Here is a 55,354-nt window from a genome sequence, read left to right as displayed (position 1 = left end):
CCGGCCGGTGCGCGGCCTGCTCCGCCCGATCCGAAGGCAGCCCGCCTGGAGGCGTAGCACCACGATGAAATCGTCGCCACCGATCATCGAGACCAGAATCCCTCAAATGGCACGCCAACTCGCACCTAGCAAAGAGTCCATCCATATTTCATCGATATTCTTGTGGCACATGAAAACTTTCCATCGCCATTGCACCCGTTTGGCCGCTGGCGGCCGAAAACATAGTTGATACACCGAACCGCTGGATTCCCCTCCTTGCCCGGATCAACGATTCGCGACGAGCCAATTGTTCTTGCGGAGCGACGTCCCCGACGCACTTTGCCAACCATGCCTTGGGATCGAGTCGCAATTGAGCAGATTCCCGACCGGCCTTCGTCGTGGAGAAGAGCCCGTAGCCTGCGAGCAGAGATCGCACTCGGATTCGCCGTCGTTATCGCGCTGATGCCCGCGTCGACATCGCCTTTCTTCTCATCGAACAGCGTTCCGCGGCGGCCATCGACAAGCTGCTGAACAGCGACAACCGGATGGTGAATCTGAGCCTGCGCAGTTCGCTGGCGATGTCCAAGGCACGCGAGGCTGAGAGCGAACTCCTGCTGTCCTCGGACCGGCCCGCGTTGGCCGAGGCGAGCGAGAGTGCTCTGCCGGCCGTACAGAGCCATTTGCGGGACATGCGGGAGGACCTCGCCAGCCTTCGAAACATCTTGACCGATCCGCGCATCACAGACCAGGTCGAGCGGATCGAGGCCCAGGCGCGGCAATACGAGAGCGGAGTTCTCGCGCTCATCGCGCAGCACGGCAAGGAAGATCGCCCAGGCTCGGCGCACGAGGTTCGCCAAAGTCGCGACACGGCAGTCGCCATCGAGTCGTCGTTGGAGGCGTTGCACGCCGCGGCGGCAAGCCGCGCGCTTCAAACGCGCAACGACGTCGAACGCGCAGCCCAATTTTCGCGTTGGGCCGTGATCGCCATCATGGCCTTTACCACCCTTGTAGGCATTGTGCTCGCCCGGATCATCAACCAGATGGCCGCGTCGATCGAGAACTTCAATGCGCAGTTGGAAAGCAGCACCGACACCTTGAAGTACCAAGCCACCCACGACGCGCCGACGGGGCTGCCGAACCGCGCCTTGCTGGAGGATCGCCTCAAGCAGGCCATCTCGTATGCAGATCGATACGGTCGGCTGATGACGGTGGTGTTCATCAACCTCGACGGCTTCAAAGCTGGTCAACGACAGCCTTGGCCACAAGGCCGGGGACGAATTGCTGAAGTTCGTGGCCGAACGCATGAGGCAGTGCCTGCGCAGCGTGGACACGGTCGCGCGAACGGGCGGCGACGAATTCGTGATCATCCTGTATGACCAGCCCGGAGACGGAACGGACGTCACGCCGGCGCTGCAAAGAATTCTGAAGACCGTTGCGCTGCCGATCCGCATCGCGGGCCAAGAGCTCCAAGTGACCGGGAGCCTGGGCGTGGCCGCCTATCCTGCGGATGGGACCGACGCCGACGCCTTGCTCGTGAACGCCGAAGCCGCGATGTCCCGCGGCAAGGCGTCGGGGCGCAACAACTTCCAGTTCTATGCAGCCGAGATGAACGGCACGATCCGCGACAAGCTCGCCATGTGCGAAGGCTTGCGCAATGCCATTGCGCGAGGCGAGTTCCACCTCGTGTACCAGCCTCAGGCCCAGATGACATCGGGACAGGTGACGGGCGTGGAGGCCCTGATCCGTTGGCAGCATCCGGAGCGCGGCCTGATACCGCCGGCGCAATTCATTCCCCTGGCGGAAGAGACCGGCCTCATCGTTCCCATCGGCGAATGGGTGCTGCGCACCGCCTGCTTCCAGAACAAGGCCTGGCAGGACGCCGGTCTGCCGGCCTTCAGCGTCGCGGTCAACGTGTCGGCGCGGCAGTTCAGGGAGCAGAGCTTGATCGAACAGGTGACCCGGGCACTTGAGGACAGCGGGCTCGAAGCCCGGTTCCTCGAACTGGAGTCAACCGAAAGCCTGGTCATGGAAGATCTCGAGAAAGCCCTGCTGTCGATGAAGGCACTGCAAGCGACGGGCGTGCAGCTTGCCACCGACGACTTCGGCACCGGCTATTCAAGCCTGAGCGCACTCAAGCGCTTTCCCATCGCCAGGCTCTAGATCGACCAGTCTTTCGTGCGCGACGTTCCCGGCGACGAAGAGGACAAGACGATTGTCAAGGCGATCATCTCCCTGGGGCACGAGCTCGACCTCCAGGTCATCGCCGAAGACGTCGAGACCGAGAGGCAGCTGGATTTCTGCGCGCCAACGGTTGCGATGAGATGCAGGGCTACCTCTTCAGCCATGCCGTCTTGCCCGCGGAACTCGAGGCCCTGCTCAAGTCTTTCCCAGATGGAGTCAGCCGCATGAACTCGTAGCTGACTTATGGCGCTGCGACGACAGGACTTGGCCATCAGAGTTTTCGTTGAACAAGCGGGCACGAAAAAGCCCGCGCGAGGCGGGCTTGGAGATTTGGTCGTCAACTCTCACGCGGTCCACGGTTACGGCAAATTTTCACTTGCGGATGCCACCTGTTGTTTTTCTCGTCGTAGTGACTTCGACGCGCCGGTGTGAGATTCGGCATGACCGGCCAGTCATCATCCAAATCAAGTTCAGGCGAGGTTTGGTTGCATCAGGGCCGAGAGGTCACTCTTGCCTCGGGGTTCAAGCGCTTTGTGGCTTGCTGCGGTGGCTGGTGAGCGCCGTTCGTCCCATCCAGGTGATCCGTGCCACTTGGGCTCGCCTGCTCCCGTTGGCGGCTGCCGTGATCGTGGCGTCGAGGTAGCTCACGGCGCACAGCAACTCGATGCATCTGATCCTGGCCCGATCAGCTTCCTCCATGGGAAAGCTCGTGTGCTCAATTTCTTGGAGATATTCGATGGGCAACACGGCGGAGGTTCCAAGCTCTCGAATGAGCACGTTGATTTTGGTGAGCCGCGCAAAATCACGGTGTCGTAGATATTCCCGTGCTCCGGTGGGAATCTTCCATCGGCAGCGCACCCGAGAGCACACCTTGATTGAGTCACAACCAGGCTGTCCTGCATTGCGCCCATATGCCCCATGGTCTCTTCGATTTTCCTAGCCTAAAGCGCCTATAGTGGTCGCCGCGCCTCCGAAGCACGAGCTGCTGGCCCGCCCGGCCGCTTCGTGTCCCGACCAAGGAGGTCTTCATGCACCGTTTCCTTTCCAACAACCGCGACGAACTGGTTGCAAGGTGCAAAGCGAAGGTCGCGCAGCGCCCCCTGCGGGCGGCGACCGAAGAGCAACTGGCCCATGGGGTGCCCATGTTCCTGGACCAGCTCACGAGAACGCTCGCCGCGGAAGAAGACGACGAGATGGATGTGAGCATCGCCATCTCCGGGCCCTCGGGGGGCGATTCTCTGGCCCTGTCGGAAATAGGCGTGAGCGCCACCGCGCACGGCAAGGAACTGCTCAACCTCGGCTATACCGTGGACCAGGTCGTTCATGACTACGGCGATCTCTGCCAAGCCATCACAGACCTTGCATTCGAGAGGGATGCGCCATTTGCCGTGGGAGAGTTCCGCACGCTGAACCGTTGCCTGGACAACGCCATTGCAGACGCCGTCACGGAATTCAGCTCGCAACGCGATGCGCAGATCTCGGTGCAGCAGATCGCTGGCGAAAAGCAGCGGCTGGGGTTTCTGGTTCACGAACTGCGCAATTCGCTCGGCACGGCCACGCTCGCCGTGCGGGCGCTCGAACTGGGCAACATGACCATCAGCGGCGCAACGGGCGCGGTCCTGAAGCGAAGCCTTTCAACCCTGGGACTGCTGATCAGCAGGGCCACGGCCGAAGTGAGGGGCGAAGGGGCAGATCAACGCCAGACTTTCTCGGTGGCATCCTTCATTGCAGATGTCGATCTCGTGGCCCGGCTCGATGTGGCGCGCAAAGGCGCCGTCTTCGAGGTGCGAGCCGTGGACCCCTCGCTGGCGATCCTGGCCAACCGCGATCTGCTGCATGCGGCGCTGGCCAACCTGCTGCAGAACGCCTTCAAGTACACCCGGGAGAATTCCATGGTGACCCTGAGCGCCTACGCATCGGGCGACTGCGTCCTCATCGATGTCGAGGACCATTGCGGTGGATTGCCGCCAGGTGGCGCCGCAAAGATGTTCATTCCCTTCACTCCCAACAACGACCGCAGGGCCGGCCTGGGCCTGGGGCTTTCGATCGCTCGTCAAACCATTGAAGCGGACTATGGAACGTTGACGGTGCGCGACGTGCCGGGCTCGGGCTGCGTGTTCACCATCAGCCTTCCGCTGCACTCGCTTCATTAGGCAGCGGCGCGGTTGGCGCGTTCCCGCGCTGCTCTCCGATGGCCCTGCGGGCGCTTCAATCAGTGGCGCCGCTGACCTCGACGACGACTCGGCGATCAGGCTGAAGGCAGGCAATCAACGTCGGCGTCGGGGCGTTCCCTTTGCAGTCTCCAGGGAGAGTCACCGGCGCGGTCTCGCCCTTTCCCGTCGCCACGAGTTTCGCCGGCTCGAAGCGTCCATGTGCAATGAAGTACTGCCTGACCGTCTGCGCGCGCCGCATCGAGAGTCGCTGGTTGTATGCCGCGGAACCCAGCCGATCTGTGTGACCTTCGACATGCACCGCATCGAAGCGCAGGCCGCTGAGGTCCTTCATGAACCTGTCGAGTGCGTCACGGCCTTCCGGGCGCAGCATCGCGGCGTCGAACGCAAAGAGCGAGTCCGCGGAAAAGCTCACACGCTTGCGCGCCGGTGCCGGCACAACCTGCACCGGTGGGGGCGGCTCGGCGGTCGGCGGGGGCGCTACATAAGAGGACGTGACCACCGGAGGCGATGCGGGAGCGGCCGCGCGGCCGAACGGGAACATCAGCGTCACCGAAAAAGTGTTCACGTCGCCCCGGTTGCCGATCGCATCGTTGACCCGATACCGCTCGGCCTCGCCACGGATCAGAAACGACGGCGTGACTTCGTACTGAATGCCGAGACCGGCCTTGTAGTTCGTGTCGCGTTTGCTCGGGTTGGGCGTGAGGACCTGGACCGCACCGGTCCCGCTGAAGCGGTCGCTTGCCTTGGCGACCTGTGCGCCAACCCTGCCGATGACGGAGAACCGTTCCGTGATTGGCAGCGTCCCGACCAGATCGAGGTTGAAGCCACGCAATTTGATCTGGCCGTCCAGGGTGCCCGTGGGCCACGTGGTGGCGGCGTAGCCGAATTTGCCAAGATCGAAGTAGCCGCCTTCCAGCGCGAAGTAGCGGTTGAACTGGTAGCCGCCGAAGAGCTTGAAGGCCGTGCCGCGTTCCTTCAACGACAGCGACGTCGTTCCCAGTCCGGCGCCAAGGAGACCCGCTGTAATGCGTTCATCGTCGATCTTCGCTCGCGACTGGCCGACGGAAAGTCCCCCGTAGTAGTACCCGTTGTCCTGTGCCAAGGCGCCGGCGCCGGCCAGAGAACCGACGGCGGCAGCACTGAGGAGAGGCAGCATGCGCTTGGTATTCATCAAGGTCTTTCTGGGGGGCGGCGGACGAACGGGGTTGAGCATCGGGCGCGTCATGGCGCGACGATCGTTGTGTTGACCATGGTGACCGAGGCGGTCAAGCCGATGGCTCGGCCCGTCAAGGTCGTCTGCACCGTCTGGCCGGCGGTGGAAATCGTCACGCCGGCGGGCGCGATGATGGTGCCGACCATCGAGCTGCCGTCCTCGATCCGTCCGGCGGAGCCGACCTGCCAGAACACGTTGGCCGCCTTGGCGCCGTTGATGAGGAACACGCGGCGCGGTATGCCAGGCAGGCCGATCGTCATGGAGGCGGAGCTCTGGAACACCCATGTCGCGTTGGCATCGCCCTGTGCATCGAGCGTCAGGTCTCCGGAGGTGATCGAGAACGTGCCTCCCGCGGCGGTGTAGACGGCGGGCGGCAGAATCAGTCCACCGAGTTGACCCGCGCCGGGGTCGCTGCCGGCCGGCAGCGCAGCGAGCTGGTTGTAGCTCGCCTGAGCGTCTGCGCGGGCCTGCGTCGCGAAGTCGAACTTCGCCACCGTGCCTGGTGCGGGCGGTGCGCAGTAGATCGTGCCGTCGACCGCGCCGACGTTCAGCGGCGTCTGCGTATAGACGTCGAACGGATCGTGCAGGCCGGTCACGAGCGTGCATGCTGCGGTCGTGCCAAGATTGCCGCCGATCACAGTATTGATGCCCTGGTTGGTTATGCCGGCGCCGCCGCCGAAAGCACCGAAGCTCGCAATCGATCGCAGATCGACCGCTGGGACGCAAGGCTGGGCACTGGTCGAGAAGCTCCATACGACATCGAGCGCGAGCGGGTTGCCCGCCAAGTCCCGCACGCCGGCTGCGCCAGAGACGATGGTGGCGGAGAGCGTCGCGTTGGCGGCGAAGCCTGCCGGCGCGCTGGGCGCGAAACTGGCGATCCGATTCACGGGGTCATAACTCACAGTGCCCGGGACCACCACGCCGTTGTCGGCGATCCGGAAGGTCGTCTCGTCGAACGAAGACGGATCCATGGGTTCGCTGAAGGTCGCATTGACCGACTTGTTGCGGCATACGCCGGCAGCGCCCGCGATCGGATTGACGCCGAGCACCGTCGGAGGGACCGCGTCCGCCGTCGACCCCGTCATGAAGGTCCAGACATGGTTGCCCGCGTTGGGTGCGACGGCCGTATTGCCGGCGAGTGCATTGCCCGACGCGTCAGTTGCGGCGGTTGTGATCGTTGCGGTGAACAGGGTGTTCACAGGGAGCGTGGAAGCAGTCGGTGTGAACGTCGCAGTGCGGCTGGAAGCCGCGTAGGTCACCGTACCGCTGACGGCAGTGGCGAGGTTGCCGCTCGTGATCGCAAAGCTGGCGCTCGAGATCGTGGCTGGATTCATTGCTTCGCTGAAGGTCGCCGTGATGCGCGTGTTGGTTGCCACGCCTGTGGACGCCGCAGCCGGCACCGTCAGGATGACCGTGGGGCGGGTGGCATCGGGCAGGGCCGCAGTGCGGAAGCGCCAACTGAAGTTACTGGCCAGTGCGAGCCCGGTGGTGTCGCGCGCCGACGTGGCGACCGTCGCAACGCACAGCGTGCCGGGCGGCAGCGCCGCGGCGGGCGTCAATGTGGCCGTCGACGTGGCCGCATCGTAGGTCACCGATGCGCTGACGGGCGAACCCGCCGGACAGGCGAGCGTGAAGCTGGTGGTCGAGAGGCTGCCGGCGGCCATTGGCTTGCTGAATGTCGCCTGCACGCTGCTGCTGGTAGCGACGCCGGTGACCGGCGGCTCCTTGGCGGCCGGCGAAGTGGATGTCACGGTGGGTGCGACGCCAAGCGCTGGCGGACCCAGGATTGGACCCAGACCGCCGCCACCACCACCACCGCAGCCAACGATCAGAGAGCTCAGGAGCAACGAGGCTCCAAGCACCCGAGATCTTAAAAGAGAGCTGATTGAGAATTTCATGAGGCCGTACCTGGTTGCTCAGTGGCAGATATCCCTCTGCAGGCTAGCCAGATGCGGACGGTGAATTCGCGAGTGTCGATTAAAAAAAAGAATGCCACTCAGAATGAGTGGATGATGGCATGCGCCAGAAGAAAAAAGGAATTTGTATTTTCAGATTTGATGCGTCCGAAGAGAGTTTTGCGGTGCCGGCTGCTTGCTTTATGAATTAAGCTTCGGTTTTATTCTCAGAGTAGCTCCTCTGAAGGCAAGGGTTTATGCCATTGTCACGACGGCACCTAGCTATGCGGCTTCCAACGCTTTGGGCATCCGTCTTCAGGCAATCGCATGGTTTTGTGCGTAGCGGCTAATCGGCACGAGGCTCGCCTCGGCCACCTGCTCCATCAGGATCGACAGCGGCGGTTAGAAGCAAATAGCCGGATCGTGATCATGTTCATCTCCCAAGAACGCCGGTACTTCTGAGCAACTCGCAATCGAGAAATGAAATGCCGCCTTGGTCCTTTGAGCGGGCTCATATGCCGCTTCCAGTTTGTGTCGCTTGCGCGGAGGAAAGTCCGACGCATCTCGCTGCTTTTTTGAGACTGATCTGATGGGGCCGATATGAAGCCAAGTGCACATCTCCTGCACCTTGCTCCCCCAACATCAGGCCAGTTGTACTTGCTTGATTTGCAAGGCCGATATGACTCGCCTGTGGCGTCGCTTCAGGCACGCAAGAATTGACTGCCTTCAAGCAGAGGGGAGCTTGAAAGAGAGACTCGTCGCGTGCTTCGCGGCACGTCCCTGCGGTGAGGCGAACACTGCGCTGTCGCCGACAAGCCGGAAGCGGCTGATCCCCCAAGGAGACCGGGCCAGCCGTCGATGGCTATCTTGCCTCAGGCCGCTCATTCGATTGAGCCGCGGAGGTGAGCCCGAGCCTTCGCCTGCTCTTTCTCGATGCCCCCAAGCACAAGGTCTTTCCAAGAGCCATCCGAGCAATAGACGCGAAGCGCGATGCAATTTAGCGAACCGAACTCGGCTTCATGCAAGAGTTCACGCAGCGTCGCCAACGCTGCGTCTTCGCAAAGGAGGACGGCATCTTCTTGAATCATTCGAGCCTCCAAGATTCAGGCCGCGTAACACATTGTACCAAGTATTGATTTAGTGTCAGCTTTTTTCGTACTTCGCGTAAAGGGTATACGCCCGTATTCGGACATAGGCTATTCGCAATGTAGCGCCTGCTCGACCTAAGCGGCGGCCGTCCAGTTCTCAGATCCGCCAGCGGTGATCTTTCGCCACAGTGACAGGGAGCCGATCGCCTCATTAACGTGCACTGTTTTTATGGTGCGCCACGCGTCGGTGGAAACTGTCAATGCAAACCCAGAACGGACTCGGGGCGGCGCGCAATCGCATGTGGTTGCCGATGAAGGTCAAGCCAACCCATTGCCCTTGAACGCTGTCGTTGGTACACCGTTCCTTTTCTACCCGACGGTATTTTCGATTGCGGCTACTGGCCGGGGGTTGAGGTGCCACAGACATGTGGGCGCTTCATGCCTTCGAACATTTCAGCGTGCCTATCAACTGTTGCAGCAATGGAGCCGGCTCGTTTCAGAGCAAAGGAGGAATCTGGTTCAAGCGAACCGTGCCGTCTGATTTCAGCCAGACCCAGCAGTGCCGCGCCTGCAGTGATGGTGCAATCGGCTATGTTGAAGATGGCTCCTTCTTGAGTCTCCATCTCCAGGCCTCGAACTAGCGCTGGTAAAGGGTCAGTCGGGAGTCGCTCGCCACCCCGGCCTTGGTGGATACAAGAGACACCTCATAGCGTGTGCCGGGAATCGGGAACCTCGGCGAGAAGCTGAACGAGAAGTTTCCGTTCGCGTCGGCCTGCAGCGTTTGCGAGTAGACGTGCTGCGAAACGCTGAAGCCGCCTGGCGCCTGTGTGCTGGCATCGACCTTGGCTTCCACAGTCGCGAACGAGGCCGTTCGGCCCTGCACGACGGTGCGGACTGATGTTCACGACTTGGGGCGGCCGATTGTCGACCACCTGCGGCTGAACCTGCGACACGGCCAGGTTGGCGGTGACCACTCGGTCACCGACCCGAAGCGTCGCCACGACGAGCAGGGACGAATTCAAGTTGTCGCGACTGGGCTGCGCAGATGAGCTGTCGAAACGGTGCGTCGAAAAAGGGAAGTGGTCGATGTCAAGGCGGACTCCTGGCTCTACGGGCGGCGATGTAGGCCCGGAGCAAGTTGATGGGTAGAAAACGGTCTCGCCAATCGGCGAGGCGAGGCTTTCAATAGGCTGCGACGTATGGGCTGCTGCCGGTTTTCCCGCAGTTCAACGCAAGAGCCCGGATCACGCTCACGCTGCCTCTATGCCGGACGCCGCTGGGACCGTAAGCAGGTTCCGTCCCAGCCTCTCCCGGGGCAACTTCACTCCCCGGTTTCGACGTCATTTGAGTGCTTTCGACACTTGAACGGCAGTTCACTGTTGTTCGTCTTCGTTGATCCACACCTGATGCTTCAAGAGCACCTTTTCCATGACGCTCACGACTAGGGCTTTTGACCCAAGCCGCTCATGGTGGTTTGCCACCTGCTCCTGCAAGCCGATGGCGGGGGGCCATACCCTCATCTCTCACGCCGCTTGCTGCGGCACACTGAAGTCGGCCACCCACTTCTGGTTGGGCGCATCAGCCTGGAACTGACTGTCCAACACGTTGTCGGCGATAGCGCTGCGCTGGCCTCGGTCTTGCGGCAAGCCTCGGCGTCGGTCGTGGCCTCGCACGCAGGGCCTGTTCACGCATGAGCCGTTCAACGCGATGCAATCCGCATCTTTGACCCAGTGCCAGCACGTCATGCCACACGCGCCGGGCGCCATAGGTGCGGTCGCTGCCCAGGAAGCTCTGGCGCACCTGGCTGCCGAGCACCTCGTCTTCCAGACTGCGTTGGCTTCGGGGCCTGCTGAGCCACGCATAGAAGCCGCTTCGCGGGACACCGAGCGCCTCGCACATCATTGCCAACGGCCACGTCCCTCGGTGTTTCGCGACGAAGCCGAACTTCACATCGACTCCTTGGCGAAGTAGGCCGCCGCTTTTTTCAACAGATCACGCTCCATGCGCAGCTTGGCGTTCTCCTTCCTCAAACGCTCCAGCTCAGCCTGTTCGGGCTTCATCACGCCCTGACCAGGGAACGCCTGCTTCGGGTCCGCAGTCGCCTCACGTACCCATTTGCGCAGCACGTTCTCGTGCACATCGAGGTCGCGTGCAGCCTGCGCCATCGACACGCCTCGTTCCTTCACCAGCTTGACAGCCTCAAGCTTGAACTCTCGGCTGAATTGCCTTCTCGTTCCCATGAACCACCTCCGGTTTCATTTCACACCTTAACAAGGTGTCTTTGAAACCGGCAGCAGCCCAGGACGCACTTCATGACGAAGACGCTGGAGCACGTCAGCACCGAGATGAACCTGCACGTGCTGGCTTACAACCTCGAGCGGGTGATCGCCATCCTGGGCATGGTCAGAACGATGAAGGCGATGAAGCTGGCGAGGGCGTGAGCCCTTTTAAAGACCGCTGAAGGTGGTCCGAGACATCATGAACAGAGCGAAGCACGGTTACGCGGCGACAAACGCTGAATGGCACCAGCAGACTCAATGACGCGACCTCAAGTCTCGTGTTCGGCGTACTGGCGTGCCAATTGCGTTTCCACACGGCCTCAGTCTGAAGCAGACATATGGGCCGCCGCGACTGCCACAGTCGTGCGGTACCTCACCGGAACTTTGGCCCCGGTGACTTGATATCGCTGGGTCTTAAAGTCTGGTGTTTCACCTGCTCTCTCCAGCCATTCGCCAACCGCTGATCATCGGTCTGCACCGCCGGCATGCGCTCCGTGAAGCGATCCGCCTGTGCAGCCAATCTCGTTTCGCCCTGTCTCCTCAACATGCCCACCGTTGCGTGCCAGTCCGCCAACACCTCTTGGCGGGTGTCTTGCATCTTTGCCTGACCCGCGTCTGGAGCGCCCCGCCCCGCTTTGAGGCTCCGCAGCACCTGTTCCAACTTCGTCCGCATCACCGTGGATGGCTTCGGCGCCCGACATCCATCGCGCTCGGCGAGCGACAACTTCGCAAAGGCCCGCAACGCCCGCAATCGATGATGGATCGGATCTCGATAGGGTTTGCGAACTTGCCCGCGCACCTGCCGCGGCGTCGCATTGGCCGCCACGCCCTGCTCACGCATCAGCGCGGCAAACTGCTCGCGCCACTGGCGCAGCGTGTCCTTGCGGATGTAGAGGCGCTTGCCGGGCTCGAACTCGTGTTCGCACTTGACCACCAGGTGCACGTGCGGGTGCGGCTGATCGGTGTGCAGCACCATGGCATAGCGATACTGCAGCGCGAAGTTCTCGCGCGCAAAGACGCGTGCGGCGGCCAGTACTTTTTCCGGTGGCGTGCCGGCGGGCATGGACAGGACGATGTTGTGGACCAACTTCGCACGCGTGTCTTTCTGCCCCGGAGCGGGTCGCGGCTTGTGCTGGCTTCTGCAAAGCTCAAGCTGCCAGTCGGCCGTGATCTCCTTGGCTGCACCCCGGCCCTGCTGCGCCAGCCCCTCATCGGTTTCGATCGGCACCCTGCCGTGACGGCCGATGTAGCGCAGGTGGGCCTCGACACCACCGATGTCCCGCCCGCCGCCGGAGACCTTCACCATCACCTCGGGCGTACGCCCCACCGTGCGCTGGATCTGTGCGATCTGGTCGGCGCCGAAGCGGAGCTGACCACCTGGCCCTCGCCGACCGTAGCTCACGATGTCCAGCGTCATGTCGCGCGGCGCACCCGTGGAGCCGCGGCTGCTTCGGCCCAAGCGCACCGTCTGTTCAGGCATGGCAGCTCCCTTCGCCGGTCTCCCAGCTGATGAGGTTGCGGCGCACGATGGCGGCCGCGGCCTCGCGTGCCACCTCGACTTCCTGCCGGACCCGCGCGATCGCTTCGCTGAGGTCCGGTGTCATCGGCGCCGGCATCGTGTTCGGCATGCCGAACATTCGAAGCTGCCGCCCCAACGCGGCCAGTCGGGCGCCGGTCACTTTGATCTGGTCCAGTTCGTTCGGCGGCAGCACGGCCGCGTCACGGACATGGTTGTGGATCAGCATGGTCCGGTAGCTGCCGGTCTTCATCCCACGGGAATGGGCGCGCTGCGCCGCCAGCGCGCGATCGCCATTGCGAAGCCGCAGCGTGATGCGGTCCGCCAGGCCAACGCTGTTTTCCGATTCGCATGGGGATCTCGGTCCGCCCGAGCCTGGCGAGATGTCGCCATTGGTCTTGAGCACTTCGTCGACCATCTTCGCCAGCAGATTCGACGCACTGAGGTGATGCCGCGCGGCCAGCACGGCGAACCGCGCCCTCGTTTCGGGCGACACCCGGGTACCTATCACGCGGCTGGTTCGAGAGGTCTTGGTCATTGCAACGCCGTTGCAGTAAACAATGTCTGACGTCAGTCTATCCTGCCCTCATAGCCGCACAAGGACTTTGCGTTCTGCGTCTCACGTTCGGCATCCCATGTTCGCCCTCTCACCACCCTCCCTGATCGCGTGCGCGCTCGAGGCGCATCCGAGCCCCCTCGCCGGGTCGGACCGGTCCACCCCTCCGGTCACTCCGTCGCATCGAAAAAAAGGAACATGAGGACAGGAACAAAAAGACCCGCCATCGTCTATGGCGGGCCCCGCGGCAACCCCTCGATGTTCGGCATGCCGAACAAGAAAACAGCCAAACCAGCATCGAGGGGCACGAGAGACGAGATCGAGCCGCCTACCTACCGGCTACGCCTCTTCCTCTCCATGGCGTGGTGCCGCCGCGAGCGGGCGCAGCGGAGAGGGGAGCCAACGCGTGCCCTCCAACCGGCGGGCGCAGTACGCTGCAGCGTCGGTCTTCTTCATCACCGCCACAAGCGGCGTGCCGTGCTCGCCGGTCGCCTCTGCCACGGTTTCGAGCGCCTTCGCCTTGCTGACATGGCCGAAGTAGTTCGCGGCAGTCGGTACCACGAAAACGGATCGGGAAGCTGCAGAAACAGGCGCAGGCGGATGCACTGCGCCAGCAGGACAGCGATCAGGTCCGCACGCAGGCACAGCCACGGCGCACCGCCGCAGTGGCCGCAGCCGCAGCCGCGATGTCCCGCCGCCGCAGCGCCCTTTCGGTCATCGACAAGAAGACCGGCCCAGACAGGATCGCCAGGACTTCGAGCTTTCCGTCCTCAATGCCTTGGGCAGGGGACACCGGCAGATCACCTGAACGGAAGCTGGCCAGCGTGTGGGCCAGGCTTCCGCGCTGCAGGCCGAAGAACACGAACTGCCCTGCTTCTGGCGCCTTCACCCGCCCTGCCCCTTCCAGGATCTTCAGAGGCATCCAAAGCGAGGGCTCGGCGATCGCCTGCGACAACAGCGCCGCCCGGTCCGCGATGCGGATGTCTGCGCCGCGCGCGACAGGCTGCCGCGACCACGTGGAGTGGTTCAGGTGCTGGTGGATCGGCCGCAGTTGCGGCCCGATGCGTCGGCCGCCGCCCGGCGCAAAAACCTGGCCCACCTGGATGGAAGTCAGCAGGCCCTTGCGCTTGCCCTTTCCTTGCCCTCGGCGCCCCCGCCGAGCGTGAGCGGCCATCGTCAGGAACTGGCATCACGCTCAGGCCTCTGCCGGCCATCAGTCCGATGCAGCCGCGGCTCCAACGGAGCACTCGGATGGGCTCAAGTCTTGCGCGGTGGTTTTACGTCCTTGCGGCCAGGCTCGCTGCCATCGTCGCCGGGATAGCGCAACTGGCTACCGACGCGGCTCGGGTACTTCATCGCATCCATGGATCCCGCGCGTCCGGTGAAGGGGCGCAACTCGCTGCCGGTGTAGGTTTCGCGATGCAGTGGAGGCCTGGGTCCGAGGGTTGGCACGGGCGCGGACGGGGTCTGCGCGTCCTGCCTTTGCAGCGCCTCGCGCCCCTGCACCGTGATCGTGTGCAGATGGCCTGGCGTTCCGTCGTGCCGGGGACTGGAAACTTCTCGGACGTAGCCCCGCGTGCGCAGTTCCGCCAGATCCTCGACAACGGGTCGCCCCAGGCTTTGGCTGATGGCGATGCCGAGAGACAGATCCATGCGGGCCACCGCGCGCAGAACGGCGAGAGGATCCGGGGCGAGGGGAGCAGAGATTGGGGAAGTCATCTCGCATTCTCCACGCGTCGCGCCGCAAAGCGAACTCGGCTTCGGCCGAAAGGGCGCCAGAGGATCGAATCGCGATCCCGAGCGCGGCAGCATGGCCGGATCGAGGTGTTGCAGCGCTGGAGCAGCGATTCCGTGGTGGCTTTTTCGGCAAGCGGGCCGCTGGCAGGGTCAATACCGAACTGTTGGCCTGGACTGGGAGATCGGACGCCGCATCAGTACCAGACTCGAGGCGACGGTCTGGGGAAAGGACCTCGTTCTCGGCCCAGCCCGAGCACCGGGCGCCCACGCTGAAGGGTCGGCGCGGATCCACGCGCAGCAGCCGTTTCGGATGCGTCCGCTTCACGAGGGCTACCGCGGGACGAAAACGTGACACAGCTCGTGACACAACTGCCATGAATGCAGGCAGCGCCGCGCCCTTCTTCGATGCGACGAAAGCCGCCCTCGCGCCGGTCGCCTCAGTCGACCTGGCCCGTCCCATTCACGTCCTCGGGCTTGTGCCAACTTCAAAGGCACCTTGTCAAGTTGTGAAACGAAATCGAAGGTGGTTCATGGCAGCGAGAAGGCAATTCAGCCGCGAGTTCAAGCCGGAGGCAGGCACGTTGGTGGATGACCTCGATGCGGACGAGAACGTGCGGCGCAAGTGGGTGCGCCAGGCTGCGATGACCCGGTCAGGACGAGGGTTGCCGAAGGCGGCGTTATTTCCTGCAGAGACAAATAAATCTTGCACCTTATATTTATAGTTATTCGTTGGACTCGCGCCGGTATCGGCAAGTGGGGCGGCGCCCGCGTGATCTATTTCAATCGCAAAGAACAGGGCGATCTTGTGCTGCTGCTCATCTACGTGAAGGCCAAGTTCGACAACATCCCCGCCGCCGCCCTGTTGAAACTGAAGGAGGCTCTTGATGCCAAAGATTGACAAGGAAATGGTGCAATTCGAGAAGGATCTGCTCCAGTCCATCGGAGAGATGAAGCGCGGCGAACATGCTGCCGTGCACACGCCCGAGCAGATCGGGGCACGAAAGCGCGGTCGGCCGGCGGGCACTGTCAAAGAAACGCCGACGGTATCGACCACGATCCGGTTTGATGCCGACGTCCTGGAGGCACTGAAGTCTGGCGGTCGCGGCTGGCAAACCAGAGTGAACGACGTGATCAGGTCCGTTTTCATTTCGGACACGCGCGAAGAAGCCGTCGCTCTCGCCCGCGATCTGGGCAAGGCTCCGGCGCGCCGGGGCAAAGGCGTGATCGGTGCGCGCGCCGTCGGCGAGAAGCGCGAAGCGATCCGTCGCAGATGAGGGCGATGGGCATCTCGGACGAAGACTGCGGCTTGACCTGTGCAGGGCAGGCGAAGAGGTCCAGCGCATGCCGACCAAGCTACAACGGCGCCAGCCGCGGCCGCCGGCACAATCCGGCCTATGGCAAAGTTTGCCATCGCACGTCAAAGTGTTGTCCATGACGACGATGAACATATTCCCTTCCGGACGAAATGAAGGCGTTTGTGGATGCTCAGGTCGCGGATCGCCGTTATGGAAATGCGAGCGAATACATGCGTGACCTCATCCGGCGGGATTTGGCGCGCGAGCAGTTTCGAGCAGCCATCTTTGCTGGCCTCGAATCCGGGCCTGCCGTCGAGTGGACGTCGGCGCACTTCGATGGATTGCGGGCCGAGATCGCCCACGTTGAGGCAGCGGGCGCGCTCGCGCCGAAGGTTTCCGCTGAGCGCAAGACCGCGGTTGCACCCGCGAAGGCTGTAAGGAAGAAAGCGACTTGAGCGCGAAGCGCGTCAGGCGATTCCTTGTTCGCCCGCGTGCCGATGCGCAGATCACCGCCGCAATTCAGTACGACGCGGTCACCATGCAGGCACCGAGCGCGGCCAAGGGCTTTGTGGATGAACTGCAGAAAGCCTACGAGCTCATCAAGCGAAATCCCGACGCTGGCTCGCCGCGTCTTGAGGTCGAGCTGGGCATGCCCGGCCTGCGTTCATGGAACCTGCCCAGGTACCCCTACCTGATCGTTTATTTGCGGCACCCCGAGGTCGTGGATGTGGTGGATGTGCCGCATACACGCACCGACTACGTCGCTGCGCCGATCAACGATCCTGGGCCGCCCTGACCCGTCCCGTACCGGGCGAACACCGCCGGACCTGCCGGCTATGCGCAATCTGCAATCCGGGCATGTGCGTGCACCCGCACGCGCCCTGCGGGCAAAGAAAGCAAACACGGGCGCCGAAGCGCCCGCGGACGGCCCTCAGACGAAGCCGCGCTCGGCCATCGACGCGGCGCGGTTGTTCCCCACCACGACGTGGTCGAGCACCTGCACGTCCACGAGCGCCAATGCATCCTTGAGCACCCGCGTGAGCGTCACGTCCGCCTCGGACGGCTCGACATGGCCCGAGGGATGGTTGTGCGCCAGGATCACCGCCGAGGCATTGAGCTGCAGCGCGCGCTTGACCACCTCGCGCGGATAGACCTCCGCCTGCGTCAGCGTGCCGCGGAACATGTCCTCGAAGGCCAGCATCGTGTTCTGCGCACTCAGGAACAGCACTGCGAAACTCTCGTGCGCCTGCCCGGCGAAGTGCAGCTTCAGATAGTCCGACACCGCGTAGGGGGAACGGAAGGCCTCAGACGGACGCACATCCTCCATGAGCAGCTCCCGCGCCAGGCGCAGGCCGCGAGCATCTGCAGCCAGCCGATGCCCGACGTGTCCCGCGCGAAGCCGACCAGCCTGTGCAGCGAGCGCCCGTGCGCCTCGAACAGCGCCTCGGCCTCCGCGCCGAGAAAGGGTCGCAGCGCCTCGAGCACCCGCAGATCGCGCGCCGAGAGCGTGCCGGCAGCCTCGCCGGCCGACGAGGACATGAAAGAAAAGCAAGAGGAAGCGTTCATGACGATGAACTCCTGTGGAAGACACAGGCGGGATTGCCTGCGTGCCCCCACGACCCCGTCGCAGCGCAGCGCTCAAGGCCGCCGCAGGCGCGCGGCACGCGCCGAGCACGCGTAGCGCGCGCAGGGCCTTGAACGCGAGAACGAGGGGGTAGCCTTGGGGCTCACAGGCAAGCCCACCCCACCCTCCACAAGCGCCCCGAAGGAGCCCGAACTCTGCGAGTGTTTTCGAAGGGATTGTTTTCGAAGGGAGGCCCGGCACCTCTTCTTTATCTCGGGGCGGGAATCGCCGCGCGATGGGCTCCTCCAGACGTCAGCGCCTGGCCGGGCGCTCAGCTCACGCGACCTGCAATGCAACGAGGCGCAGCTTCGACGATGGCATCGCAAACGGGCCACGGTGCCCGGCCGCCCGCTCGACCCATGTGCCGTCGGCGGTGTCGGCCATTTCTGAGCGTTTTCTTGCCCAGGTCATCCCCACGCCACCGGCGTACGGACTCCCCGAGGTGCTCATGGATGCACCCACAGCGACAGCGCAGAAGATGCCCTTGCCTCGGCTGGCCGCCGAATCGGCTTCGTCGATCGCGGATCGCAGCGGCGTTCGAGGCAAGCGCGCCACGATCGCGATTCGCTGCCTCGCGCTTACTGTCAGTGGTAGTCGTCCTCTCGCTGATGCCGAATGGCAGATACCACGATCTCCCTTTCGCCGACGACATGGAACAACGCAACGTAGCCTGATGCGCCGAATGGAATGACGAGCTCCCGCTCCAGCCGGTCGTCGAAGGCCAGCCGACATGTGAATGGATTGGTCTCCAGGATACGGAACTCGCTTCGGATGGCCAGGAGCGCGCGATCCGGCAACGCCCAGTCTCCGTGCTTGAGCGCAACATCAAGGAGGAAGGCTTCAAGACGCTGCAGATCTTCCACCGCCTCGCGCGTCAAGCGCACGACGTATGTCACGGACGCCGTGTGGAGGCGCCGCCCCGCGCCGTCTCGACTGCGTTGCGCGCGATGTCGAGCCGGGACTTCATTGCATCGAGCACCTCGTCTGCCGCATAGGACTCGCCCGTCTCAAGCGCGCGAGCGAGCGATGCGCGTCCACGCGCCACGAATTCCTGCTGCGCCTTGCGACGACGGGCCGCATCGATCGCAGCCTGCTCGACAAAATGCGACAGCGTTTCGCCGTCGAGCAGCACGCGTTCGATCTGTTCTCGAACGGCGGCTGTCACCCGCACCGGAGGAAGTTGGGTCGTCTTCATGGCCAAATTGTATAGCAAATGCTATGCACTCGCTCGCTGGGTTGGTGCCGGCACCCAGTTGCTGCAGCGCCTGGATGCCCCACGAAGTCGCCATAGCGGTCCGGCCCGCGCGCTCCAGGTTTCACTGTTCTTGATGGTTCCAGAGCGGGCCTTCGTCGACCACGAGGCGGCTGCCGGCGATGCAGCCCGCATGGCACGACGAGAGGAAGCCACGGCCGCAGCGATCACCTCGGGCGCCCCCACGCGGGGAAGCGGGTGCGGCGGCAGCCGTCTCGCCCGCGCTCTCCGTCGTCTCCACACGCAATGTGACCTCCGCGCCTTCCGCAGCGACGCGCAGGGCGATCGCCCGGCCGTTGCGCCGAGCAGACCCGCCCCACGCCCTTAATCGCGCAACGTGAACACCACCGAGAGGTAGGACACCGGCCCGCCTTGAATCGCCTCGATCCCATGCAGCGCCGTGGCCTCGAACAGCAGCGAGTCCCCTGCCCTCACCTCGACCATCTTGGCGCCATAGCGGTAGCTGACCTCCCCGGAGAGGAAGTACAGGAACTTGAGGCCCGGATGCTGAAAGGTCACGTAGGGATCGGCGCCGGGCAGCAGCGTGACCAGGTAGGGCTCGACGAACAGATTGCCCGACAGCAGATGCCCCAGCAGCTCGTAGCGGTAGTCCGAAACCGCACCGACGCGATCAACCACGACGCCCTGCCCTGCGCGCACGTGGCAGAAGTCCGTGCGTCGCGCCTGATCGCCGAAGAAGCGCGACGCCGGCACACCCAAACCCTTCGCGAGACGCTCCAAGGTCTCCACCGAAGGCGAGACCAGCCCGCGCTCGATGCGCGAGAGCATCGAGGAAGAAATCCCTGAAATCTTGGCCAGCGCGCCGCCGGACACATCGGCCGCCATACGCAGCGCCCTCACCTGCGCACCGATACGCGCCGCGGACAGGCTGCGCACGGCAGGTGCGGGTTGCCTCGACCGAGTGCGCGTGATCGACGCCGGCAGCTTCGGCGAGCGCCCGGTAGGAAACGGAGACGGAAGCCGGACATTTTGCATGAACACAGACCCCTAGCAGAAGCAGCAGGCCTGTCGATTGTGACTCAAACACGGCTGACGCAAAAGCAGCTTTCTCGAAGACTTCCTCTGTGACAAGTTCTAGGAATTCTTCGAAGCAACCTGAAGTCTCGGCAAGGGAAGTGCTTGCGTTGAATTTGATCCGGCAGCGCGGATTAAGGGGATGGTCGCAAGAGGCCCTGGCGTTCGAGGCAGGGCTGCATCGGACCTTTGTCGCTCACGTTGAACGTCAAGCGCGCAACATTTCACTCGACAATCTTGAGCGTCTGGCATTGGCATTGGAGCTCAGGCCATATCAGCTTCTCGAAGAATAAAAGCCGTCGCTTTTGCGAGGCGATCATCGAAATTCGCTCTACGTGAAGCGCGCACCAAGGCTCACTACATCCACGGGGAATCATCAAGCACCGCTCACTCCAAGCACGAATAGGTGAAAAGAGGCGCCGACGCGCCTCTGTGACCGCACTCGGCCATCGAGGCCACGCGGTTCGCTCCCACCACGATGTCGTCACAGTTCCCGAGCGAATGCAAACCCGGTCGGCAACTGTTCGCAGCACGGTAGCCCTGTAAGTCAGAGACAGCCAAGCAGCGATTGTGTTGAAAAACTCGCCTTGGATCTAGCCTGCGCTGGCGACCCCAACGATTCGCAGTCGAGTTGGCGATGCGGGAACACATGGTAAGTCTTGCCGGCTTACCTCACGCGCTCTTCGGTGCCGTGTCTGCTTCGGATGGCATCAGCCACTTGGCCATTCGCCTGAGGTTCTGGGCTGTGGCCGCCATCAAGAACTCGGCCCGGGCCCCACTGAGGCCGCGAAGCCGCAGGCGATCCAGCTTCATGATGCGCTTGAGGTGGGCGAACAGCATCTCCACCTTCTTGCGGTCCCTTCGCGACTGTCTGCACTCCGTCGTCTGCGCGATGGATCGTGCCACCTCGCGGGCGCCTTCATGGATGCTGCGCGCGATCTTGCGAAACGGTGTGTTCGGGCAGCGACCGGCGCAGGATGCGTATTCCCTGGCGATCTTGGTTGATCTCGAATCGATTGCGGCATTGAGCAAGCAGCTCTATTACTTTGACGACAAGGTATCGAAAGCACTCGCTCAACTCGGAACCTTTGAAGCCTTGACAGCTGTAGTGGTGTTCATGGCCAAAGCGGAAGCAAGCCCTCCGTCATCCGCAGGCGCGGATGGTGTGCTCAGGCCCACGCTTGCTTGCAGCCGGCGGTCCTTCATCCCCGGCCTGGCTAACGACGACGGCTGGAATGCCGCTCGAATGCAAAAAAAGATGAAGGCGAGCTGCAGCTGCGCACGGTGTCACTGCACCGACTGCCAGGAAGTGGTTTGTCGCTATCTGGCAGGTGGCGAAGCCGCTTTGGTCGAAGCCCCCTCCAGGCCCCTGCGTTCTCCCAAGGCGATCAACGCAGGCAAGCCGCTTCTGATCGTCGAGCTGCGCAAGCGTCGAATGCTGCGGGCGCGCATTGCACGAAGCGTGGGCGTCTCGAAGTCCACGGTCAGCCGCGTTCTGGCGCGAGCGGGCATATCCAAGCTGAGCGACCTGGAGCCTGTAGAGCCGATCGTGCGCTACGAGCACAAAGCTCCAGGGAATCTGCTGCATATCGACACCAAGGAGCGCCCAAGCCACAGAGCGTTTGGAATTTCGGTGTATTGACACGAGTACGCCGGCTGGTCGCTTGTGCTTCAGATAGGCGGCATGGGGTAGCTGCGCCAAAGAATCAGCTGTGACAGACGGTCCTCAACCGCGAATGCGTAGCATCTTCCTACGTCGGGCATCGTGAAAACAGGCACCCGTAAGGTCAATTAAAAGCGTACGGTCGGAACACGTTCACAGTTCTCGCAATCGCGCGGCAGCTCGAAGTCGTCACAAGGAGCCCGTCGCAATGTCCGTCCCGCAGTCCCTTTCCCATTCGCATGTCGATTTCGTCGGCAGCGATTTCGAAGCCCTGGCTTCACACATGCGCCACTGTGCGCTTGCTCACGGGCGATGGTTTTCGGTGCGAAGCCATATGCAACGTGCGCGCGCGCTCGCTGCGGGTCGCATCGTCACGATGGCCTGCGTGGTTGCGGTCCTGGGCATCGGTCTGTTCGCCATCACTTGAGCGCCGCTGCCGTCGTCGACCGCCTTGAAGGGCTCAGTCACTACGCCCGGTCCCTTCTGCTCGGTCCCCACGACCCGGCCGCGCTCCCGATCCGCGCCGAACTCTTCGGCGCCCAACGTTTCGAACAGCACGGCCACAGTCTGGCCCGTGCCCAGGTGGTCGAGAACGATCCGCACAACGTCCGCGAAGGGGCGCCCTTCTTTCCTCGTGTCGACGAAAACCTCGAATCGCTGCGCGCAGCCTTCGACTACATCGCGCTGATTTCCCGCAGCGGTCGCTATGTGTCACCGGCAGCCGAGTGGCTGCTCGACAACTTCCACCTCGTCGAGGCGCAGCTCCAGCAAATCCATGAGGGTGTGCCGCGCAGTTACTACGCACGCCTGCCCAAGCTCGTTACGCCGCCGCTGGCGGGGCTGCCGCGCGTGTACGGCATTGCGTGGGCCTATGTGGCGCATACCGACAGCGTGCTCAACAAGACGCTGTTCACGGCCTTTCTCAACGCCTACCAGGACATCGACGAGCTCATGCTCGGCGAACTGTGGGCGCTGCCCACGACCTTGCGCGTCGTGCTGCTCGAGAACCTGCGCCGCGCGGCCCAGAGCATTGCGCAGAACAAGGTCGCGCGCGAGATCGCGCATGCGGCCTGGGACGCGGCGCCGCACCTGTCTGCGCAAGACCTCGACGTGCTCTACCGCGCGCTGCAAAGCCACGGCCTACAGGACAGCTACCTCACGCAGCTGTGGCAGCGCCTGCCCGTCGAGCATGGCGAGGACATGCCCGCGCTGGTGCGCTGGACCGAGCAGCATTGCCCCAACGGCCCGGCACTGATCGGTGACGCGCAGAACGCGCAGGCCGCGGCCAACCTCACGGTCGGCAACATCATCACGACGCTGCGCATGATCGGCCAGGTCGAGTGGAGCGACCTCATCGAACCGGTGAGCCGCTCGCTGCGCGTGCTGCGCAAACTGCCGAACTTTGCGAACGAGAGCGAACTCACGCGCCAGCAGATCACACATGCGATGGAGCAGGTGGCGCGCAGCACCGAGCGGCCCGAACGCGAAGTGGCGCAGGCCGTGGTCACGTTGGCCTCCGCCGCGCCGGCCGATGAAGCCGGCGCCGAGACCGACCGCGCCGACCGCACCGCCGGCTACTACCTCTTCGGTCAGGGCCGGCTCGCGCTGATCGCGTCGCTGCAGGCGAACGGGCCTTCGGGCCCTGCCGCGCGCACCACGAGCCCACGAAGCCCCGCGCGCAGCCATCGCGGCTGGCGCCTGCCCGTCTACGTGGGTTTCGTCTTCCTCGGCACCGCGCTGCTGCTGGCGGCCGTGGTGCACGGCCTGCCGCATCGCGGCGACTGGACCACGGTTGTGGCGCTGGTCCTGCTCGCGTGGCCGCTGTCTGAAGCGCTAATTTCGCTGGCGCAACGCATCATGGCGGAGTCGGTGCGTGTGCAGGCCTTGCCACGTCTCGATTTTGCGAACGGCATTCCCGAGCGGCACCGCGCGCTCGTCGTCATGCCCACGATGCTGGGTTCGATCGCGAACAACGCCAAGCTCGCGCACCGGCTCGAACTGCACTGGCTCGCCAACCGCGAGGCGCACGCGCAGTTCGCGCTGTTGACCGACTGGGCCGATGCTTCACAAGCCTCGATGCCCGAAGACGGACCCCTGCTCGACGATGCCCAGCAGCATATCGCCGCACTCAACGCCAAGTACCCACCGGAGGAAGGCGCCGTACCGCGCTTCCTGCTGCTGCATCGCCCGCGCAGCTGGAGCGAGACCGAGCAGCGCTGGATGGGCTGGGAACGCAAGCGCGGCAAGCTTGAAATGCTCATGCGCCTGCTGGCCAGCGGCGACGCCGGCGGCTTTCTTCCGCTCGCGCCGGGCCAGCAGCTCGCGCACGGCCGCACGCCCTATGTGCTCACGCTCGACAGCGACACCGGCCTGCCGCCCGGCGCGCTGCGCGACCTCGTGTCCATTGCCGCGCATCCGCTGAACGCGCCCGAGATCGACATGCAAAGCCGACGCGTGGTCGCGGGCTTCGGCATCTTGCAGCCGCGCATCGTCACACCGTTCCCGATGCACAGCGAGCGTTCCTTCTTCCATTGGGGTGTTCGCAGGACAGTGCGGGCTCGACCCGTACGGGAGCGGCGCGTCCGACATCTACCAGGACGTGTTCGGCAGCGGCTCCTTCACCGGCAAGGGTCTGCTCAACGTGCGGGCGGTACACGCCACGCTGAACAACCGCCTGCCCGACAGCGCCGTGCTGAGCCACGACCTGCTCGAAGGCAGCGTCGCGCGCTGTGCGATGGTCAGCGACGTGGTGCTGGTCGAAGACCATCCGCACCATGCCGGCGTGGCCGCCTCGCGCGTGCACCGCTGGGTGCGCGGCGACTGGCAGCTGCTGCCGCTGATGTGGCGCGCGCGCCGCTTCGGCATCGACGCGCTGGGCCTGTGGAAGATGAGCGACAACCTGCGCCGCTCGCTTGTCGTGCCGGCGTCCTTCGCGCTGCTGGTGCTGGTGATCTTCACGCAGGCCATGCCGCTGGGCTGGGCGCTAGCCGCCGTCGGCGCGGCGCTCACGCTGGGCCCGCTGCTGGGCGCGCTGGCCGGCCTGGTGCCGACACGGCGCGCCATCGAGCTGCGCCACTTCTTCGACGTGGGCGCAGTCGAGCTGCTACGCGCCATGGCCGGCGCTGCCTGGCAGTTCGTGCAGCTGGCGGCGCAGACGCGGCTGCTGCTCGACGCGGCCTTCCTCGCTACCTGGCGGCTGCTCGTGAGCCGCAGGCACCTGCTGCAATGGACGACGGCCGATCAGGCGCAGGCGCAATCGAGTCAGCGCTTGAAGCCCTTCGTGCGCAGCACGGCCCTGAGCAGCGCGGTGTGCCTCGTGCTCGCCGTGCTCGCACACTGGAGCGCGTACCCGGTGATCGGCCCGCTGCTGTTCGTGCTCTGGGCGCTGGCGCCCATCGCCGCCTGGCGGGGCAGCCGTGTCGACGCCGCGATGGGAGACCTTGAAGACCCGCTCGCGCCCGCGCAGCGCAACTACCTCGACACGCTGGCGCACGACACTTGGCGCTTCTTCGAGCATGTGGTCGGGCCGGACGACAACCACCTGCCGCCCGACAACCTGCAGCTCGAACCGCAGCCGACCCTTGCGCACCGCACCTCGCCGACCAACATCGGCATGTACCTGCTGGCTGCCTGTTGCGCGCGTGAGTTCCGCTGGATCGACACGGGCGGCCTGCTGGCACGCCTCATGGCCACGCTCGACACTGTCGGCCGCATGCAGAAGCACAACGGCCACCTGTTCAACTGGTACAACACGCAGACGCTCAAGCCGCTGCCGCCCGACTATGTGTCCAGCGTCGACAGCGGCAACTTCGCGGGCCACCTCGTGACCGTCGCGCAGGCCTGCCGCGCCTTCGCGGCGGAAGAAGGCTGCCAGCCCCACGAAGCCCCCGCGCTGGAAGCACTGGCGCAGCGTTGCGACGCGCTCCACGACGGCATGGATTTCAGCGGCCTCTACGACGCCAAGCGCCACCTGTTCCACATCGGCCTGCGCGTCGAAGAGAACGTGCTCGACGCCAGCTACTACGACCTGCTGGCCTCCGAGTCGCGCCTGCTGAGCTTCCTGGCGATTGCCAAGGGCGACGTGCCGCGCCGCCACTGGATGGCGCTGGGCCGGCCGTTCCTGCTGGTGGGCTTCCAGCCCAGCCTGAAGTCGTGGTCGGGCTCGATGTTCGAGTACCTGATGCCGGCGCTCGTGATGACCGAGCCCACCGACGGCCTGCTGCAGGTGGCCAACGCCGCGGCCATTGCCGAGCAGCAGGCCTTCGGCCGCGCGCAGAACATGCCGTGGGGCGTGTCCGAGTCGGCCTACTTCGCGCAGGACCATTCGCTGGCCTACCAGTACTCGCCCTTCGGCGTGCCGCGCCTGGCGCTGCGGCGCACGCCGCCGACCGATCGCGTGGTGGCGCCCTACGCCACCCTGATGGCCGCGCCCTTTGCGCCCGCAGCGGCGGTGCTCAATCTGCAGCGGCTCGAAGCGCTCGGCGCGCGTGGCGAATTCGGCTTTCTCGATGCGGTCGACTTCACCACCTCGCGCCAAGCCCAAGGCCAGGACTTCACCGTGGTGCGCAACTTCATGGCGCACCACCAGGGCATGTCGCTGGTGGCGCTGTGCAATGTGCTGTGCGCCGACGCCCCGCGCCGCTGGTTCGGCAGCGCCGCGCTCGTGCAGGCGCACGAGGCGCTGCTGCACGAGCGCACGCCGCGTCAGATCATCGGCAGCGCCGACCCGCGCACGCCGCCCGAGCCCAGCCAGGCCGAACTGGCGCCGCTGTTCCAGCCACGCGTGGTCGATCCGACGGGCCCGGGCTTCCAGCCCACGCATCTGCTGTCGAACGGCCGCTACACGGTCGCGCTGCGGGCCAACGGCGCGGGCGTGAGCCGCTGGCGCGCGTTCAACGTGACGCGCTGGCGCGACGATCCACTGCGCGACAGCTACGGCACCTTCTTCTATGTGCGCGATATCGACAAAGATGGTGGCCACAGCGAGCTCACTTCGCTGACCGCCCTGCCCGCGCCCGGTGGCGACTGGCACTACCGCACCCGCTTCCTGGCCGACCAGGTGCAGTTCGATGCGACCGGCCCAGGGCTGCAAGTGCGCACCACGGTGCTCATCAGCCCCGAGGACGACACCGAGCTGCGCAACATCACGCTGCACAACTCGGGCGACGAAACGCGCACGCTCGAACTCGTCTCGTACTTCGAACCCGTGCTGTCGAACCCCAAGGCCGACGAGGCGCATCCGGCTTTTGCCAACCTGTTCGTCGAGTCGCGTTGGGAGCCCACCTGGCGCGCGCTGCTGCTGTCGCGCAAGCCGCGCCTGCATGGCGATGCGGTGGTGGCCGCGGTGCACTTCCTAGCCTCGGTCGATGCCAACGTGCTGTCGATCGACTGCATGACCGACCGGCGCGCCTTCATCGGCCGCAACCGCACGCTGGCCGACCCCGTGCTCGACCCGCAACCGCTCACGGCTCAGGGCAAGCAGGTGAACGGCCTGGACCCCATCGCCTGCCTGCGCGTGCGCCTGTCGATCGCGCCGGGCACCACCGCGCGCCTGAGCTTTGCCACCGCCGCCGACGAGAGCATCGAGGCGCTGATGCCCAGCATCGACCGCTACCTTCAGCCGATGCACGTGGAGCGCGCCACCCGCATGGCCGCCACGCTGGCGCAGGTGCGGCTGCGCGACCTGAGCATTGCGCCCGCGCAGACCCTGGCGCTGCAGGACCTGACGACCATCCTCACCTAGGGAACGGCTGATGGAACAGCCGGTTTCATCAAGTCATTTCTTCCTCTTGAAACAGAGATTCATGTGACTTTCTGGTCACACGCGGCGCATCGAGCCGCCGGAGGCGTCTCGCCCCTTCGGGCTTCCATCGCTGACGCCTTCGCGCCCGTCGGCGCTGCGGCGCCGCGCCCGCGTTCAATACCGCCTCGGATAGGAGCGCAGAAGCCGGAACTCCGCATGCTCCGCGAGCAGCTTGGCGATCTCCGGCTGCGGTCGCAGCGCCCCGGATGATTCAGCCAGTCACGGCCGGACCGGCACGGTAACTGAAGGCCCGATGTGCTACAGGTGTGCTACGGTGTGCGCCACCGCCAACGTCATGAGGTCCATCAACATGCCGACAACGACCATCCACCTTGAAGACGAGCTCAAGGCCCGCATCGCGGCTGCGGCTGCGAGGTCGGGCAAGTCTTCGCATGCGTTCATCCTGGACGCGCTGTCCGACATGGTCGAACGCAGCGAATTGGACGAGGAGCTGCATCGAATCGCAGACAAGCGATGGGCTGCGTTGCAGCGCACCGGCGAATCGGTCGCCTGGGAGGACGCTGCGGCCTACTTGAAGGCACGCGCGGCCGGCCAGAAACCTCGCAGGCCTCTGGCGCACAGGCCGGGGCTCTGACCGGCCCCAGGGTCCGCATCGAGCACGCACCGGGGGTCCTGGACGACATCGACCGCTTCATCGACCATCTGGAACAGCACCAGGTCGCCGATGTGGCGAACCGGGTCGGGGAGATTTTCGAGGCCATTCAGATCCTTTCGCGCAGCCCGCTGATCGGCCGCCTCGTCGCAGGTGGAAAGCGCGAGCTGATCATCGGCAAGGTCAATCGCGGCTATGTGGCGCTGCACCGTTACCTGGGCGGGATCGAGACCGTCTTCATCCTGGCACTGCAAGCCCGGCGCGAGTCCGGGTTCAAGCACTGAAAGGCCCGTCCGCGCCTTCGACCTCGCGCTTCGAACGCCGCTCACCCTCCCCTCCCGCTCTCGCCTCGACCCGGGGGCACAGGACCAAGTCGAGCAATCCCACACACGGCGCGCGCGCCTCCAGGGGATATTCAATATCTTCGAGGGTAGGAGCCGAGAAGCCGGAACTCTGCACGGTCCGCCAGCAGCCTGGCGATTTCCGGCTGCGAGGCATGGCCCACGACGTCGATGACATAGCGGTGCCCATCCAGCGATTGCTTGCCCGGGCGTTCATAGACCGCCAGGACCCGGGCCGATTGCGCAAGCGCCTGCAGCGATCGCTGAAAACCTTCTTCGTCGACGGTCAGCAGCAGCGTCGTCTTGTCATGGCCGCTGGGTGCCGGGATCGCATGCCCCAGCACCCACCAGCGCGTCGTGTTGTGAGGCCCCTCCTCGATGCCGCTGACGATCGACGTGAGGCCGTAGAGGCGGGCCGCGCCGGGCGGCCCCATGGCGGCCACGCCTGACGCTGCCCCTTCCGCCACCGACTTCGCCGCGGCGCCGCCGCTGGCCGCCGGCTGGCGTTCGACGTCCGGCATCTCCAGATCGAGCCAGGGCTTGACCTCCTCCAGCGCCACGGGGTGCGCAAGCACCGTGCGGATGTCCTCCTTGCGGGTGCCGGGCTTGGCCAGCAGGCTGTAGCCCAGTGCCTTCGGGTACTCGCCCACCACATGTACGGTCTCGAGCGCCAGCACGTCGTCCAGATAGGGCGTGGCCCCGACCACCGACGTCGTGGCGGGCACGCAGGCCTTGGCGACGGTTTTCGCGCGCAGGGCCTTGAAGAGCGCCTGCCTGTCGAGCGCGACCAGATTCGTGTCGCCGAACAGGTCCATGCAGGCCTGGTGGGTCCAACTGCCTGCCGGTCCCAGGTAGGCGATCTGGGCGCTGGTGATCGAGGAGACGCCCATGGCGAGCGTGGCCATCGTGACAGCACAAAGGGAAAAGGTTTTCATGAGTTTGAACGGCACGGGCAACAGCAACAGCGGTGGAGCGAAGCGCACTGGGTCCAACGCGCACAGCATCGAGATCCGGCGTTGGCGGCCTGCACGTCTTCACGACGGAGGCCGCGATGATCCGGACGGCGGGCGTGCCCGGCAACCCGTGCGCGGCACGCACTTTCCCGAAGGCCGCCATGCCCGAAATCCAGATGCTGGCAGCCATCGCGTTGCATGACGCGAAACAAACCTGCGCCACGCCCGAATGCGCGCCGGCAGGTCCCGAGACCGTCGACGACCTTCATGCGTCCTCCGCGCTCGCCGCGGACTCCCCAAGTGAAGGCATCTCCCGCGCCACGATGAACGCGAAGGCTTCCTCCGCGAGACGCGCTGCCGTGAAGATCGCCGTGCGGTCGCCCCGCAGCACCTGCAGCCAGGCGTCGATGTAGGCCGCATGCCCCTCGACCGTGACATCGACCAGCCCGCAGTGCCCCATCACGAACGCACTGCCCAGTTCGGCCACCAGTTCCTCGAACGCATAGGCCGCATCGCCGAAGCGTTGCCCGAACTGCCGGTTCAACCGGTCGGGATGCCCGGTCCAATGCACCAGCTCGTGCAGCGCCGTCGCGCACTGCGCCTCGGGACTCGTGAACTGCCGCGGCCACGGCAGCCGGATCTCGTCGAGCGCCGGCAGGTACGCCGCCCGGTCGAAGCCGTGGCGGATCGTCGCATTGCAGCCTCCCAGCAGCCGCATCGCCCGCTCCACCGGCCCCTGCACGTTCGCCGTTGGCGCCACAACACCGAGGTCCACCACGTCGAGCGGCAGCCCGTCGATCTGCGCCACGTTGAACAGCCAGAACGGCAGGCACAGCAGCACGCCGGCACGGGCACCGGCGTCCGCAGCCATCGCCTCCTCGTCCGTCCCGCCTTGCGAGAGGACGTCATCGGCATCGCCGCGACGCTCGCGCGCCCTGCGCTCGAAATGCGCGCACAGCACGCCGCGCTCGCCCTTGCGCACCTGGGCACCGAGGCTCTGCGCCTGCCGGTAGGTCAGCCAGACGTTGGACGCATAGCCCGCCTCGATTGCCGCGTCCCAGAGCAGCAGCACATTCGCACCGCGGTACGGCGCGCCGGTCTTGCCGTTGCGCGGCACCCCGCGCACTGCCGCCCGCGTCCAGCGTTCGCGGAACACGTGGCCGCCCTTCTCCAGCATCGCCACGATCCGGTCCGTCACGACCTGCCGTACGTCCATGCGGTCCCGCGCAGCAGCGCCAGAGGATTCGACGACACCTCCACCTGCTTTGGGTGAGTCCTCGGGGGGTACGGGGGGAACGCCCGTGGCTGCCGGATGGCCCGGGCGATGCGGGTCGCCTGCATCGCGCGGGCTGGAACTGGAAGTCGAATTGGCGTGCATGGCTTGGCCTTTCTGCGGCATGTGCCGCGGTGGTTGAACATCTGCTTTCGGAGCCGCCTCGACGCATGGAAGCGCGCGGCAAGGGCCGATGTCCAGGGACCGCCCGCAAGCCGCAGCCGAGCGCAGCGAGGACCGGGTGAGGACGGTGGCGAAGCCCGCAGCCCTGGACAGCGGCACGAGCGCGCTATGCGTCGGTCAAGAGGCGGCTTCGAACGCAGAGGTGACGCGCACGCACAGGCCGTGAAGCCCTGCACGCGGCCAACACCGCACCGCCGAGGGCGCCACGCCATCGAGGGCCTGCGAAGCACGAGCCCACGCCAATGTCAGGACCGCCGAACGCCGGGGCGGGTGGCCTGACCGGTGACTGCCGTGCATGCACGGCCACTTGAGGTACCCGTCGGTTTGCACGCACCGGATCGATGCCCCCCTTCACCCGCATCGGGAGAAGCGGGATTCGGACATCGCTGCGGAGCGCGCGCAACGTTCGAGCGCCGCACGCAAATGCGATGCCCGGGCGCAAGGCGATCGGTGACAGGCGAGCGTTGGATCAATCCGGCACCATCCGCATCGGCATCCGCCGAGCGTTAGCACTGCCGTGTGTCGGCAGAGCCTCGCCACCTTCGGCAACCGCGTTCATGTCCAACACGACGAGCCAACAAGCGCCTGACCTGCGCTCGACCCGCGGTCACTGCGACACGACCGCAATCCCCTTGAACTGGCCCGCCTGCGCCTTCTTTTCCGGCCGCGGATAGCGCTGCGGCGAGAAGCGGTGCAGCAGCTCCGCCTCGCGATCGGTTGCGAGCGCGAGGTTGGCCAGCTTCACATGCCCGAAGCCGCGGATCGTCAGCGGCAGTGCCGCGATCTGCGCGGCGAGCGGCTGGTTGTCGGCAGACAGATCGGCGGCCAGTTCATCGAGCCGCTTGTCGAACCGGGCGATCAGCGCACGCTCCATCCGGCGCTCCTGTGTGTAGCCGAACGGGTCGAGGCCCGTGCCGCGCAGTCGCTTGCCGTGGGCCAGCCATTTCATTGCCGGCAGCATCCACGCGCCGAGGCGGATCTTGGCGGGCGCCTGGCCGTGCGCGGGACGCGAGAGCAGCGGCGGAGCCATGTGAAATTCGAGCTTCAGTTCACCCTCGAACTGGTCCTTGAGTTTCTGCAGGAACGCGCCGTCCGTGTACAGGCGCGCGACCTCGTACTCGTCCTTGTAGCTCATGAGCTTCAACAGGCTGCGCACCGCGTTGCGCGTGAAGGGCAGGCGCGCATCGCCGCCCGGCAACGCGGACTCGGCCGCCTGCAGTGCGCGGATGCGTTGGTCGAAGCGCGCGGCCCACGCAGCGTTCTGGTAGCTGGTGAGATGGCGGCGCGCATCGGCGAGCAGCGCGTCCAGCGGGCGCTCATCGGCTTGCCGGGCCTGCGCTTGCAGGGGCGCCGCCCGCAGTTGGTCGAGCGCGGCGGGGTCGCCTGCGGCAAGCCGCCCCAATGAGAACGCCGATTGGTTGGCCGCCACCGCGACGCCGTTGAGCTCGATCGCATGCATCAGCGCCTGCAGGCTCAGCGGCACCAGGCCGCGCTGCCACGCATAGCCGGCCGCCACGATGTTCGCGGCCAGCGTGTCGCCCAGGAACTCCTCGGCCAGGCTCTGCGCATCGAAGGTCTCGACCTGTTCCTCGCCCGCGACGAATCGCATCTTCGCGAGCAGCAGGTCGACGTGCAGGTCGGCATCGGGGTTGCGCAGCGACTCGGCCACCGGGATCTCGTGGATGTTCGCCAGCACGCGCGTGCGCCCGTGCCGCACGGTCTGCAGCGCGTCGGGCGAAGCGCCCACCACCACATCGCACGCGAGGATGGCGTCGGCCTGCTGCGTGTCGATGCGCACCTGGTTCAGCCGCTCGGGCGTGTCGGCCAGCCGCACGAAGCTCAGCACCGAACCGCCCTTCTGCGCGAAGCCCATGAAGTCGAGCACGCTGGCGGACTTGCCCTCCAGGTGCGCGGCCATCGCGATGACCGCGCCCACCGTCACGACACCGGTGCCGCCCACGCCGGTCACGAGCAGGTCGTAGGGGCCGGTCCATGCATGCGGCGCGGGATGCGTGAGCGCGGCCACGCGGTGCAGGAAGGCATCGCGCCCGGCGGCGAGCGCCCCGCTCTTGCGCCGCAGCGTGCCGCCGGTGACGCCCACGAAGCTCGGGCAGAAGCCCTTGGCGCAGGAATAGTCCTTGTTGCAGCTGGTCTGGTCGATCTTGCGCTTGCGGCCCATCGGCGTTTCGTGCGGGAGCACGGCCACGCAGTTGCTCTGCACGGTGCAGTCGCCGCAGCCTTCGCACACGGCCTCGTTGATGTAGAGGCGCTTGGGCGGATCGGCCAGCTCGCCCTTCTTGCGGCGGCGGCGCTTCTCGGCGGCGCAGGTCTGCTCGTAGATGAGCACGGTCACGCCCGGCATTTCGCGCAGGCGGCGCTGCACCTCGTCGAGCGCGGCGCGGTCGTGGAACTCGGTGCCCGCCGGAAAGCGGTTCTTGATGGCGTCGTACTGGCCGATGGCATCGCTCACGACCACCACCTTGGTCACGCCTTCCGACTCGACCTGCCGCGCGATCGCATCGACGCTGATGACGCCATCGACCGGCTGCCCGCCCGTCATTGCGACCGCGTCGTTGAAGAGGATCTTGTAGGTGAGCGTGGCCTTGGCCGCGACGGCCTGGCGGATCGCGAGGTAGCCCGAGTGGTAGTAGGTACCGTCGCCCAGGTTCTGGAACACGTGCGGCGTCCTGGTGAACATCGCGTGCGAGATCCAGTCGACCCCTTCGCCGCCCATCTGGATGAGGCCCGCGGTGCTGCGGTCCATCCAGTTGGCCATGAAGTGGCAGCCGATGCCGGCGCGCGCCGTCGATCCCTCGGGCACCTTGGTGCTGGTGTTGTGCGGGCAGCCGGCGCAGAAGTACGGCAGGCGCTTGACCGCATCGCTCGCATTGCCCAGCAGCTCGGGCGGCGTGAAGTCGCGCACGTGCTGCAGGTGGTCGCCGAGGTCCTGGTTGTCGGGGAAGTGCGCGGCCAGCCAGTGCGCGACCAGCTCGATGAGACGCGAGGGCCGCAGCTCGCCAAGCGCGGACACCAGCGGCTGGCCCTCGCGGTCGTGCTTGCCCACGAGCACGGGGCGCGCATCGGGCGGCGCGTTGTAGAAGATGTCGCGCAGCTGCGTCTCGACCACCGCGCCCTTCTCTTCCACGACGAGGATCTCGTCGAGGCCGCGCGCGAATTCTTTCAGGCGCGTCTGCTCGACCGGAAAACTCAACCCCACCTTGTAGAGCCGCACGCCGACGCGCGCGAGCTGTTCGGGCGAGAGTTCCAGGCGCCGCAGCACCTCCATCAGGTCGTGGTGCGCCTTGCCGCAGGTGACGATGCCGACCTTCGCATGCGGGCTCGCGATGACGTGGCGGTCAATGCTGTTGCGCTGCGTGAAAGCGGCCACGGCGGCGAGCTTGTCCTCCAGCCGCGACTCGATGCGCAGCGATGGCAGGTCGGGCCAGCGGTAGTGCAGCCCGTCTGGCGGCGAGGCGTGGCCGGTGGCGGCGCGCACGGCATCGGCGTCTTCCCAGGCCGCCACGCGCGCGTTCACCGCATCGAGGTCGACGGTGCCCGCGCTCTCGACGATTTCGGACAGCGCCGCCATGCCGACCCACGCGCCCGAATAGCGCGAAAGCTCGTAACCGTACAGGCCGAACTCCAGGTACTCGGCCACGCTGGCGGGCTGCATCACCGGCATGCGCCAGGCCATGAAGGCATGGTCGCTCTGGTGGGGCATCGACGACGACACACAGCCGTGGTCGTCGCCCGCCACCACCAGCACGCCGCCGTGCGGCGACGAGCCGTAGGCGTTGCCGTGCTTGAGCGCATCGCCCGCGCGGTCCACGCCCGGGCCCTTGCCGTACCACATGGCAAACACGCCATCGACGGTGCGCTCGGGGTCGGACTCCACGCGCTGCGTGCCCAGCACCTGCGTGGCCGCGAGCTCCTCGTTCACCGCGGGCACGAAGCGGATGCCGGCGTCCTTGAAGCGATCACCGGCCTTCCAGATGGCTTGGTCGACCATGCCCAGCGGCGAGCCGCGGTAGCCGCTCACGAAGCCTTGCGTGTGGAGGCCGCGCGCCGCGTCGCGCTGTTTCTGCATCGCCAGGATGCGAATCAGCGCCTGCGTGCCGGTGATGAAGACCGCGCCGGCATCGGCCCAGAGGTTGTCGGAGAGCTGGTAGTCGGGCCGTCGAAGCGCGACCGTCTTGTGGGGGGCGTTCATGCCCGGAATTGTTCTGCCGCACTCCGAGTAAGTGTTTCTTCAATACACTGGCGCAGACCCTTGTTTGAAGAGGAATCCTCTCGGAAACCGCCATGAACATTGATTCTGTTTCTCTTGACGAGCATTGCCTCAAGATCCTTTCTGCACTGCAGCACGACGGCCGGCAAACCGTGCAGCAGATTTCGGAGGCTGTCGGGCTCTCACCCACGCCCTGCTGGAAGCGCATCAAGGACATGGAGGCGGCCGGCGTGATCCGCGGCTACACGGCCATGATCGATCCCGAACTGGTGGGCCTGCATGTCTCGGCCGTGGCCGAGGTGAACCTCGATCGCCACAGCGAGGCGATGGTGCAGCGCTTCGAGGAGGCGGTGGCTGCGAGCCCGCAGATCATCCGCTGCGTCTCGGCCACCGGGCCGGCGGACTACATCCTCCACGTGACAGTGCCCGACATGAAGCACTACGAGCGCTTCCTGCACGAGGTGCTCTTCAGCCTGCCCGGCGTGACGCACGTGCGCTCGAGCATCGTGCTGCGCGAGATCAAGTCGGAGGTGGCACTGCCGCTCGGCCATCTGATGGGCGCAAAGGGGGGCGCGGCGCCTTCGCGACGCTAGAAGGCGTATGTCGCTCGGTGACACACCGGGGCCGAGGTGCACCGCTGTTCGACCATTCGCGTCGCGGGAAAGTGGCCCGGGTGAAGACAGCCCGACGGCTGGGGTCGAGCCGGCCAAGATGCGCGCTCGAACGCACTGCCCGCCGTGATTGGGGGCGTGTGACGACGAAGGATAAGCGTCCAGTCACCTCATCTTGACGTCCACGTTGTGACTTAACCATCACGTGCATCGGAGCTACGCCGCGGCACGACGGCGGACCACGGCGTCAACTGCCGCCTGCCTCCGACGATCGCTTGATCCGCGTCCGGAACTGCCGCGCGACTGGACTGTCGTCCCAGACGACGGCCCTGCCATCGTCGACGGCCTGGCGCCCGTAGACGATCCATGCATCGCAGACGGTGCCGATGGACTGGACCACCTCGAAGCGCTCTGCATGCGCCATCGCGAAGGAAGTGAAGACGATACCCGCGCTGTAGCGTCCTTCTGTCAGACCGGACTGGACCGCGAGCACCGTCGGCTCGTGCACGATGGTCGGCCAGGCGGAAAGGTCGGCATAGCTCTGTGTCGCCGTCTGCACGCCCACTTTGCCAGCGCCCTCCCCGCTTGCCATGGACCGCACGAGCGCCATGGGCTGGCTGGGTGAAATGAAGGCGTCGACCACCACCATGGCCGTGCGATAGGTGCCCGTGATCTCGGCCGCGGCGGGATGCACCGCGCACTGAAGCAGGTAATCCGCCTCCCCGGCGATCAGCGCGCGCGCGCCGCTGTGGAAGTCGTCGAACAACACGATGCGGCAGGCTTGCGCAATGCCATGCGCGGCCAGGTACTGCTGGAGAACGAAGTGATGGTTGCTGCCCTCATGGCCCAGCGTTGAAAAGATCAGCATGTGTTCGCCTTGGCGGTGGCGCATGACGGTGACAGTGGGTCGGCCTCGACGTCCACCTGACGGGGTTCGCGGCATGCGCGAGCGCCGCCAGAGCCGGAACCTGCGCTTGCTCGAGCGCACAACGAGCGACTCATGCAGACGTCGAGGGCGCACCGATGATCTCATCCTCGAGCCGGCATGTCTCCGTGATGATCAGTTCGTAGAGGGCACGCAGGAACGCCGGGCTCACGCCGTGCTTGGCGGCAAAGTCGGCCGCACGCTCCTGCACCACGCCGATGCGATGGGGCTGCATCATCGGAATCGCATGGTCGCGCTTGTGCAGTCCGATCCGGCAACAGCAATCGAGCCTGCGCCTCACGGTCTCGAGCAGCGTTCTGTCCAAGCCGTCTAATTCGTCGCGCAGCGACTGCAGGACCCGTTGGGCGTCCTCGTGGCTGCCGACATCAGGTGGGGTTGTGTCATGGACCGCGGCCGCGGTCTCCTGGCGCCCGCTCGGGCGCCCTTGTTCTGAATTCATGGGTATCTCCTTATTCGAGCTTGATGCCCTGGCTCGAGATGATCTCGGTGAGCGTGGCCGTGTCGGCCTTCACCCGGCGCACCAGCGCCTCGCCCGAGATGTCAGCGGCCTCGTAGCCATGCTGGAAGAGTTTCTGCCGCACCTCCGGCAGGCGAATGACTTCCGAGAGAACCTGGGCCAGGCGCTGCACGATGGGAGCAGGCAGGCTGGCGGGCGCCGCCGCGGCGGTCCAGATCTCGAGTTCGAAATCCTTGAGGCCCGCTTCCTGCAGGGTCGGATAGTCCGGCACGAGTTCGGAGCGGCGCGCCGAGGTCACGCCGATTGCGCGCAGCTTTCCGGCCTTGACCTGCTCCTGGGCGAGGCCCGGCGGAAGGAGCGCCAGTTGCAACTGCTCTCCGACCAGACCCGTGATGACTTGCGGATTGCCTTGGTAGGGCACATGCACGGCGCCGATGCCTGTGCGGGCCTTGAAAAGCTCCATGCCGAGGTGGCCGATCGTGCCGATGCCAGGAGAGCCATAGCTCCACTTGCCTCCTGCGACGCGCGCCGCCTCAAGGAAGCTGCGGGGACCGGCCTTCGAGACCTCCGACGTCGTGGCGAGCACCAGTGGCGCCGTGCAGATGATGCTCAGCGGCACCAGGTCCTTCTGCGGGTCGTAGGAGGTCGCCGGATTGAGTATCTTGGCGATCGTCATATTGCCGTTGATCAGGATGCCGACCGTATGCCTGTCGGTGGACTTCGCGACGATGTCCGCCGCGATGTTGCCGCTGGCGCCCGGATGGTTCTCGACGATCACAGGCTGCCCCAGTGCCCTCGCCATGGGAGCAGCCAGGATGCGCGCCACGAAATCTGGCGACGAGCCACCGCCGAAGCCGACGACCAGCCGAAGCGGTCGCGTCGGCCAGTTCAGGCCCGCCGGATGGGCGCTCGGGGCACCCGCCGGGCCGGGACCGGAGCGATTCGCGCCTGACGACTGCGCGCAGGCGATACCAATACAGGCGAACGCCCCAAAAAGACAGAGCAGACGAGCGGCATGCGTTCGAAAAACCAAGAGGGACATGGCAAGACCTGATGAGAATTGAAAGCCAAGTCTTGCTTCCACAACGCGCCGAATCAACTCCTGTCTGGTGCGCAAAAAGCTCCGCGGGGCATCGAGGCTGCCAAGACCCGCCTTGCCCACGAGCGGGGCGAGGCCACGGCTCGTCGCACTTGCTTGCCATGCAAGATCGTTTGTCGCGCGTCGGCGGTGCGCTGTCGCAACTGATTCGCATGGTCAACCAGATGGGCGGCTTCTTCGAAGCCATGCCCGATCGTGATGACGCGCTGCATGACCTCGTCCTGCACCTCAAGCGCTTCTGGGAACCTCGCACGCGCAGAGAGCTGTCGCGCATCTGGATACGGACGGAAGCGCAGAGTTGAACTCGGTGTCGGCGAGACGATCCGCGTTCCCGCCCACTGCTGAAGTAGCCGTTGCAAACGGCCCAGCCTCCGGTTTGCGGCGAAGGGCAATTCGACGTCCTCCCGGTTGTGAACTATCGACGGATTGACGATATCAGCCGGAGGGCGCGACCTGCAGTGAGAAAAGGCTATGCCAAGGAGGGTTCGCCCAATGTCCATTCGCGTTCACCCGTTGCGGCTGACAATTCGGTCAGGCTGAGGTCTACTTTTAACAAGTTAGTACCCTTTACAGCCTGACTATCGTGGAGTACTCCCGACGAGGCCGAGGCACCCTGTTGCCAGCAACTCGCCGTCTAGCCACTACGGCGATGGCTCGATTTAGACCGGCCTCCAGGAAGGCCGGGCGGATCAGGTGCGGGAAATCGAGTCCACCGACTCGATCGTCATCGCAGCGGTCAGGCATCAGCGCGAAGACGACTACCACTGACCCTCGAGCACCGGACCTCTTTCAATCGTCGTCCGAAAGACAAGCTCGAACGTTATCGGTTGTGCGTCGTTCGCGCGGCGCGCCCTTCGTTGGCATTTGCTTAGAAAGAACCACATGAAAATCAAGCAGTTCGTTCTCTCCAGCGTCGTTGCATTCGCCACTCTGGCCGCGTTCGCACCGACCATCGCCTCGGCCGCGCCCTCTCATCGGACGCACAAGGCGCACAAGGTCTGCAAGTGGAATGCACACCATCACCACCGCGTCTGCCACTGGGTGCGCTGACCGAAAGTCGGCGGGCGCCATAGAAGCTGTCCTGCGAGGGGCCTTTCATGTCTGTTCACCCCATCTTCGACGATCCAAAACCTACCCAGATGAGGAGCTGCGCCTCGTCGCCGGGTGACTCAGGGCCATCCTCCCGTAGTCGACGGTCTGCGGCGTTCCGCTACTGCTACGGCGGGTCTCCTGTGCCCGAGAGGGCCTAGAGCCTGTTCCTCAACACGCATCCGACTGGACAACATGAACCAGAACGAAGTGACCCAGCGTCTCCATGCGGCAGAAGAACGCATATTCGCGCTGACGCTGTGCTTGGGTGCGGTTCTCAAGTACGCGCCGCAGGCAGCTGTGGAGCTTCGGCTGACCGCGGACCACTTGGAGGATGCGCCGCCGCTCGCCGTGTCGGCCGCGCACCTCGCGTCCGTTGCTTCGCACATCCGTGCTGCGCTCAGCGGAGTTTGGGATGACCGACGAACAGCTGCTGAGGATAGTCAGCCGGACAGAAAAACGCCAGCGCGTCGCTGAGCGGAATCTTTGACGATCTCGCCATATCAATCAATACGTCTGCATGCACTGGAACACCCGATCACTGCCCACGACAGAAGCGTTGCTCCTGGCGGCGCAGCGCGCTCATGTCGAAGGCCTCAGTGCGGTCACCCATTCCGCAGAGCTGAGGGCCAGATTGCGCCTCGAAAGAGCACCAGGGCACCCTCCTGGTTCACCGTTTTGCAATGGGCAAATGGCCCCGCGATCTGCCCTCTTCTCGATAGCGGAACCGGGCAAGCACTAGGAACGATGGCCATGGCACCATCAGAGCGATTTCACCGCGGAGCCTGGACCTTCGATCTGTACTTCGTTCAAACGGCAGATCCGCAGATGTTCAGCGGGGTCGCAGACATCTCTCTCGGTCTCGAGCACCGAATCAAGCTCGTTCTCAGCAAGCCGGCGACGACTCGTGGCGAAGGGTTGGCCTTGTTGCAAGCTCAATGTTTTGCATGGGTGGCAACTCAGGAAGTCCCGTCCGCAGACATCGATAGTCTTGATCGCAGCGCCTGAGAAAACCGCCTGCTGCCCTCTGGAATCTTTCCTGGCGCGTTGCCTCTGCTCGCCGGGCGCGGGCTTCACGCCTTCGGGAACGGGTGCATGGCACGCTGCTGCGGACCTACCGGTCGATCAGAGCTCGGAATATTGGAAGTAGGCATCGTCAGTACGGCGACGCTGCCGGTCTCGGTGCGAATCACTGGTTCCGCCGCGACCATCGCCGTCGAGCCTGCGTTCGACGTACGGCTTTTTCATACATCGCGTGAAAAGGTGCATCAAATGGCGTAGGCGCGAATTGGAGGAGCGCTGCGGGAATCCTCCTACACCGTTGGCAATGCGGGCAGATTCCATTGCGCTTCAGAAAGAGGCTTCACCCAAGCTCTCCAAGAGGCAACGATATGCTGGAATCTTCTCGGGATTTGTTGGGGATGAGTTCGCTCTGCCTCGGGGACATCGAGGCAATTTTCGAGCGCGCAGACACCGTCCAGAAAAAGGACGGGCCTGGTCGCCTGCGGCAGTACTTCGGCACCAAATTGCTGGCGAGTTTTTTCTTCGAGCCGAGCCTGAGGACGCAGGCGAGCTTCGAGGCTGCGATGCTGCGCTTGGGCGGCAAGGTGCTGGGAAACGGTTCCAGCAGCGGTCACCGAGCCAACTCCTCGCACGAGGAGTCAATGGCAGATGCTGCGCGAGTGATGAGTTCGTTCGCGGATGTCATTGTCTTCCGTCACTCGTCGCCAAACGCTCTACCCGTCTTCGTCGAAAACTCGGCGGTTCCCGTGATCAATGCCGGCAACGGCAACGGCGCCGGCGCCGAGCATCCGAGCCAAGCCCTGTGCGACCTGTACACGATTCAGAAGCATTTCGGGAGGCTGAACGGCCTGTCGGTGTCGTTGCTGGGGAATCTGCAGAAGCGTGCGATACGGTCGCTCGTTGCAGGTTTAGGGAAATACAAGGAGATCTCACTCAATATCCCTCGCAACTTGGCGTTCCCGCTGCTTGATGAGGATGAGAAGCGTGCTCGTCGCGACGGCCTGGCAATAAATTGCTTCGACACGATCGAAGAGGTGATCGCGAATGGAGATGTGATCTATCACGGCGGGCTGGCTGCCGACTGGCAACCGCAGTTGGGAGAAGATCATTTTCTTACCGCGACAAAGCTACGTGCTGCGCGAAGCCATTCGATCGTCATGCATCCGCTACCGCGCCCCGGCAGTATCGCGATCGACGTGGACCAGACTCGGCACGCCAAGTATTTCGAGTGCGCCGCAAACGGCGTGCCGGTGCGCATGGCCGTCCTCGAATCGATCCTTTCGAGGAGCCTTCATTGACTACATCCACCGATTCTCCGCAAGTGAACTGGGCGGACATTGCGGTTATTTCAGTTCTGGTCGGCCTGTTCGCATGTGCTGTTGGTGGCACGCCGGTGTTGATGGGCGTCCTGCTGCGACAGGAAAACCAGACCGCGTCCTTCATCGGCCTGTCTGCGGCGATGACTCCGCTCGGACTCATAACCGCCGCGTTCATAACGCCGCGCATCGCCCAAAGAATGGGGGCAGTCACCACGGCATTGTCATGCGCGCTCCTTGGGGCAGCTCTCTTGCTTTCCATGGCCGCGATCCCGGATTCTCACTTTTGGCTTGTTGCCCGTTTTGCCTGGGGCATGGCCATCAGTGGTTTCTATGTCGTCAACAAGGCGTGGTTGGCCGAGCTGACTCCGGCGTCATCGCGCGGGCGCGTCATTGGAATCTACAGCACGGTTCTCGCTGCAGGATTCTCCATGGGGCCAGCCTCCTTGGCCGCGGTCAATTTCGCGCCGTTCGCCAGCTTGGGAATACTTGCAGGCGCACTGGTGGTGTGCGCGGTCACCCTTTTGGCTTGGCAACACCGCGCGCCGAGTTTCCGGGGTAAGGAACGTGTCTCTGTGCTGTCTTTTATCCCCTGCGCACCGGTGCTCTTGCTGGCAAGCGCCGCCTTCGGAGTTTTCGATCATGTGACCTTGGGCTTCTTGCCGGCGTACGGCGCGGGACATGGGGTTTCGTTGACACAGATGGGAGTTGCCGTCGCCGCCTTGAACGTCGGCAACGTGTTGCTGCAGACACCCATCGGCTGGCTGGCGGACCGTTTTCCTCGCGAACGGATTCTCATCGGATGCGCTCTGCTGACCGCCATCGGAGCTTTGGCGCTTCCCTACGCGATTGGATCGTGGCTCCTGATGCCCTTCTTGTTCGTATGGGGTGCACTTGCTTATGGGGTTGCGACAGTCGCTGTGGCGCTCTTGGGTGACCATTTTCAAGGTGGCGCGCTGCTGGCGGGTAGTGCGGCGCTGACCATGGCTGGAGGCCTGGGTGGCATCGCCGGTCCTCCGATGGTCGGTGCAGCGATTGACGTTTTTGGCTGGCGTGCTCTCCCAGTATCTCTGTGCGCTGCATTTCTCCTGCTCGGAATTGCAGTGTTCTTCGCGGGCGTTGTGCGGCCCGGCTCGAGCAAAGAAAACCTTAACCCTTCTAGGAGTTGAAATGACGGAAGTGAATTACAACCAGCTGTCACGCGAAGCGTGGAATGAAGCCGCCCCCATTCATTGGCGCGTGACAGAGACGCTCCTGCGGGAGATCAAGGATCCGACTCGCCGCGACATCCACGACGTCCAGATCGCGGAACTCGATCGCATCGGGGTGCACGGTGCATCAGTCGCCCAGCTCAACTGCAACAACGGTCGGGAACTGATCACCATCAAACGCATGGGTGCGGGCCGTTGCGTCGGTTTTGACATCTCCGATGAGTTCGTGTCGCAGGCACGTCAGTTGAACGAGGCGGCTGGCTTGGACTGCGAATTTGTCAGCAGCGACGTCTACGACATCGGTCCGGAGTTTGCGGGGCAGTTCGATGTGGTGGTGGTGACGGCCGGGGCGCTGTGTTTCATGCCGGATCTTCCTCGTTACTTCGCAATCGCGCGTTCTTTGTTGAACAAGGATGGTGTCCTGACGATTTACGAAGCGCATCCGTTGACTCGAATGTTCTTGAAGGATCGAGACCGCAAGGGAGAGCCTCTCCAGTTCGTCCGTTCGTACTTCGAGTCGGACCCTGTCCTGCACACCGCCGGTCTCGACTACCAGGGTGGCACGACGTATGAGGCCAAGCCGATCTACTATTTTCAGTACAAGCTGTCCGACATTCTGCGAGCATTTACCCAAGCGGGATTCTTGATCGACAACTTCGAAGAGCATGATCGTGATCCCTCTCAATCGCGACAGAGCCTCGAATCGCTCGCCGCGAAGCCACCGTTGAGCTACATCCTGACCGGTTCGCTCCAGCGCACTCACTGATTCCACGGGAAGGGAGGAACATGCTGTCCTCGGATTCGCCCGGAGTCTCGTTTGCGCCGTCTGCGGAGCTCAGCCTTGGCGTAGAACTGGAACTACAGATCGTCGACCCTAAAACGGGTGACCTCGCGCCGCTGTGCGGCGACATTCTCACTTCGATACGCCGCATGTTTCCCCCGGAGCGGGGGTCGATTGTTGCCGAGATCACTTCCGGCATGATCGAAATTTCAACGGGAGTGTGCAGGGATGCCTCGGAGGTGCTTGTCGACTTGCAGGCGCTGAAGATGCGTGTCGAATCTGCAGCGGTACAGTGTGGCGCTCTGATCTCAGGAGGGGGGACGCATCCGTTTCAGAGGTGGGCCGATCAGCGAATCTACGACAGCCCCCGGTTTCTGGAGCTTTCGGATCTGTACGGGTCACTCCTGAAACAATTCACCGTGTTCGGACAGCACATTCACTTGGGCTGTTCGGACGTGGCGCGCGTCCCCTTGCTCATGCATCAGCTCGCCCACTATGTGCCGCACTTCATTGCACTTTCGGCTTCCAGTCCATTTTTGGATGGGAGCGACTCCGGGTACGACTCCAGCCGACTGACACGGCCGAGTCCGTTTCCCACGGGCGTGCATGCACCTTTTACGCTGAGTTGGACCGAGCTGACCGAATACTTTGCGAAATGCGTTTCTTCCGGCGTCATAGAGTCGGCGAAGGATCTGCATTGGGACATCCGGCCAAAGCCGGAGTTCGGAACAGTGGAAATCCGGGTTCTGGACAGCCCACTGACCCTGACCAGAGCGGCGGCGTTGGCGTCTTTCGCGCAGGTGCTCGGTTCCTGGCTCCTGAACGATACGCCGTTCATGCCCCATCGCGACGACTACATCGTCTATGCTCATAACAAGTTCCAAGCGGCAAGATTTGGCCTTAACGCGGCGTACATAGACCCTCGCAGTGGACGGTGCGTGCGACTGCTGGACCATCTAAGAACGACTCTGCACGGGCTTTCGGCGCATGCAGAAGATTTCGGCGCTTGCGACGCGATCGATAAGCTGATGCGTGTCGCGGAGACCGGGGAGAACGATGCCGCGGTACTCCGCCGCTGCTACGACGAAGTTCATTCATTCAGGGACGTGGTCTTAGCAAGCGCAGCAGCCCTGCAAGACCCATGCATTTGCATCTCGTAATACCGCGCGCCGGGGCCAGGAAGGTTCGCCTCAACAAGCTCGGCGGCGACCAACACAGCTGCGCACTGAATGTCTGCCTCATTATCGATGGACCCATCCGCCGATCGTGGCAGAGCTGGCTCAGCGTAAGCCCTGTCGGTCAGCAGCCCTGTGGAACTCCGAGAAGACCGTCATGGGGCGCCGAACCTCGTTGCAACGCGTCGGCCGGCAACCTACTCTGCACTGAAGATGAAATCGCCCGGGGAGTTCCGGCAGCATCGCGCTGGCCGCGCGGCACGGCTCACCCTTTCGGTGCGCTCAGGCAGGATCGTCGACGACGGGAAGTGCGCTTGCCCGCGGTCGGTAAATCGTTGATAGGAAATGCCGGATCAATGGGGTTATCAGCCGCGTGATCAAGCGGTTCCGATGGCGCACCGCGACCCAGATGTCTTCGCGCTCGGCACCGAACTTACGCTTCATGCTGTGGTTGGTCGAGCCCAGATCGACGCTGGTGCAGCCGCTGTTCAGGGCGTGCTCGATCGAACGAATGACGATCTGGTACCAGAGCTGAAGCTCTCTCGACACCTCATAGTCGAGACCAATCACCATGCACTTGAGCTTCTCTCCGCGCTGCATCAGCAGACCGAACCCGATCGTCCTCTTGCCCTGCGAGATCGTCAACATCTGCGCGGCGCGATCAAGCTGCCCCAAGGCCGCAAAGAACCGGCGAGGCAAGGCCGGGGTACGCGCTTCGCTGGCCCGTCCGTTCACCTCCAGATAGAGCGAATAGACGGCATCGATCAGGTGATCGAAACGCCGGTGAACCTCGACCTCGAGATTTGCCACCTGCCCCTGCGCCAACACTTGCCGCAAGTACCGTCTCTTCTTCGATGGGAGCAATTCGAGAAAGCTCTGCATTTTCCCGTCCGCTGGCAATGCGAGGCTGCTCCGGTCGTAGCACATCTGCGCAATGAAGCCCGCCTTGGCCATCGAACGCATCGACTCTTCGTCTCGGTCCGGTGAGAACTCCTTGAGCACAAGAATGTCGCACCGCACTTCGGCTTTCACGAAGGCCTCGAAAGCGGCGAGGAACGACGCGAAATCGAGCGCGTCGACATCGAACCAGAACGCCTTGCCTGCAGCGACTGTGCCGCCCATCACCAGCACGCGAAACGGAACGAAGCGCAGCACACGCATCTGCGCGATTGAGTAGCAGGCCAGCGCGCGCACATGCCCTGCCGCATCCGAGGCCTGCACGAAGTAGTACGCGGCTTCGGATTCGACGCCGGCCAGGAGCCGGAGGAACTCGATATCCAGCGAGAGCTCGTGCTCCGCCACCCGTGCATTCCACCGGGCGCGAAAATCCTCATCGGAAGGATCGACTTGACGGAAGGTCAGGGACATGACACCTCGGGTGGCGGCCTTCTGATCATGAGATTGATCGTGTAGGGTCCGACGCTGTTGAACCGCGAGGCGCCGAAGCGGTGCTCCCCGATCTTCTCGAAGCGGAAGTTAGAGAAAACGCGTTGGTCATTCGTCTCGGGGCTGCTGCTCTCGAGCCTGTACACGAGGTCGAAACGATCCGCGAGGAGGCGGAACGGCTCGAACATGCGCCGCGAAACGCGCTGGCCTTGATGCGCGGGCTTGACGCATCCCATCTGGGCGTAGATGCAGCGCGCCGGGAAGCCGAGGCGGTGCATCGTCTCCTCCGAGGCTCGCACCAATGCGTTCGCGGCACACGCGGCAGCTATCGCACGCAGCGGTCCATAACCACGCAATGCGGCCGGCGCGCCGAAAGCCGCCAGGTGCCACCATGGCTCGGTGCAGGGTACAGCCGGTGGAAGCCCCCACAGCGAGGCGCCGCGGATCTCGCGTCTGTCCGCTGCATCCGACGCCTGCGCCGATTCGAGCAGCACCAGCCCTCCCTCGAAGGCCGAAGCCGCGCACAAATAGTCGATCACGCGCGCGATCTTTTCCTGCGCCCGCGGGGTGTCGCCCGCGCGAACGCGCGCCACCTCCGAAGGCGGCAGCCATGCGAGCCAGCCCTTGTCCTGGTTGTGCACGAAGGCCTGCGCCATCAGCCGCGCGGCCGAAGCCACCTGTGCCCTGGTGCTTGCGATCTCGACGGCGGGGCGACCGGGCAGCGCGGCGTCCGCCGTGTTCAGTGCCGCGATGTGCTGATTCAGGCCCTGCAGCAGCGCCGGCTCCACGTTGAGCGGCCGCAGAGGCCGGGATTTCTCTGGCACGGAGGAGTCGCTCATCCTGCCGCCCGCATCGGCAGTGGCGCCGCCACCGGCTGGAACAGGCGCCCGCGTTCGGCCATGAGCACCATCGCCAGCGCCGCACAGCCGCAGGCGATCGAGCCCAACGTCATGGGCACTGCGGTGCCGTCGAAGCGCTGCCCGATGAAGATGCCGACCAGCGCGCCGCCCACATTGATGACCAGGCTCTGAACTGCGGAGGCCGTGCCTGCGATGTGAGCGAGCCGCGCCATCGCGAGCGACCCGAAGTTCGCCAGCATCAGGCCGAAACAGAACATCAACGCCGATTGCAGCACCGTGAATATCCATGGCCTCTCCAGCCCCGACCACGCCACCGCCCCGTGCACGCATGCGACGAGCAGGTAGCCCATCAATGCGAGGTGCGAAGTACATCGCGCGCCGAAGCGGCCCACGACGCGCCCGTTGAGCAGCGCGGACAACGCAACGCAGGTTGCGACCGTGCCGAAGACCACCGGAAACGCCTCGGACGCATGGAACACGTTCGCGAACAGCTGCTGGCCCGACGTCACGATGCCGAACAGCGCCCCCACGAGCGCGGTAGACGCCAGCGTGTAGCCGAGCGAATCGCGCTGTCGCAGCACGTGCCCGATGGCGCGCGTCACCGCCTGCAGCGATAGCGGCATGCGACGCTCGGGCGGCAGCGTCTCGGGCAGGCGCAGCGCCACCCATGGCATCAGCAGCGCACCGAAGAGAGCGGTGGCGGCGAACACCCACTGCCACGACGAGGCCACCAGGATCGCGTGGCCCAGCGAAGGCGCGAAGATCGGAATACCCAGAAAGAGCATGAAGGCCAGCGACATCACGCGCACCATCTCGTCGCCCGAATGGCGATCCCGGATGATCGACAGCGCGAGCACGCTCACCCCGCCGCCGCACCCTTGCAGCACACGCAGGGCTACCGCAGTCCCAAAGTTGCTGGCCAGCATGCTCAGCGCCGCAAAGGCCGTATAGAGTGCAAGACCCGCCAACATCAAGGGCTTGCGGCCATAGTGATCCGACAGCGTGCCGTAGACAAGCTGTGAGGTACCGAACCCGATCAGGTAGGCGGTGATCAACCATTGCCTTCGGTTGTCCTCGCCGGCATCCACCGCGGCGCCGACAGCGGCCAGAGCCGGCAGCAGCGTATCGATCGCCACCGCGTTCACCGACATGATGGCCGCGGCCAGCACGATGAACTCCTTGGCACCCGGCATGGCGGTGACGGGCTTCAACATGCGGCGACGGGGTGTGGGGCCAGGCTCTCGCCCACCGCGAATTCGACCACCGCGCCCGCCTGCCGTGCCGCGTGTGCGTACTGGGCCTCGACGACGACCGCGCGCCGCGAGAGAAAGCGGCGTTGGTTGATGGTGCCCTTGTCGGTCAGCTCGCCGAAGGCCGCGCTCGGCGGCTCCAGCAGCACGCAGGCCCGCACGATCGACTCGCTCGAACCGGTGTGCACCGCGTTGTAGGCGGCCAAGGCTCCCTCGAGAAAACGCAGCAACGCTCCCCTGCCCGCGGCTTGCCCGCGCTCATCGGCCGGACCTTCGAAGTCCCGCCGCGCCAGCTCGGCGTTCAGCCAGAGGAAGACAACCAGTTGCAGCCTGCCTGGCCCGGCCACCACAACGTCCTGCACCAGCGGGCCGGTGTGCGAAAGCAGGTTGGCCTTGATGCGCCCGGGCACCACCCAGATGCCGCTGCCGAGCTTGAACTCGTCGCTTGAACGGCCTTCGTAGCGCAGGCCCGCATCGGGGTTGCCGGGGTCGACGAAGGAAACCAGGTCGCCTGTCCGGAAGAAGCCTTCATCGTCGAACGCCTCGCGCGTGCGCTCCTCGTCGCCAAGATAGCCCGGCGTGACGTTGGGCCCCTTCACCGCCACGGCGTAGAGGCCTCGCCGTGGCAGAAGCCTGAAGCTCATGCCCGGCAGCGGCACGCCGATCTCGCCGGTGCCGGCCGTCTCGAAATGCGTAATGGCCGAGGTCGAGGTCGTCTCCGTCAGCCCCCATCCGCTGGCCCAACGCGCGGCATGCCCGGTGCAGCGGCGGCACAGCGCATCCATGCGCCGCCAGAGATCGGCGGGCAGCGGCGCACCGCCGTACACCAGCAGGTCGAGCCGGCGGAAGAAGGCGTCGGCAAAGGATGCATCGACTTCGAGATACGGCAGCAGCGCCGCATAGCCGAGCGGCACGTTGGTGTACCAGGTGGGTGACACCTCGCGCAGGTTGCGCACGCTTTGCCCGATGTCCTTCAACGTCGGCCTTCCCTCGTCGATGAACAGCGTGCCGCCGTTGCGCAGCGTCATGTTGAAACTGTTGTTGCCGCCCGAGGTGTGGTTCCAAGGCAGCCAGTCGCACAGAACGGGCGGGCTGTCTTCGAGAAACTGCCAGAGCTGCGCCATCTGCTGCTGTTGCGCGCAGAGCATGCGCTGCGTGTGAATCACGATCTTTGGCAACCCCGTGGAGCCGGAGGTGAGAAGAAACTTTGCCCATGTGTCGCCGTCGATTCGTGCCCTGCGTTCGCGAAAGAGCGCGTGCAATCCGTCGTCGGTCTCCTGGGTTGCGGCGCCGGCGAGCATCTCCGGCGGCAGCCACCTGCACGTATCGGCTTCGCCAAGAGATGGGCGAGACACGATTGCATCGGCCATGTACGCAAGCGCGGGCCGTATGCGCTGCACAATGCTCGCGATGCGTGCGAGCCCCTGTGCGCTGTGCAGGTGCACCGGCGACACCGGAACCACGATCACGCCGATGGCCATCGCCGCGAGCGACAGCAGCGCGTGCGCGATCGAGTTTCCGTCGATCAGCAGCAGCGTGCTGTCGACCGGCGCGCCATCCTGCAGCAGCCTCCGTGCGATGGCATGCACGCGTTCGCGCGTTGCGGCATAGCGCACCGTGCGCCATGCCTCGCCGTCGCGTTCAGCGAGGAACACACGATCGGGTGCATCCCGCGCCCATGCGTCGAGATGATCCAGCAACGTTTGCGGGTACGGCCTTAACGGCTGCCCGGTTGCATAGAGCGCGTCGTCCGCGCGGTGCGTCATCACCGTCGCAGCAGGCGCTAGACGTGGAGAACTCATGATTCCATTCCTCCTTGCAATCGGAACGGCCCGATGTCAGCGCGCGTTTTTACGTCAAAGCAAATGCATTGAGTGCGGCATGAATACTTTGTGCCGCTACGCCATCAGGCGTATGGCTGCGCTTGATGCATGACAACACCATGACAGCCTGTTCATCGAGGAGTCACATGCTCATCGCGCAGTTGTCCGACCCGCACATCCGGCCCGAAGGCGTGCTGTACCAAGGCGTGGCGGATTCGAATCGCATGTTCTCCGAGGCGCTTGCGCATGTGCACGCACTCGACCGGCGCCCCGATCTGCTCCTGATCACCGGCGACCTCGTCGACGAAGGTCGGCCAGAGGAATACGCGATGGTGCGCGAGTTGCTGTCGGCCTCGCTCATTCCGTTCCTCGTGATTCCGGGCAACCACGATCACCGCGAGAACTTTCGCGCCGCGTTTCACGATCATCCGTACCTGCCCGCGGACGGCGCCCTGCATTGGTGCATCGACGACCATCCAGTGCGATTCATTGGTCTCGACTCGTGCCCTACCGGAAAGCACCACGGGCACATCGATGCGCAAGGGCTCGCCTGGCTGGCGCGCGTGCTCGCGCAGGACACGAGCAAGCCCACGCTGCTCATGCTCCACCATCCACCCTTCATGAGTGGCATCCCCTACATGGACATGTACCGCTACATGGAGGTGCAGCAGTTGGAGGGTGTGGTGCGTGCGGCGCCCAACATCGAACTCGTGCTCTGCGGACATGTGCATCGCACGATGCTGCGACGCTGGGCCGGGACCATCGTGTGCTCCTGCCCCAGCACCACGACAGAGATTGATCTGCAGCTCGCTCCCGATGCGCAGCCGCAATCCCACATCGGACCGCGCGGCTGCATGCTGCACCTGTGGGATGAGGTGCACGGCATGGTCAGCCATGTGAGCCACATCGGCACGTTCGCGGGTCCCTACGGATTCGCCTGAGCGCAGCGACACCGTCGACACCACGCGGAGCATCAGACAGTGAACTACACGGATTTCGTCACGGCCAATGCCGGTGCGTTCCTGCGCAGCCGGAACATCGGCTTCGACATGCTCGCGACACTGGCGCGCGAGCAAGGCTTCGACGGCGCGCAGGTGCTGCTCACGAGTTCGCCGGTGCACGGCATCGCTACCGCCACGAGCGACATCGACCTCATCTGCGTGACGCCGCAAGCCGTGAGCAAGGGCCAAATGGCCACGCAGATCCACCGCGACGGCCAGCATTGCGAGATCCTGCCGATAGGCGCCGACGACCTGGCGCAGGCCTTCTCCGATCTCGCGCTGCTGTCGCGGTGCTCCCTGCCGCAGCGCCTCGCGGGCTACCAGCGCTGGGACAGCGGCCATGCCGTGCGCAAGAAATATCTGGAGCGCATCGTCTACGCCGTGGCCACCGATGGCCGAGCGCACCATATCGCGCACCTGCCCGCGCTGGTCCCGGTCGTGGCCGCACAGGAATACGACGCCTTTCACCAGGGCCGCGTCTGCGCCATGCTAGCGGAGCGCGCCGGCGAGCTCGACGCCGCGCGCGGCTACCTGATCAACGCCTGCCTGTCTGCGATGGCGGCCGCGCTGTCGCTCGGCGGCTGGGTGCTGTCGAACAAGAAGTGGACCTTGCGACGCTGGCGCGAAGCGGCGGGTCCGCGCATGCGCGTGGTCGATGCGTTGCTGCAAGAGCGACTCACTGCGATGTGGTCGTCGGTTTGCGAACTGGCACCCGCCGCCACCACGCAAGAGATCGCCGCACTGGACGAGATCGACCGGCGGCTCGGCCTCCTGCTGGGCGCACCGTCGCTCTCCGGCGCAATGCCCCACACCACAGCCCCCTGCACGCAAGCTGCGCTCGACAAGCGCTCGGCCTTCCTGATCGGCGGCGACGGCCGTGCCCGGCTCGCTGCGACGATCGAGGCACAGGACGCACCGGCAGACCTCGCAAGCCTGGCCACCATCGCCACCGCGCATGCGGCCTCGCTGCTGCGCAGCGCACGCAGCGGCACACTGAATTTCTCGCTCGTGGCCGCCAATTCCTCCGCGGAAGAAAAGGAAGACGCCCATGCCCTCGCCGACTGAGCCGAAGCCCCCGACCGTGCGCGGCATCCGCTGGTTCCCGCGGATCAACGCGGGCTACCGGTTTGCCGCGGGCGAGCATGTCACCTCGACCATCAGCGCCGCCTGGCTGCTCATGACCGAACTGCGTGCCTACATCGAAGACCTGGCGGGCGCACGCGACATCCCGGATGCGGCGGCGCTCGTCAAGATCAAGATCGCGGAGTTGCTGCTGCAAGTGGATGCGGTGCTCGGCCGCGCCGCCGTGCCGCACGAGATGCATCGCCTATCGCTGCTCATGGCGTACGGATTGAGCGATGTGGCGGCAATGGACGGCCCCACCGCCACCCGGCTCATCGGGCTCGACGCGCCAACCGATGGCACGGAGGTCGACCGGCTCATCACCGTGCTCGAAGAACTGCTCGCGGCATTTCCGAGCGACCTCGTCGATGCGCTGCAACCCCAGAACCAAGGCCACGTACTGCGCTTCCTGCGCTCGGCCAACAAGGCTTGCGAGCGCGTCGGCTGCGATGCCGGATTCCTCGCGCCGTTGATGACTTCGCTATGAACCAGAACATGACCACCGGGCGCAAGAACGCCTTCGCTGACCGCTACGGCACCGTCTTCGGCCGCCAGCAGGGGCTGATGCTCAAGATGGCCGGGCTCGCGAGTTCCGAGTGCGGCGCGAGCGGCGCCTGGATCGAGGACAGCGCGGGCGCGCACTGGCTCGACTTCGGCTCGTTCGGTGTGCACCTGCTGGGCCATTGCCATCCGCAGGTGGTGCAGGCGCTGACGGCGCAGGCCGGGCGCATGGGCCTGTCCTCGAAGATCCTGGCCAACGAGCCGATCGTGACCGCGGCCGAGCGTCTGCTCGCGCTGGGTGGCCAGCCGCTGGACAACATCATCTTTGCCAACACCGGCTCCGAGGCGGTGGAGGCGGCGCTCAAGCTCGCGCGCATCGCTACCGGCCGCCGGCGCATCCTCGCGTTCCGTCATGCCTACCACGGGCGTTCGCCCGGCGCGCTGAGCGTGAGCCATGGCTACGAGCGTCACGGCGCCTTGCTGACCGACGGGCAATCGACCTTCGTCGACGTCGGCGACCTGCAGGCCGTCGAAGCCGCGCTGGCCAGCGGTGTCCATGCGGCCGCGATCATCGAGCCGGTGCAGGGCGAAGGCGGCATTCGCCCCGTGAGCCCGGCCTTTCTGCAGGCATTGCGCGAACTGACGCGTGCCCATGGCGTGCGGCTCATCCTCGACGAGATCCAGACCGGACTCGGCCGCACAGGCCAGCTGGTGTGCCCGGTCGTGCCCGACATCCGCCTGCTGGGCAAGGTGCTCGGCGGCGGCATGTTCCCGGTGGCCGCGGCACTGTTCGACACCTCGCAGTTCGGCACCGCCGCGCGCGACCCGGTGGTGCATGCGTCCTCCTTCGCGGGCAGCCCGATGGCAGGCGCCGTGGTCAATGCGGTGCTCGACGTGGTCACCGAGGCGTCTTTCGCAACCCGCATCGCCACGCTGGGCGCCCGCTGCCGCGAACTGCTCGCCGCGCGCATCGGCCACCACCCGGCGGTGGCGGAAATCCGCGGCGAGGGTTTCATGCTCGGCGTCGAGTTCAAGGACATGAGCGACGCCGGCCAGATGATCATCGAAGCGGCCAAGCGCAAGCTGCTGATCGCCTTCTGCCTCACGGCACCGAACGTCGTGCGGGTGTACCCGCCGGCGGTCATCGACGAAGCCACGCTGATGGACGGCATCGAGCGCTTCTGCGCCAGCGTTGCCGCACTTCCCGCCCGCGACACCACGCCCTCGAAGGAGCCTCTCGCCAATGCCTGACGTCAATTCCTCGCTCGCCATGGGTCCGATGGACCGCGAACTCCTCTGGCGCACGCTGTGCGACTTCGAGCGCTATCCGGACTTCATGCAGGACGTGCTCGAAGTGCGTGTCGAACGCCGCACTGCCACCGAGATCGTGAGCCACTGGCGCGTGCTGCTCAACGGCAGCGAGCTGTCGTGGACCGAGCGCGACCTGCTCACCGACGACCACCGCATCGTGTTCGAGCAGACCGACGGCGACCTGGAGGTGTGGCAGGGACAGTGGCGCGTGCTGACTGCCGAGGACGGCAGCCTGAGCGTGGAACTCGCCGTGAGCTTCGACCTCGGCATCCCGTCGCTGGCCGAGGTGCTGCACCCCATCGGCGAACGCGCCATCCGCGCCAACAGCCGCCAGATGCTGGAGGGCATCCGCACGCGAGTGGCCGCCGCCGACGGCCTGCTGGTCGGCTCATGAGGGTGCTGCTCAGTGGTGCGAGCGGCACGGTCGGCATTCCGCTGGCCGCTGCCTTGCTGGCGCACGATGCCGACCTGCGCCTGCTCTGCGTGCTGCGTTCGGCAAAGGCGCGCGCGGCGCTCGAGGAAAGCCTGGCGCCCGCCCTGCTGCAACGCGTCGAATTCATCGAGGCCGACCTGTCGAACGACGCCTCCATCGACGCTGCGATTGCCTCGATGGCCGCGCTCGCCACGCACGGCACACCCACCGTCGGCGTTCACCTGGCCGCCGACGTGTCGTGGGACAAGAGCTGCGAGGAGATGCGGCAACTCAACGTGCAGGGCACGCAGAACTTCGCGCGCCTGCTGCTCGCAACATCGACACGGCCGCACATGGTCTATGTGTCGACCGCCTACACGCAGACGCACGACTGGGACTACCGCAATGGCTACGAAGAGAGCAAGGCCATGGCCGAGCGCAGCCTGCGCGAGGGGTTCGGCGAGCGCCTGCCGGTCTCGACCTTCAGCTGCAGCCTGGTGGTCGGCGACAGCCGCACCGGAGAGATCGCGCGCTTCAACGGGCTCTATCCGCTCATCAAGTTCCTTGCCACCTTCAACCCGCCCTTCCTCGTCGGCAACAAGGACGGCCTGCTCGACATCGTTCCCGTGGACTGGGTCGTCGCCGAGCTGCACGCGATGGTGCTGCGATGCGCGGCCGACGGCATGCCGCGCGAGTGCGTCGCCTCGGCTGGCTCCCACCGCGTGCGCTACGAAACCGCGGTGCGGCTCATCGAGGAGCGCATTGCGCTGGCACGCCGCCGCCAGGGCCTGCCCGAACTCGCGCCGGTGCCCATCCTGCGCGACCGGCAATGGGGTTTCCTGAAGCGCGCGCTGGCCGCGTGGCAGCCGCGGGGCATCTCGCGCTCGGATTTCCGCTACTTCGAGCGGCTGCTGCGCGTCTACGGCATCTATGCCAGCAGCGACCGCGTGCGGCCGCCGCTGGATGTGCGCGAGCCCTCGCCCGATCCGTTGGGCTTTCTGCCGGGCGTGGTCGACCACTGGATCGCATGCCATCCGCGCGCGGTGCGGCCGCAAGCCGCCGCTACGTCGACCGCGCAGGAGCAGGCCGCATGACCGCG

The 55,354-nt window shown here is 64.9% G+C and carries 53 protein-coding genes and 6 pseudogenes (1 of these 59 only partly in view); 33 read left to right on the top strand and 26 right to left on the bottom strand.

Annotated features, from left to right (window positions below; genetic code table 11):
* Window positions 1–524: 524 nt before the first annotated feature.
* The 3 genes and pseudogenes from QFZ42_RS09415 (at window position 525) to QFZ42_RS09405 (ending at window position 4,313) form a co-directional block, all read left to right on the top strand.
* Window positions 525–1,355, top strand: coding sequence for a GGDEF domain-containing protein (locus QFZ42_RS09415; protein ID WP_307700706.1), 831 nt, complete (start codon window positions 525–527; stop codon window positions 1,353–1,355).
* Window positions 1,270–2,388, top strand: a pseudogene (locus tag QFZ42_RS09410) (putative bifunctional diguanylate cyclase/phosphodiesterase). Before QFZ42_RS09415 ends, QFZ42_RS09410 begins: the two are co-directional and overlap by 86 nt.
* 800 nt (window positions 2,389–3,188) lie before the next feature.
* Window positions 3,189–4,313 carry a sensor histidine kinase gene (locus tag QFZ42_RS09405; RefSeq protein WP_307700705.1) on the top strand — a complete coding sequence of 375 codons (1,125 nt, stop codon included), beginning with the start codon at window positions 3,189–3,191 and terminating at the stop codon, window positions 4,311–4,313.
* Window positions 4,314–4,368: 55 nt separating this feature from the next.
* Here QFZ42_RS09405 and QFZ42_RS09400 read toward each other — a convergent pair whose 3' ends face one another.
* From QFZ42_RS09400 to QFZ42_RS09380, 5 genes and pseudogenes are all read right to left on the bottom strand, one after another.
* A complete protein-coding gene (locus QFZ42_RS09400; protein ID WP_307700704.1) occupies window positions 4,369–5,505 on the bottom strand; it encodes an OmpA family protein in 1,137 nt (378 codons plus the stop codon).
* Window positions 5,506–5,555: 50 nt separating this feature from the next.
* Window positions 5,556–7,298, bottom strand: a complete 1,743-nt coding sequence (locus QFZ42_RS09395; RefSeq protein ID WP_307700703.1) for an Ig-like domain-containing protein — start codon at window positions 7,296–7,298, stop codon at window positions 5,556–5,558.
* 1,025 nt (window positions 7,299–8,323) lie between these two features.
* Window positions 8,324–8,530 carry a hypothetical protein gene (locus QFZ42_RS09390; RefSeq protein WP_307700702.1) on the bottom strand — a complete coding sequence of 69 codons (207 nt, stop codon included), beginning with the start codon at window positions 8,528–8,530 and terminating at the stop codon, window positions 8,324–8,326.
* A gap of 637 nt (window positions 8,531–9,167) precedes the next feature.
* Window positions 9,168–9,413: a hypothetical protein gene (locus tag QFZ42_RS09385; RefSeq protein WP_307700701.1), complete on the bottom strand. Its 246-nt coding sequence runs from the start codon at window positions 9,411–9,413 to the stop codon at window positions 9,168–9,170.
* 661 nt (window positions 9,414–10,074) lie between these two features.
* Window positions 10,075–10,770 (bottom strand): annotated as a pseudogene (locus tag QFZ42_RS09380) (IS3 family transposase); the annotation flags it as partial.
* Window positions 10,771–10,842: 72 nt separating this feature from the next.
* Between QFZ42_RS09380 and QFZ42_RS09375 the strand changes: the two are divergent.
* Entirely contained in the window at window positions 10,843–10,971 is a 129-nt protein-coding gene (locus QFZ42_RS09375) for a hypothetical protein (protein WP_307700700.1), read from the top strand.
* Between the two features lie 211 nt (window positions 10,972–11,182).
* Here the strand turns inward: QFZ42_RS09375 and QFZ42_RS09370 are convergent, their stop codons facing one another.
* From QFZ42_RS09370 to QFZ42_RS09350, 5 genes are all read right to left on the bottom strand, one after another.
* A complete protein-coding gene (locus QFZ42_RS09370) occupies window positions 11,183–12,289 on the bottom strand; it encodes a relaxase/mobilization nuclease domain-containing protein (RefSeq protein ID WP_307700699.1) in 1,107 nt (368 codons plus the stop codon).
* Complete coding sequence (locus QFZ42_RS09365) at window positions 12,282–12,863, bottom strand: hypothetical protein (protein ID WP_307700698.1); 582 nt, start codon at window positions 12,861–12,863, stop codon at window positions 12,282–12,284. The genes QFZ42_RS09370 and QFZ42_RS09365 overlap by 8 nt, the downstream gene beginning before the upstream one ends.
* 357 nt (window positions 12,864–13,220) lie before the next feature.
* Window positions 13,221–13,442, bottom strand: coding sequence for a hypothetical protein (locus tag QFZ42_RS09360; RefSeq protein ID WP_307700697.1), 222 nt, complete (start codon window positions 13,440–13,442; stop codon window positions 13,221–13,223).
* 64 nt (window positions 13,443–13,506) lie between these two features.
* Window positions 13,507–14,055 carry a hypothetical protein gene (locus QFZ42_RS09355; RefSeq protein WP_307700696.1) on the bottom strand — a complete coding sequence of 183 codons (549 nt, stop codon included), beginning with the start codon at window positions 14,053–14,055 and terminating at the stop codon, window positions 13,507–13,509.
* Between the two features lie 83 nt (window positions 14,056–14,138).
* Window positions 14,139–14,600, bottom strand: a complete 462-nt coding sequence (locus tag QFZ42_RS09350) for a hypothetical protein (RefSeq protein ID WP_307700695.1) — start codon at window positions 14,598–14,600, stop codon at window positions 14,139–14,141.
* A gap of 392 nt (window positions 14,601–14,992) precedes the next feature.
* Between QFZ42_RS09350 and QFZ42_RS09345 the strand changes: the two genes are divergently transcribed.
* The 5 genes and pseudogenes from QFZ42_RS09345 (at window position 14,993) to QFZ42_RS09325 (ending at window position 16,709) form a co-directional block, all read left to right on the top strand.
* Entirely contained in the window at window positions 14,993–15,340 is a 348-nt protein-coding gene (locus tag QFZ42_RS09345) for a hypothetical protein (protein WP_307700694.1), read from the top strand.
* Window positions 15,322–15,516 (top strand): hypothetical protein, encoded by a 195-nt coding sequence (locus tag QFZ42_RS09340; RefSeq protein WP_307700693.1) that lies wholly within the window; start codon window positions 15,322–15,324, stop codon window positions 15,514–15,516. Before QFZ42_RS09345 ends, QFZ42_RS09340 begins: the two co-directional genes overlap by 19 nt.
* On the top strand, window positions 15,503–15,892 hold the full coding sequence (locus QFZ42_RS09335; RefSeq protein ID WP_307700692.1) for a BrnA antitoxin family protein: 390 nt from the start codon (window positions 15,503–15,505) through the stop codon (window positions 15,890–15,892). Before QFZ42_RS09340 ends, QFZ42_RS09335 begins: the two co-directional genes overlap by 14 nt.
* A gap of 188 nt (window positions 15,893–16,080) precedes the next feature.
* Window positions 16,081–16,368, top strand: a pseudogene (locus QFZ42_RS09330) (ribbon-helix-helix domain-containing protein); the annotation flags it as partial.
* Window positions 16,365–16,709 carry a type II toxin-antitoxin system RelE/ParE family toxin gene (locus QFZ42_RS09325; protein WP_307700690.1) on the top strand — a complete coding sequence of 115 codons (345 nt, stop codon included), beginning with the start codon at window positions 16,365–16,367 and terminating at the stop codon, window positions 16,707–16,709. The pseudogene QFZ42_RS09330 and the gene QFZ42_RS09325, both read left to right, overlap by 4 nt.
* 135 nt (window positions 16,710–16,844) lie before the next feature.
* Here the strand turns inward: QFZ42_RS09325 and radC are convergent, their stop codons facing one another.
* From radC to QFZ42_RS09300, 5 genes are all read right to left on the bottom strand, one after another.
* Window positions 16,845–17,240 carry a RadC family protein gene (gene radC / locus QFZ42_RS09320; protein ID WP_373423324.1) on the bottom strand — a complete coding sequence of 132 codons (396 nt, stop codon included), beginning with the start codon at window positions 17,238–17,240 and terminating at the stop codon, window positions 16,845–16,847.
* The gene (locus QFZ42_RS09315; RefSeq protein ID WP_307704332.1) at window positions 17,180–17,479 is read right to left on the bottom strand and encodes a hypothetical protein; all 300 of its coding nucleotides are present in this window, start codon (window positions 17,477–17,479) and stop codon (window positions 17,180–17,182) included. Before QFZ42_RS09315 ends, radC begins: the two co-directional genes overlap by 61 nt.
* Window positions 17,480–18,121: 642 nt before the next feature.
* Window positions 18,122–18,433, bottom strand: a complete 312-nt coding sequence (locus QFZ42_RS09310) for a type II toxin-antitoxin system RelE/ParE family toxin (RefSeq protein WP_307700689.1) — start codon at window positions 18,431–18,433, stop codon at window positions 18,122–18,124.
* Window positions 18,430–18,732 (bottom strand): YlcI/YnfO family protein, encoded by a 303-nt coding sequence (locus tag QFZ42_RS09305; RefSeq protein WP_307700688.1) that lies wholly within the window; start codon window positions 18,730–18,732, stop codon window positions 18,430–18,432. The genes QFZ42_RS09310 and QFZ42_RS09305 overlap by 4 nt, the downstream gene beginning before the upstream one ends.
* A gap of 381 nt (window positions 18,733–19,113) precedes the next feature.
* A complete protein-coding gene (locus QFZ42_RS09300; protein ID WP_307700687.1) occupies window positions 19,114–19,686 on the bottom strand; it encodes a helix-turn-helix domain-containing protein in 573 nt (190 codons plus the stop codon).
* A 188-nt stretch (window positions 19,687–19,874) separates the two neighbouring features.
* On the opposite strand from QFZ42_RS09300, the gene QFZ42_RS09295 reads away from it, so the two are divergent.
* Window positions 19,875–20,117: a helix-turn-helix domain-containing protein gene (locus tag QFZ42_RS09295; protein ID WP_307700686.1), complete on the top strand. Its 243-nt coding sequence runs from the start codon at window positions 19,875–19,877 to the stop codon at window positions 20,115–20,117.
* A 379-nt stretch (window positions 20,118–20,496) separates the two neighbouring features.
* On the opposite strand, the pseudogene QFZ42_RS09290 reads toward QFZ42_RS09295, so the two are convergent.
* Window positions 20,497–20,787: pseudogene (locus tag QFZ42_RS09290) on the bottom strand (transposase); the annotation flags it as partial.
* Window positions 20,788–21,089: 302 nt separating this feature from the next.
* Here QFZ42_RS09290 and QFZ42_RS09285 point away from each other — a divergent pair.
* From QFZ42_RS09285 to QFZ42_RS09260, 6 genes and pseudogenes are all read left to right on the top strand, one after another.
* Window positions 21,090–21,451, top strand: a pseudogene (locus tag QFZ42_RS09285) (helix-turn-helix domain-containing protein); the annotation flags it as partial.
* 244 nt (window positions 21,452–21,695) lie between these two features.
* Window positions 21,696–21,914 carry a hypothetical protein gene (locus tag QFZ42_RS09280; RefSeq protein ID WP_307700685.1) on the top strand — a complete coding sequence of 73 codons (219 nt, stop codon included), beginning with the start codon at window positions 21,696–21,698 and terminating at the stop codon, window positions 21,912–21,914.
* Window positions 21,911–24,931 carry a hypothetical protein gene (locus QFZ42_RS09275; protein ID WP_307700684.1) on the top strand — a complete coding sequence of 1,007 codons (3,021 nt, stop codon included), beginning with the start codon at window positions 21,911–21,913 and terminating at the stop codon, window positions 24,929–24,931. Before QFZ42_RS09280 ends, QFZ42_RS09275 begins: the two co-directional genes overlap by 4 nt.
* Window positions 24,918–27,230, top strand: a complete 2,313-nt coding sequence (locus QFZ42_RS09270) for a glucoamylase family protein (RefSeq protein ID WP_307704202.1) — start codon at window positions 24,918–24,920, stop codon at window positions 27,228–27,230. Before QFZ42_RS09275 ends, QFZ42_RS09270 begins: the two co-directional genes overlap by 14 nt.
* Window positions 27,231–27,543: 313 nt before the next feature.
* Window positions 27,544–27,711 (top strand): annotated as a pseudogene (locus tag QFZ42_RS09265) (ribbon-helix-helix protein, CopG family); the annotation flags it as partial.
* A 53-nt stretch (window positions 27,712–27,764) separates the two neighbouring features.
* Window positions 27,765–28,187, top strand: a complete 423-nt coding sequence (locus QFZ42_RS09260) for a type II toxin-antitoxin system RelE/ParE family toxin (protein WP_307700683.1) — start codon at window positions 27,765–27,767, stop codon at window positions 28,185–28,187.
* Between the two features lie 131 nt (window positions 28,188–28,318).
* Here QFZ42_RS09260 and QFZ42_RS09255 read toward each other — a convergent pair whose 3' ends face one another.
* Entirely contained in the window at window positions 28,319–29,149 is an 831-nt protein-coding gene (locus QFZ42_RS09255) for a prephenate dehydratase (protein WP_307700682.1), read from the bottom strand.
* Here QFZ42_RS09255 and QFZ42_RS09250 point away from each other — a divergent pair.
* Window positions 29,133–29,399: a hypothetical protein gene (locus tag QFZ42_RS09250; protein WP_307700681.1), complete on the top strand. Its 267-nt coding sequence runs from the start codon at window positions 29,133–29,135 to the stop codon at window positions 29,397–29,399. The genes QFZ42_RS09255 and QFZ42_RS09250 overlap by 17 nt on opposite strands.
* Before the next feature lie 63 nt (window positions 29,400–29,462).
* Here QFZ42_RS09250 and QFZ42_RS09245 read toward each other — a convergent pair whose 3' ends face one another.
* Entirely contained in the window at window positions 29,463–30,413 is a 951-nt protein-coding gene (locus QFZ42_RS09245; protein ID WP_307700680.1) for an ArdC family protein, read from the bottom strand.
* Window positions 30,414–31,260: 847 nt separating this feature from the next.
* A complete protein-coding gene (locus QFZ42_RS09240) occupies window positions 31,261–34,863 on the bottom strand; it encodes an indolepyruvate ferredoxin oxidoreductase family protein (protein WP_307700679.1) in 3,603 nt (1,200 codons plus the stop codon).
* Between the two features lie 92 nt (window positions 34,864–34,955).
* Between QFZ42_RS09240 and QFZ42_RS09235 the strand changes: the two genes are divergently transcribed.
* A complete protein-coding gene (locus tag QFZ42_RS09235; protein WP_307700678.1) occupies window positions 34,956–35,474 on the top strand; it encodes an Lrp/AsnC family transcriptional regulator in 519 nt (172 codons plus the stop codon).
* 265 nt (window positions 35,475–35,739) lie between these two features.
* On the opposite strand, the gene QFZ42_RS09230 is transcribed toward QFZ42_RS09235, so the two are convergent.
* The 3 genes from QFZ42_RS09230 to QFZ42_RS09220 all read right to left on the bottom strand — a co-directional run bounded on the left by QFZ42_RS09230 (window position 35,740) and on the right by QFZ42_RS09220 (window position 37,937).
* A complete protein-coding gene (locus QFZ42_RS09230; protein ID WP_307700677.1) occupies window positions 35,740–36,360 on the bottom strand; it encodes a hypothetical protein in 621 nt (206 codons plus the stop codon).
* Between the two features lie 130 nt (window positions 36,361–36,490).
* Entirely contained in the window at window positions 36,491–36,877 is a 387-nt protein-coding gene (locus tag QFZ42_RS09225; protein ID WP_307700676.1) for a chorismate mutase family protein, read from the bottom strand.
* 10 nt (window positions 36,878–36,887) lie between these two features.
* Entirely contained in the window at window positions 36,888–37,937 is a 1,050-nt protein-coding gene (locus QFZ42_RS09220; protein WP_307700675.1) for a Bug family tripartite tricarboxylate transporter substrate binding protein, read from the bottom strand.
* Between the two features lie 158 nt (window positions 37,938–38,095).
* Here QFZ42_RS09220 and QFZ42_RS28310 point away from each other — a divergent pair, with 158 nt between their 5' ends.
* The 8 genes from QFZ42_RS28310 to QFZ42_RS09180 all read left to right on the top strand — a co-directional run bounded on the left by QFZ42_RS28310 (window position 38,096) and on the right by QFZ42_RS09180 (window position 44,574).
* Window positions 38,096–38,296: a formate dehydrogenase subunit delta gene (locus QFZ42_RS28310; RefSeq protein WP_373423382.1), complete on the top strand. Its 201-nt coding sequence runs from the start codon at window positions 38,096–38,098 to the stop codon at window positions 38,294–38,296.
* Between the two features lie 580 nt (window positions 38,297–38,876).
* Window positions 38,877–39,044: an HHHH-motif protein gene (locus QFZ42_RS09210; RefSeq protein WP_307700674.1), complete on the top strand. Its 168-nt coding sequence runs from the start codon at window positions 38,877–38,879 to the stop codon at window positions 39,042–39,044.
* 234 nt (window positions 39,045–39,278) lie between these two features.
* Complete coding sequence (locus QFZ42_RS09205; RefSeq protein WP_307700673.1) at window positions 39,279–39,560, top strand: hypothetical protein; 282 nt, start codon at window positions 39,279–39,281, stop codon at window positions 39,558–39,560.
* A 276-nt stretch (window positions 39,561–39,836) separates the two neighbouring features.
* On the top strand, window positions 39,837–40,091 hold the full coding sequence (locus QFZ42_RS09200; protein ID WP_307700672.1) for a hypothetical protein: 255 nt from the start codon (window positions 39,837–39,839) through the stop codon (window positions 40,089–40,091).
* A gap of 383 nt (window positions 40,092–40,474) precedes the next feature.
* Entirely contained in the window at window positions 40,475–41,404 is a 930-nt protein-coding gene (locus tag QFZ42_RS09195; RefSeq protein WP_307700671.1) for a hypothetical protein, read from the top strand.
* Window positions 41,401–42,591 carry an MFS transporter gene (locus QFZ42_RS09190; RefSeq protein ID WP_307700670.1) on the top strand — a complete coding sequence of 397 codons (1,191 nt, stop codon included), beginning with the start codon at window positions 41,401–41,403 and terminating at the stop codon, window positions 42,589–42,591. Before QFZ42_RS09195 ends, QFZ42_RS09190 begins: the two co-directional genes overlap by 4 nt.
* Window position 42,592: 1 nt before the next feature.
* A complete protein-coding gene (locus tag QFZ42_RS09185) occupies window positions 42,593–43,399 on the top strand; it encodes a class I SAM-dependent methyltransferase (protein ID WP_307700669.1) in 807 nt (268 codons plus the stop codon).
* A 20-nt stretch (window positions 43,400–43,419) separates the two neighbouring features.
* Window positions 43,420–44,574, top strand: coding sequence for a YbdK family carboxylate-amine ligase (locus tag QFZ42_RS09180; protein WP_307700668.1), 1,155 nt, complete (start codon window positions 43,420–43,422; stop codon window positions 44,572–44,574).
* 297 nt (window positions 44,575–44,871) lie between these two features.
* On the opposite strand, the gene QFZ42_RS09175 is transcribed toward QFZ42_RS09180, so the two are convergent.
* From QFZ42_RS09175 to QFZ42_RS09160, 4 genes are read right to left on the bottom strand one after another with little or no spacing between them, the layout of a single operon-like run.
* A complete protein-coding gene (locus QFZ42_RS09175) occupies window positions 44,872–45,957 on the bottom strand; it encodes a GNAT family N-acetyltransferase (protein ID WP_307700667.1) in 1,086 nt (361 codons plus the stop codon).
* Window positions 45,948–46,799, bottom strand: a complete 852-nt coding sequence (locus tag QFZ42_RS09170; RefSeq protein WP_307700666.1) for a hypothetical protein — start codon at window positions 46,797–46,799, stop codon at window positions 45,948–45,950. Before QFZ42_RS09170 ends, QFZ42_RS09175 begins: the two co-directional genes overlap by 10 nt.
* A gap of 11 nt (window positions 46,800–46,810) precedes the next feature.
* Complete coding sequence (locus tag QFZ42_RS09165) at window positions 46,811–48,049, bottom strand: multidrug effflux MFS transporter (RefSeq protein WP_307700665.1); 1,239 nt, start codon at window positions 48,047–48,049, stop codon at window positions 46,811–46,813.
* Window positions 48,043–49,887, bottom strand: coding sequence for an AMP-binding protein (locus QFZ42_RS09160; protein WP_307700664.1), 1,845 nt, complete (start codon window positions 49,885–49,887; stop codon window positions 48,043–48,045). Before QFZ42_RS09160 ends, QFZ42_RS09165 begins: the two co-directional genes overlap by 7 nt.
* Window positions 49,888–50,054: 167 nt before the next feature.
* Here QFZ42_RS09160 and QFZ42_RS09155 point away from each other — a divergent pair, with 167 nt between their 5' ends.
* The 7 genes in view from QFZ42_RS09155 to QFZ42_RS09125 are tightly spaced (at most 39 nt apart) and all read left to right on the top strand, a layout consistent with a single transcriptional unit that may run on beyond the window.
* A complete protein-coding gene (locus tag QFZ42_RS09155; RefSeq protein ID WP_307700663.1) occupies window positions 50,055–50,849 on the top strand; it encodes a phosphodiesterase in 795 nt (264 codons plus the stop codon).
* 39 nt (window positions 50,850–50,888) lie between these two features.
* Window positions 50,889–51,974: a DUF6001 family protein gene (locus QFZ42_RS09150; protein WP_307700662.1), complete on the top strand. Its 1,086-nt coding sequence runs from the start codon at window positions 50,889–50,891 to the stop codon at window positions 51,972–51,974.
* Window positions 51,958–52,518: a DUF6031 family protein gene (locus QFZ42_RS09145; protein ID WP_307700661.1), complete on the top strand. Its 561-nt coding sequence runs from the start codon at window positions 51,958–51,960 to the stop codon at window positions 52,516–52,518. The genes QFZ42_RS09150 and QFZ42_RS09145 overlap by 17 nt, the downstream gene beginning before the upstream one ends.
* Window positions 52,515–53,783, top strand: coding sequence for an aspartate aminotransferase family protein (locus QFZ42_RS09140; RefSeq protein WP_307700660.1), 1,269 nt, complete (start codon window positions 52,515–52,517; stop codon window positions 53,781–53,783). Before QFZ42_RS09145 ends, QFZ42_RS09140 begins: the two co-directional genes overlap by 4 nt.
* A complete protein-coding gene (locus tag QFZ42_RS09135; RefSeq protein WP_307700659.1) occupies window positions 53,776–54,237 on the top strand; it encodes an aromatase/cyclase in 462 nt (153 codons plus the stop codon). The genes QFZ42_RS09140 and QFZ42_RS09135 overlap by 8 nt, the downstream gene beginning before the upstream one ends.
* A complete protein-coding gene (locus tag QFZ42_RS09130) occupies window positions 54,234–55,349 on the top strand; it encodes an SDR family oxidoreductase (RefSeq protein ID WP_307700658.1) in 1,116 nt (371 codons plus the stop codon). The genes QFZ42_RS09135 and QFZ42_RS09130 overlap by 4 nt, the downstream gene beginning before the upstream one ends.
* A protein-coding gene (locus QFZ42_RS09125; protein ID WP_307700657.1) for a fatty acid desaturase family protein crosses the window boundary here: on the top strand, window positions 55,346–55,354 show its 5' portion. Its footprint extends 1,005 nt past the window's final position; the window shows 9 of its 1,014 coding nt (coding positions 1–9); the start codon lies at window positions 55,346–55,348; the stop codon falls past the right edge of the window. The genes QFZ42_RS09130 and QFZ42_RS09125 overlap by 4 nt, the downstream gene beginning before the upstream one ends.

Origin of the sequence: Variovorax paradoxus, assembly GCF_030815855.1 — a bacterium.
GTDB classification, from domain to species: Bacteria; Pseudomonadota; Gammaproteobacteria; order Burkholderiales; family Burkholderiaceae_C; genus Variovorax; species Variovorax paradoxus_M.
Note: the sequence above shows the minus strand (reverse complement) of the source record. Positions and strands in the feature narration are given on the sequence as shown.

What these genes read in the sequence shown, in the direction of transcription:
- QFZ42_RS09130 (WP_307700658.1), top strand. Translation starts at nt 54,234, where the DNA reads ATGAGGGTGCTGCTCAGTGGTGCGAGCGGCACGGTCGGCATTCCGCTG.
- QFZ42_RS28310 (WP_373423382.1), top strand. Translation starts at nt 38,096, where the DNA reads ATGCAAGATCGTTTGTCGCGCGTCGGCGGTGCGCTGTCGCAACTGATT.
- QFZ42_RS09365 (WP_307700698.1), bottom strand. Translation starts at nt 12,863, where the DNA reads ATGACCAAGACCTCTCGAACCAGCCGCGTGATAGGTACCCGGGTGTCG.
- QFZ42_RS09250 (WP_307700681.1), top strand. Translation starts at nt 29,133, where the DNA reads ATGGCGAGCGTGGCCATCGTGACAGCACAAAGGGAAAAGGTTTTCATG.
- QFZ42_RS09240 (WP_307700679.1), bottom strand. Translation starts at nt 34,863, where the DNA reads ATGAACGCCCCCCACAAGACGGTCGCGCTTCGACGGCCCGACTACCAG.
- QFZ42_RS09225 (WP_307700676.1), bottom strand. Translation starts at nt 36,877, where the DNA reads ATGAATTCAGAACAAGGGCGCCCGAGCGGGCGCCAGGAGACCGCGGCC.
- QFZ42_RS09345 (WP_307700694.1), top strand. Translation starts at nt 14,993, where the DNA reads ATGAATGCAGGCAGCGCCGCGCCCTTCTTCGATGCGACGAAAGCCGCC.
- QFZ42_RS09245 (WP_307700680.1), bottom strand. Translation starts at nt 30,413, where the DNA reads ATGGACGTACGGCAGGTCGTGACGGACCGGATCGTGGCGATGCTGGAG.
- QFZ42_RS09400 (WP_307700704.1), bottom strand. Translation starts at nt 5,505, where the DNA reads ATGAATACCAAGCGCATGCTGCCTCTCCTCAGTGCTGCCGCCGTCGGT.
- QFZ42_RS09145 (WP_307700661.1), top strand. Translation starts at nt 51,958, where the DNA reads ATGCCCTCGCCGACTGAGCCGAAGCCCCCGACCGTGCGCGGCATCCGC.
- QFZ42_RS09375 (WP_307700700.1), top strand. Translation starts at nt 10,843, where the DNA reads ATGACGAAGACGCTGGAGCACGTCAGCACCGAGATGAACCTGCACGTG.
- QFZ42_RS09175 (WP_307700667.1), bottom strand. Translation starts at nt 45,957, where the DNA reads ATGTCCCTGACCTTCCGTCAAGTCGATCCTTCCGATGAGGATTTTCGC.
- QFZ42_RS09260 (WP_307700683.1), top strand. Translation starts at nt 27,765, where the DNA reads ATGGGCTGCGTTGCAGCGCACCGGCGAATCGGTCGCCTGGGAGGACGC.
- QFZ42_RS09160 (WP_307700664.1), bottom strand. Translation starts at nt 49,887, where the DNA reads ATGAGTTCTCCACGTCTAGCGCCTGCTGCGACGGTGATGACGCACCGC.
- QFZ42_RS09315 (WP_307704332.1), bottom strand. Translation starts at nt 17,479, where the DNA reads ATGAACGCTTCCTCTTGCTTTTCTTTCATGTCCTCGTCGGCCGGCGAG.
- QFZ42_RS09355 (WP_307700696.1), bottom strand. Translation starts at nt 14,055, where the DNA reads ATGGCCGCTCACGCTCGGCGGGGGCGCCGAGGGCAAGGAAAGGGCAAG.
- QFZ42_RS09235 (WP_307700678.1), top strand. Translation starts at nt 34,956, where the DNA reads ATGAACATTGATTCTGTTTCTCTTGACGAGCATTGCCTCAAGATCCTT.
- QFZ42_RS09230 (WP_307700677.1), bottom strand. Translation starts at nt 36,360, where the DNA reads ATGCTGATCTTTTCAACGCTGGGCCATGAGGGCAGCAACCATCACTTC.
- QFZ42_RS09140 (WP_307700660.1), top strand. Translation starts at nt 52,515, where the DNA reads ATGAACCAGAACATGACCACCGGGCGCAAGAACGCCTTCGCTGACCGC.
- QFZ42_RS09205 (WP_307700673.1), top strand. Translation starts at nt 39,279, where the DNA reads ATGAACCAGAACGAAGTGACCCAGCGTCTCCATGCGGCAGAAGAACGC.
- QFZ42_RS09350 (WP_307700695.1), bottom strand. Translation starts at nt 14,600, where the DNA reads ATGACTTCCCCAATCTCTGCTCCCCTCGCCCCGGATCCTCTCGCCGTT.
- QFZ42_RS09280 (WP_307700685.1), top strand. Translation starts at nt 21,696, where the DNA reads ATGTCCGTCCCGCAGTCCCTTTCCCATTCGCATGTCGATTTCGTCGGC.
- QFZ42_RS09200 (WP_307700672.1), top strand. Translation starts at nt 39,837, where the DNA reads ATGGCACCATCAGAGCGATTTCACCGCGGAGCCTGGACCTTCGATCTG.
- QFZ42_RS09305 (WP_307700688.1), bottom strand. Translation starts at nt 18,732, where the DNA reads ATGAAGACGACCCAACTTCCTCCGGTGCGGGTGACAGCCGCCGTTCGA.
- QFZ42_RS09220 (WP_307700675.1), bottom strand. Translation starts at nt 37,937, where the DNA reads ATGTCCCTCTTGGTTTTTCGAACGCATGCCGCTCGTCTGCTCTGTCTT.
- QFZ42_RS09155 (WP_307700663.1), top strand. Translation starts at nt 50,055, where the DNA reads ATGCTCATCGCGCAGTTGTCCGACCCGCACATCCGGCCCGAAGGCGTG.
- QFZ42_RS09210 (WP_307700674.1), top strand. Translation starts at nt 38,877, where the DNA reads ATGAAAATCAAGCAGTTCGTTCTCTCCAGCGTCGTTGCATTCGCCACT.
- QFZ42_RS09165 (WP_307700665.1), bottom strand. Translation starts at nt 48,049, where the DNA reads ATGTTGAAGCCCGTCACCGCCATGCCGGGTGCCAAGGAGTTCATCGTG.
- QFZ42_RS09185 (WP_307700669.1), top strand. Translation starts at nt 42,593, where the DNA reads ATGACGGAAGTGAATTACAACCAGCTGTCACGCGAAGCGTGGAATGAA.
- QFZ42_RS09180 (WP_307700668.1), top strand. Translation starts at nt 43,420, where the DNA reads ATGCTGTCCTCGGATTCGCCCGGAGTCTCGTTTGCGCCGTCTGCGGAG.
- QFZ42_RS09255 (WP_307700682.1), bottom strand. Translation starts at nt 29,149, where the DNA reads ATGGCCACGCTCGCCATGGGCGTCTCCTCGATCACCAGCGCCCAGATC.
- radC (WP_373423324.1), bottom strand. Translation starts at nt 17,240, where the DNA reads ATGGAGGATGTGCGTCCGTCTGAGGCCTTCCGTTCCCCCTACGCGGTG.
- QFZ42_RS09405 (WP_307700705.1), top strand. Translation starts at nt 3,189, where the DNA reads ATGCACCGTTTCCTTTCCAACAACCGCGACGAACTGGTTGCAAGGTGC.
- QFZ42_RS09270 (WP_307704202.1), top strand. Translation starts at nt 24,918, where the DNA reads ATGGGAGACCTTGAAGACCCGCTCGCGCCCGCGCAGCGCAACTACCTC.
- QFZ42_RS09135 (WP_307700659.1), top strand. Translation starts at nt 53,776, where the DNA reads ATGCCTGACGTCAATTCCTCGCTCGCCATGGGTCCGATGGACCGCGAA.
- QFZ42_RS09335 (WP_307700692.1), top strand. Translation starts at nt 15,503, where the DNA reads ATGCCAAAGATTGACAAGGAAATGGTGCAATTCGAGAAGGATCTGCTC.
- QFZ42_RS09195 (WP_307700671.1), top strand. Translation starts at nt 40,475, where the DNA reads ATGCTGGAATCTTCTCGGGATTTGTTGGGGATGAGTTCGCTCTGCCTC.
- QFZ42_RS09390 (WP_307700702.1), bottom strand. Translation starts at nt 8,530, where the DNA reads ATGATTCAAGAAGATGCCGTCCTCCTTTGCGAAGACGCAGCGTTGGCG.
- QFZ42_RS09415 (WP_307700706.1), top strand. Translation starts at nt 525, where the DNA reads ATGGTGAATCTGAGCCTGCGCAGTTCGCTGGCGATGTCCAAGGCACGC.
- QFZ42_RS09370 (WP_307700699.1), bottom strand. Translation starts at nt 12,289, where the DNA reads ATGCCTGAACAGACGGTGCGCTTGGGCCGAAGCAGCCGCGGCTCCACG.